The 56,633-nt window shown below is 73.0% G+C and carries 46 protein-coding genes, 1 tRNA gene and 3 pseudogenes (2 of these 50 cut by a window edge); 19 read left to right on the plus strand and 31 right to left on the minus strand.

Annotation, left to right across the window (positions count from 1 at the left end; all coding sequences use genetic code 11):
• From ACBR40_RS31095 to ACBR40_RS31120, 6 genes and pseudogenes are all read right to left on the minus strand, one after another.
• Window positions 1-574: the 5' end (the start) of a hypothetical protein gene (locus ACBR40_RS31095; RefSeq protein WP_371251063.1), read on the minus strand. The gene continues 2,660 nt to the left of window position 1, outside the view; only the first 574 of its 3,234 coding nucleotides appear in the window; the start codon lies at window positions 572-574; the stop codon falls past the left edge of the window.
• Entirely contained in the window at window positions 571-1,962 is a 1,392-nt protein-coding gene (locus ACBR40_RS31100) for a glycoside hydrolase family 43 protein (RefSeq protein WP_344204706.1), read from the minus strand. The genes ACBR40_RS31095 and ACBR40_RS31100 overlap by 4 nt, the downstream gene beginning before the upstream one ends.
• A gap of 189 nt (window positions 1,963-2,151) precedes the next feature.
• Complete coding sequence (locus tag ACBR40_RS31105; RefSeq protein WP_371251207.1) at window positions 2,152-2,448, minus strand: molybdopterin dinucleotide binding domain-containing protein; 297 nt, start codon at window positions 2,446-2,448, stop codon at window positions 2,152-2,154.
• 363 nt (window positions 2,449-2,811) lie between these two features.
• Window positions 2,812-4,823, minus strand: a pseudogene (locus ACBR40_RS31110) (molybdopterin-dependent oxidoreductase); the annotation flags it as partial.
• The gene (locus ACBR40_RS31115; RefSeq protein WP_371251208.1) at window positions 4,820-6,097 is read right to left on the minus strand and encodes an NADH-ubiquinone oxidoreductase-F iron-sulfur binding region domain-containing protein; all 1,278 of its coding nucleotides are present in this window, start codon (window positions 6,095-6,097) and stop codon (window positions 4,820-4,822) included. The pseudogene ACBR40_RS31110 and the gene ACBR40_RS31115, both read right to left, overlap by 4 nt.
• Window positions 6,098-6,118: 21 nt before the next feature.
• Window positions 6,119-6,466: pseudogene (locus ACBR40_RS31120) on the minus strand (NAD(P)H-dependent oxidoreductase subunit E); the annotation flags it as partial.
• Window positions 6,467-6,702: 236 nt separating this feature from the next.
• Between ACBR40_RS31120 and mgtA the strand changes: the two are divergent.
• Window positions 6,703-9,390 carry a magnesium-translocating P-type ATPase gene (mgtA, locus tag ACBR40_RS31125; protein WP_371251064.1) on the plus strand — a complete coding sequence of 896 codons (2,688 nt, stop codon included), beginning with the start codon at window positions 6,703-6,705 and terminating at the stop codon, window positions 9,388-9,390.
• Here mgtA and ACBR40_RS31130 read toward each other — a convergent pair.
• From ACBR40_RS31130 to ACBR40_RS31140, 3 genes are all read right to left on the minus strand, one after another.
• Window positions 9,336-11,282 (minus strand): GTP-binding protein, encoded by a 1,947-nt coding sequence (locus ACBR40_RS31130; RefSeq protein WP_371251065.1) that lies wholly within the window; start codon window positions 11,280-11,282, stop codon window positions 9,336-9,338. The genes mgtA and ACBR40_RS31130 overlap by 55 nt on opposite strands.
• Window positions 11,283-11,414: 132 nt before the next feature.
• Window positions 11,415-13,907, minus strand: coding sequence for a PEP/pyruvate-binding domain-containing protein (locus ACBR40_RS31135; protein ID WP_371251066.1), 2,493 nt, complete (start codon window positions 13,905-13,907; stop codon window positions 11,415-11,417).
• A complete protein-coding gene (locus tag ACBR40_RS31140; protein ID WP_371251067.1) occupies window positions 13,900-14,619 on the minus strand; it encodes a TetR/AcrR family transcriptional regulator in 720 nt (239 codons plus the stop codon). Before ACBR40_RS31140 ends, ACBR40_RS31135 begins: the two co-directional genes overlap by 8 nt.
• A 92-nt stretch (window positions 14,620-14,711) precedes the next feature.
• Here ACBR40_RS31140 and ACBR40_RS31145 point away from each other — a divergent pair, with 92 nt between their 5' ends.
• The 3 genes from ACBR40_RS31145 to ACBR40_RS31155 all read left to right on the plus strand — a co-directional run bounded on the left by ACBR40_RS31145 (window position 14,712) and on the right by ACBR40_RS31155 (window position 16,454).
• Window positions 14,712-15,260 (plus strand): hypothetical protein, encoded by a 549-nt coding sequence (locus ACBR40_RS31145; protein ID WP_364451415.1) that lies wholly within the window; start codon window positions 14,712-14,714, stop codon window positions 15,258-15,260.
• Between the two features lie 50 nt (window positions 15,261-15,310).
• On the plus strand, window positions 15,311-15,703 hold the full coding sequence (locus ACBR40_RS31150) for a hypothetical protein (RefSeq protein ID WP_344204713.1): 393 nt from the start codon (window positions 15,311-15,313) through the stop codon (window positions 15,701-15,703).
• A gap of 79 nt (window positions 15,704-15,782) precedes the next feature.
• On the plus strand, window positions 15,783-16,454 hold the full coding sequence (locus tag ACBR40_RS31155) for a DUF6766 family protein (RefSeq protein ID WP_344204715.1): 672 nt from the start codon (window positions 15,783-15,785) through the stop codon (window positions 16,452-16,454).
• On the opposite strand, the gene ACBR40_RS31160 is transcribed toward ACBR40_RS31155, so the two are convergent.
• Window positions 16,388-17,248, minus strand: a complete 861-nt coding sequence (locus tag ACBR40_RS31160; protein ID WP_371251068.1) for a 1-aminocyclopropane-1-carboxylate deaminase/D-cysteine desulfhydrase — start codon at window positions 17,246-17,248, stop codon at window positions 16,388-16,390. The genes ACBR40_RS31155 and ACBR40_RS31160 overlap by 67 nt on opposite strands.
• Before the next feature lie 43 nt (window positions 17,249-17,291).
• On the opposite strand from ACBR40_RS31160, the gene galK reads away from it, so the two are divergent.
• On the plus strand, window positions 17,292-18,404 hold the full coding sequence (gene galK, locus ACBR40_RS31165; RefSeq protein ID WP_344204719.1) for a galactokinase: 1,113 nt from the start codon (window positions 17,292-17,294) through the stop codon (window positions 18,402-18,404).
• A gap of 7 nt (window positions 18,405-18,411) precedes the next feature.
• On the opposite strand, the gene ACBR40_RS31170 is transcribed toward galK, so the two are convergent.
• The 4 genes and pseudogenes from ACBR40_RS31170 to ACBR40_RS31185 all read right to left on the minus strand — a co-directional run.
• Window positions 18,412-19,185 (minus strand): enoyl-CoA hydratase-related protein, encoded by a 774-nt coding sequence (locus ACBR40_RS31170; protein WP_371251069.1) that lies wholly within the window; start codon window positions 19,183-19,185, stop codon window positions 18,412-18,414.
• 48 nt (window positions 19,186-19,233) lie between these two features.
• Window positions 19,234-20,334, minus strand: a complete 1,101-nt coding sequence (locus ACBR40_RS31175) for a nitric oxide synthase oxygenase (RefSeq protein WP_344204722.1) — start codon at window positions 20,332-20,334, stop codon at window positions 19,234-19,236.
• A 233-nt stretch (window positions 20,335-20,567) separates the two neighbouring features.
• On the minus strand, window positions 20,568-20,942 hold the full coding sequence (locus ACBR40_RS31180; protein ID WP_371251070.1) for an alpha/beta fold hydrolase: 375 nt from the start codon (window positions 20,940-20,942) through the stop codon (window positions 20,568-20,570).
• A 100-nt stretch (window positions 20,943-21,042) separates the two neighbouring features.
• Window positions 21,043-21,486, minus strand: a pseudogene (locus tag ACBR40_RS31185) (alpha/beta fold hydrolase); the annotation flags it as partial.
• A gap of 91 nt (window positions 21,487-21,577) precedes the next feature.
• Here ACBR40_RS31185 and ACBR40_RS31190 point away from each other — a divergent pair.
• Complete coding sequence (locus tag ACBR40_RS31190) at window positions 21,578-22,168, plus strand: TetR/AcrR family transcriptional regulator (RefSeq protein ID WP_371251071.1); 591 nt, start codon at window positions 21,578-21,580, stop codon at window positions 22,166-22,168.
• Window positions 22,169-22,313: 145 nt separating this feature from the next.
• Here the strand turns inward: ACBR40_RS31190 and ACBR40_RS31195 are convergent.
• Window positions 22,314-22,385: transfer RNA gene (locus tag ACBR40_RS31195), tRNA-Asn, on the minus strand.
• A gap of 127 nt (window positions 22,386-22,512) precedes the next feature.
• On the opposite strand from ACBR40_RS31195, the gene ACBR40_RS31200 reads away from it, so the two are divergent.
• On the plus strand, window positions 22,513-22,842 hold the full coding sequence (locus ACBR40_RS31200) for a YtxH domain-containing protein (protein WP_344204727.1): 330 nt from the start codon (window positions 22,513-22,515) through the stop codon (window positions 22,840-22,842).
• Between the two features lie 25 nt (window positions 22,843-22,867).
• Here the strand turns inward: ACBR40_RS31200 and ACBR40_RS31205 are convergent, their stop codons facing one another.
• Genes ACBR40_RS31205 through ACBR40_RS31215 form a run of 3 tightly spaced genes read right to left on the minus strand, consistent with a single transcriptional unit; the run spans window position 22,868 to window position 24,803 of the window.
• Window positions 22,868-23,341 carry a hypothetical protein gene (locus ACBR40_RS31205; RefSeq protein ID WP_344204729.1) on the minus strand — a complete coding sequence of 158 codons (474 nt, stop codon included), beginning with the start codon at window positions 23,339-23,341 and terminating at the stop codon, window positions 22,868-22,870.
• Window positions 23,338-24,612: a hypothetical protein gene (locus ACBR40_RS31210; protein WP_344204731.1), complete on the minus strand. Its 1,275-nt coding sequence runs from the start codon at window positions 24,610-24,612 to the stop codon at window positions 23,338-23,340. The genes ACBR40_RS31205 and ACBR40_RS31210 overlap by 4 nt, the downstream gene beginning before the upstream one ends.
• Before the next feature lie 32 nt (window positions 24,613-24,644).
• Window positions 24,645-24,803, minus strand: a complete 159-nt coding sequence (locus tag ACBR40_RS31215) for a hypothetical protein (protein ID WP_020545297.1) — start codon at window positions 24,801-24,803, stop codon at window positions 24,645-24,647.
• A gap of 186 nt (window positions 24,804-24,989) precedes the next feature.
• Between ACBR40_RS31215 and ACBR40_RS31220 the strand changes: the two genes are divergently transcribed.
• Genes ACBR40_RS31220 through ACBR40_RS31250 form a run of 7 tightly spaced genes read left to right on the plus strand, consistent with a single transcriptional unit; the run spans window position 24,990 to window position 33,368 of the window.
• Window positions 24,990-26,159, plus strand: coding sequence for a hypothetical protein (locus ACBR40_RS31220; RefSeq protein ID WP_371251072.1), 1,170 nt, complete (start codon window positions 24,990-24,992; stop codon window positions 26,157-26,159).
• Window positions 26,156-28,300, plus strand: coding sequence for a tetratricopeptide repeat protein (locus ACBR40_RS31225; RefSeq protein WP_371251073.1), 2,145 nt, complete (start codon window positions 26,156-26,158; stop codon window positions 28,298-28,300). Before ACBR40_RS31220 ends, ACBR40_RS31225 begins: the two co-directional genes overlap by 4 nt.
• On the plus strand, window positions 28,291-29,259 hold the full coding sequence (locus ACBR40_RS31230) for a PP2C family serine/threonine-protein phosphatase (protein ID WP_371251074.1): 969 nt from the start codon (window positions 28,291-28,293) through the stop codon (window positions 29,257-29,259). The genes ACBR40_RS31225 and ACBR40_RS31230 overlap by 10 nt, the downstream gene beginning before the upstream one ends.
• Window positions 29,256-30,545, plus strand: coding sequence for a VWA domain-containing protein (locus ACBR40_RS31235; protein ID WP_371251075.1), 1,290 nt, complete (start codon window positions 29,256-29,258; stop codon window positions 30,543-30,545). The genes ACBR40_RS31230 and ACBR40_RS31235 overlap by 4 nt, the downstream gene beginning before the upstream one ends.
• Entirely contained in the window at window positions 30,545-31,177 is a 633-nt protein-coding gene (locus ACBR40_RS31240; RefSeq protein ID WP_344205285.1) for an FHA domain-containing protein, read from the plus strand. Before ACBR40_RS31235 ends, ACBR40_RS31240 begins: the two co-directional genes overlap by 1 nt.
• Before the next feature lie 2 nt (window positions 31,178-31,179).
• A complete protein-coding gene (locus ACBR40_RS31245) occupies window positions 31,180-32,562 on the plus strand; it encodes a hypothetical protein (RefSeq protein ID WP_371251209.1) in 1,383 nt (460 codons plus the stop codon).
• On the plus strand, window positions 32,559-33,368 hold the full coding sequence (locus tag ACBR40_RS31250) for a transporter substrate-binding domain-containing protein (protein WP_344204737.1): 810 nt from the start codon (window positions 32,559-32,561) through the stop codon (window positions 33,366-33,368). Before ACBR40_RS31245 ends, ACBR40_RS31250 begins: the two co-directional genes overlap by 4 nt.
• 70 nt (window positions 33,369-33,438) lie before the next feature.
• On the opposite strand, the gene rpoD is transcribed toward ACBR40_RS31250, so the two are convergent.
• Together rpoD and dnaG are read right to left on the minus strand one after the other, a co-directional pair.
• On the minus strand, window positions 33,439-34,542 hold the full coding sequence (rpoD, locus tag ACBR40_RS31255) for an RNA polymerase sigma factor RpoD (RefSeq protein ID WP_245774956.1): 1,104 nt from the start codon (window positions 34,540-34,542) through the stop codon (window positions 33,439-33,441).
• A gap of 388 nt (window positions 34,543-34,930) precedes the next feature.
• Window positions 34,931-36,772, minus strand: coding sequence for a DNA primase (dnaG, locus tag ACBR40_RS31260; protein WP_344204738.1), 1,842 nt, complete (start codon window positions 36,770-36,772; stop codon window positions 34,931-34,933).
• 124 nt (window positions 36,773-36,896) lie between these two features.
• On the opposite strand from dnaG, the gene ACBR40_RS31265 reads away from it, so the two are divergent.
• Window positions 36,897-37,817 carry a peptidoglycan DD-metalloendopeptidase family protein gene (locus tag ACBR40_RS31265; protein WP_344204739.1) on the plus strand — a complete coding sequence of 307 codons (921 nt, stop codon included), beginning with the start codon at window positions 36,897-36,899 and terminating at the stop codon, window positions 37,815-37,817.
• Here the strand turns inward: ACBR40_RS31265 and ACBR40_RS31270 are convergent.
• Both ACBR40_RS31270 and ACBR40_RS31275 read right to left on the minus strand, forming a co-directional pair.
• Window positions 37,795-38,952, minus strand: coding sequence for an NAD(P)/FAD-dependent oxidoreductase (locus ACBR40_RS31270; RefSeq protein WP_371251076.1), 1,158 nt, complete (start codon window positions 38,950-38,952; stop codon window positions 37,795-37,797). The two genes, ACBR40_RS31265 and ACBR40_RS31270, sit on opposite strands and share 23 nt — an antisense overlap.
• A 45-nt stretch (window positions 38,953-38,997) precedes the next feature.
• Window positions 38,998-40,218, minus strand: a complete 1,221-nt coding sequence (locus ACBR40_RS31275; RefSeq protein WP_371251077.1) for a deoxyguanosinetriphosphate triphosphohydrolase — start codon at window positions 40,216-40,218, stop codon at window positions 38,998-39,000.
• Window positions 40,219-40,298: 80 nt separating this feature from the next.
• Here ACBR40_RS31275 and ACBR40_RS31280 point away from each other — a divergent pair, with 80 nt between their 5' ends.
• A complete protein-coding gene (locus tag ACBR40_RS31280; RefSeq protein WP_371251078.1) occupies window positions 40,299-41,855 on the plus strand; it encodes a M48 family metallopeptidase in 1,557 nt (518 codons plus the stop codon).
• A 43-nt stretch (window positions 41,856-41,898) separates the two neighbouring features.
• Here ACBR40_RS31280 and ppdK read toward each other — a convergent pair whose 3' ends face one another.
• The 3 genes from ppdK to ACBR40_RS31295 form a co-directional block, all read right to left on the minus strand.
• The gene (ppdK, locus tag ACBR40_RS31285; protein WP_344204743.1) at window positions 41,899-44,535 is read right to left on the minus strand and encodes a pyruvate, phosphate dikinase; all 2,637 of its coding nucleotides are present in this window, start codon (window positions 44,533-44,535) and stop codon (window positions 41,899-41,901) included.
• Between the two features lie 1,496 nt (window positions 44,536-46,031).
• Window positions 46,032-47,417, minus strand: a complete 1,386-nt coding sequence (locus ACBR40_RS31290) for a glycine--tRNA ligase (protein ID WP_344204745.1) — start codon at window positions 47,415-47,417, stop codon at window positions 46,032-46,034.
• Window positions 47,418-47,511: 94 nt separating this feature from the next.
• On the minus strand, window positions 47,512-47,790 hold the full coding sequence (locus ACBR40_RS31295; protein WP_344204747.1) for an antibiotic biosynthesis monooxygenase family protein: 279 nt from the start codon (window positions 47,788-47,790) through the stop codon (window positions 47,512-47,514).
• 54 nt (window positions 47,791-47,844) lie between these two features.
• Here ACBR40_RS31295 and ACBR40_RS31300 point away from each other — a divergent pair, with 54 nt between their 5' ends.
• Complete coding sequence (locus ACBR40_RS31300; RefSeq protein WP_371251079.1) at window positions 47,845-48,195, plus strand: DUF6703 family protein; 351 nt, start codon at window positions 47,845-47,847, stop codon at window positions 48,193-48,195.
• Here the strand turns inward: ACBR40_RS31300 and ACBR40_RS31305 are convergent.
• From ACBR40_RS31305 to sucC, 6 genes are read right to left on the minus strand one after another with little or no spacing between them, the layout of a single operon-like run.
• Entirely contained in the window at window positions 48,192-49,727 is a 1,536-nt protein-coding gene (locus ACBR40_RS31305; protein ID WP_371251080.1) for an aldehyde dehydrogenase family protein, read from the minus strand. The genes ACBR40_RS31300 and ACBR40_RS31305 overlap by 4 nt on opposite strands.
• A 13-nt stretch (window positions 49,728-49,740) precedes the next feature.
• The gene (gcl, locus tag ACBR40_RS31310; protein ID WP_364451354.1) at window positions 49,741-51,462 is read right to left on the minus strand and encodes a glyoxylate carboligase; all 1,722 of its coding nucleotides are present in this window, start codon (window positions 51,460-51,462) and stop codon (window positions 49,741-49,743) included.
• Complete coding sequence (locus tag ACBR40_RS31315) at window positions 51,459-52,319, minus strand: 2-hydroxy-3-oxopropionate reductase (protein ID WP_371251081.1); 861 nt, start codon at window positions 52,317-52,319, stop codon at window positions 51,459-51,461. The genes gcl and ACBR40_RS31315 overlap by 4 nt, the downstream gene beginning before the upstream one ends.
• Entirely contained in the window at window positions 52,316-53,080 is a 765-nt protein-coding gene (locus tag ACBR40_RS31320; protein WP_371251082.1) for a hydroxypyruvate isomerase family protein, read from the minus strand. The genes ACBR40_RS31315 and ACBR40_RS31320 overlap by 4 nt, the downstream gene beginning before the upstream one ends.
• Entirely contained in the window at window positions 53,077-53,958 is an 882-nt protein-coding gene (sucD, locus tag ACBR40_RS31325; RefSeq protein ID WP_344204757.1) for a succinate--CoA ligase subunit alpha, read from the minus strand. The genes ACBR40_RS31320 and sucD overlap by 4 nt, the downstream gene beginning before the upstream one ends.
• A gap of 3 nt (window positions 53,959-53,961) precedes the next feature.
• Entirely contained in the window at window positions 53,962-55,092 is a 1,131-nt protein-coding gene (gene sucC, locus ACBR40_RS31330) for an ADP-forming succinate--CoA ligase subunit beta (RefSeq protein WP_371251083.1), read from the minus strand.
• An 89-nt stretch (window positions 55,093-55,181) separates the two neighbouring features.
• On the opposite strand from sucC, the gene ACBR40_RS31335 reads away from it, so the two are divergent.
• Both ACBR40_RS31335 and ACBR40_RS31340 read left to right on the plus strand, forming a co-directional pair.
• Window positions 55,182-56,426, plus strand: a complete 1,245-nt coding sequence (locus ACBR40_RS31335; RefSeq protein ID WP_371251084.1) for an MFS transporter — start codon at window positions 55,182-55,184, stop codon at window positions 56,424-56,426.
• Between the two features lie 140 nt (window positions 56,427-56,566).
• Window positions 56,567-56,633 carry the start of a GntR family transcriptional regulator gene (locus ACBR40_RS31340; protein ID WP_371251210.1) on the plus strand. The gene runs 668 nt beyond the window's last position, so 67 of the gene's 735 nt are visible here — the first part of the coding sequence; the start codon lies at window positions 56,567-56,569; its stop codon lies beyond the right edge, outside the window.

A 56,633-nucleotide genomic window follows, 5' to 3' on the forward strand; every position in this document is an offset into this window, starting at 1 on the left:
CGCTGCCCGTGGTCGCGTACGGCGAGGTGGCGCGCAGCTGCAGCGTGGTCGAGGCCGAGCCGCCGTTGGTGATGGCGAGGTTGGCGACGGCCACGTTGTTGTCGGTGATGAACTTGGTCTGGTCGATCGTCACCGAGCCGGAGGTGTGCCGGCTCTTCCAGTAGCTCGGCGCCTGCCAGCGGGAGTTCACCTGCTCGGTGAAGGTGCCGGGCGTGACGGCCACGGTGAACGCATTGGCGTTGCTGATGCTCTCCCAGTACGCCACCTGCCCCGCGAAGCCGAGCGTGCCGGGCGTGTGCGTCTTCATGAACAGCGCCCGGCCGCGCGTCATCAGCCAGGTGCCGGCCGGGTCGTTGCCGGGCCGGGCGAGCAGCCGGTCCATCCAGAAGTCGGTGCCGGAGCTCTCGGCGTCGTAGATGGCCCGCATCGCGTTGCCGGTCGTGTACGTGCCCGGCGGGGCCGGGACGGCCGGGCCGCTGAAGGTCGGATAGCCGATGGTCTGGTCGGCGTTGGCCGGGGCGCCCGCCACGACCAGGCCCGCGACCAGCAGAAGAGCGGTCAGGACACGTCTCACGAGAAGGCCCTCCATTCGAGGACGCCGGTCGAGTAGCCGGTGCGCGAGGTGATGTTCAGCCGGAGCCTGGTGGTGCTGATCGAGGGGAAGGTGGTGGCGTTGAAGGTGTTCGCGGCGACGCCGCAGCCCGACTGGCCGGGGACGTCGGCGTAGGCGCTGCCGGTCCAGTACTGCACCCGGCAGGAGGCGGGCAGGTCGATGCCCTGGTCGTCGTCGAACCAGTAGACCTCGGAGCGGGAGACCGTCTGGGCGGTGGGCCAGCGGTACTCGATCCACTCGGTGCCCTGGTGGTTCCAGTTGCCGTAGGCGCCGTGGCTGTGGTCGGCCGAGTTCGCCGGGGTGTAGCCGTCGTTGACCGCGGCCAGCGTCTCCCACGGGGAGACGTACGAGGTGGAGGCGGCAGCGCTCGCGGCGAGGTTGCCCGGGGTGACCGGCCCGCCGGTCTGCACGACCTTCTGCATGGTGCCGTCGGCGTTGAAGTACAGCTTGTCGATGGTCACCGAGCGGCGGAAGTTGCCGCCGCCGGGGCTGGAGGCGTTGTGGTAGACCATGTACCACTGGCCCTTGAACTCGATGATCGCCGGGTGGTTGGTGGTCGAGCTGACCTGGTCGAGCACGACGCCGCGGTGCGTCCACGGGCCGAGCGGGTTGCTCGCGGTCGCGTAGCGGATGCAGGCGTAGCCGGGCGCGGAGCAGGCCGAGTCGTTGGCGGCGTAGGCGAGGTAGTAGACGCCGTTGCGCTTGAACATCCAGGGGGCCTCCCAGAAGTTCGTCACGCCGCTCGGGGTGATGACCGAGCCGCTCAGCGAGGTCATGTTGCTGGTGAGGCGGGCGGCGCGCAGGCCGTAGTAGGAGCCCCAGTACATGTAGACCTGGCCGTCGTCGTCGGTGAAGACGGTGGGGTCGATGTTGAGCGGCGAGGAGTTGGGGGTGCTGTCGCTGACCAGCGGGCCGCCCTTGGCGTCGCGGAACGGGCCGAGCGGGGTGTCGCCGACCGCGACGCCGATGTCCATCCAGCCGGCGCCGTTGCCGTTGACGGGGACGTACCAGTAGTACTTGCCGTCCGCGCCGCGCTCGACCTCGCCGGCCCAGGCGTCCGCGCCGGCCCAGGAGAAGTTGGAGATGGCCAGCTTGGCGCCCTGGTCGGTGAAGGTGGCGGCGTCGGAGGAGGTGAAGACGTGCCAGTCGCGCATGACGAAGTTGGTGCCGCCGGTCGGGGCCTCGTCGTGGCCGGTGTAGAGGTACAGGGTGTCGTTCACGACCAGCGCGGCCGGGTCGGCCGTGTAGATCGCGGTGGTGATCGGCGCGCCCGCGAGCGCGGGGGGCGCGGTGCCGAGGAGGAGGAGCAGGAGTGCCGCGGCGAGGGCCGCCGCCCGTCGTCGTCTCATGGGGGGTGTGCTCCCTTTTCTGTTAGCGCTAACATCCATTCCGAGGAGACCTAAAAGGTTTTCGGGAACGTAAACCGGCGGCGGCGGGCTGTCAATGCGTCACTGCTATGGCTTGCATGCGCCCCTACCTGCGACTTCAAGGACTCATGGCCACTGATCAGCGAGCGAGTGTCATGTTACGATTCGATCTCACCGAAAAGGCTTTCGGAGACATACGGCGGTGACCTTGTACTCGGGGCACGAGGTGACGGTGTCCGCGTGGCTGGAGATCAGCGCGTTCACCCGGCTGGCGGCGAAGTGGAAGGCGCAGAACACCTGGCCGCGGAGGACCTCCTCGGTGACCCGCGCCGTCAGCGTGGCCTGCCCGTGCCGGCTCTCCACGAGCACCGGATCGCCGTCGCGGAGGCCCGCGCGGGCCGCGTCGGCGGGGTGCAGATCGAGGTGGTCCGTCGGGTCGATCTCGACGGCGCCGCTCCGCCGGGTCATGGTGCCGGAGTTGTAGTGCGCCCAGCGACGGCCGGTGACGAGGATCAGCGGGTAGTCGTCGTCGGCGGCCTCGCCCGGCGGCAGGTAGGGACGGGCGGCCAGCCGCGCCAGCCCGTCGGCGGTGGCGAAACGGTCCTGGTAGAGCCGGCTCACCCCGGGCCGGCCGGCCTCGGGACACGGCCAGGGCACGGCTCCCTCCCGGTCCAGCCGCTCGTGCGAGATCCCGGCGAAGACGGGAGCCACCCGTCCGCACTCCGCCAGCGCCGCGGCGGGCGTCGGGCAGCCCAGGTCCGCCCCGAGCGCCGCGGCGACCGCGTGCACGATGGCGAAGTCGGCGCGTGCCTCGCCGGGCGGCGGGAGCGCGGGGCGTACGCGCTGGAAGCGCCGGTCGAAGTTGACGAAGGTGCCGTCCTTCTCCAGCCAGGAGGCCGCCGGCAGGACCACGTCGGCGCGGCGGGCGGTCTCGGACAGGAAGAGCTCCTGGCTGATGACGAGCGGGCAGGACTCCAGCGCCTCGACGACCCGGTTGGCGTCGGGGTCGGTGGTCGTCACGTCCTCCCCGACGATCCACAGCACCCGCAGGTCTCCCGCGCGGGCCGCCGCGAACATCTCCGGGATCCGCAGGCCGTCGTGGCCGGGCAGCCGGACACCCCACACCTGCTCGGCCCTGCCGCGCGCGACCGGGTCGCGGACCTTGCCGTAACCGGGCAGCAGGTCGGGCAGCGCGCCCATGTCGGAGGCGCCCTGGACGTTGTTCTGGCCGCGCAGCGGGTTCACGCCGAACCCGCGCCCGGTGCCGACCGCGCCGCGCAGGATCGCCAGGTTCGCCAGCGTCCGTACGCCGTCGGTGCCGTGCAGGTGCTCGGTCACGCCGAGCCCGTACAGGATCGCGGGGCGCTCGGCCCGTCCGTAGAGCCGCGCGGCGGCGACCAGGTCCGCCTCGGGCACCCCGGTGATCGCGGCCACCCGGCCGGGCGGGTGATCGTCGAGGACCGCGGCCAGCTCGGGCAGCCCGGCCGCGCGGCGCCGCAGGAAGTCCTCGTCGATCAGGCCCTCGGCGAGCAGGACGTGCGCGAGCCCGTTGAACAGGGCGACGTTCGTTCCGGGCCGGGGTCTCAGGTGCACGTCGGCGTGGCGGGCGAGCCCGACGGCGCGGGGTCCGCGACGACCAGCCGCGCGCCGCCCAGCACCTGACGGAGCAGCCGCGCGCCGACCACCGGGTGCGCCTCGGCGGGGTTGGCGCCGGCCACGAGCAGGCAGTCGGCCCGCTCCACGTCCTCGAAGGCGTCGGTGCCGCCCGCCAGGCCGAACGTGGCGGTGAGCCCGGCGGCCGACGGCGAATGGCACAGGCGGGAGCAGTTGTCGATGTTGTTGGTGCCGACGACCGCGCGCATGAGCTTCTGGAGCAGGTAGTTCTCCTCGTTGGTCGAGCGGGCCGAGGAGATCGCCGCCACCGAGCCCGGCCCCGCCCCGGCGACGGCGTCGCGGATGCCGCGGGCGATGTGCGCCAGCGCCTCCTCCCAGCTGACCGGCTCAAGGCGGCCGGAGCGCCCGCGCAGCAGCGGCCGGGTGAGCCGGTCGCCGGCGCGCAGGAACCCGTGGGCGAAGCGGCCCTTGACGCAGGCGTGGCCGCGGTTCACCGGACCGTCGCCGGCCGGGCGTACCGCGGCGACCTCGCCGTCGCGGGTGAGCACGTCCAGGGCGCAGCCGACGCCGCAGTACCCGCAGGTGGTGCGGGTACGGGTGAGCGCGCCCAGCCAGGACCCCGCGGGCAGTCCTGGCTCGGTGAGCGCGCCGGTCGGGCAGGTGTCCACGCAGCCCCCGCAGGAGACGCAGTCGGAGTCCGCCCAGAGGCCGCCGGTGCCCGGCGCGACCACGGTCTCCGATCCCCTGCCGGTCAGCGTGAGCGCGAACGTGCCCTGGACCTCGGCGCACATGCGTACGCACCGGCCGCAGGCGATGCAGAGGTCCCGGCCGAGCCGGACGAACGGATGGCTGTCGTCCCGGCCCCTTTCCGCGCCGCCTCCGGCGCTCTCCGGGCCGATGCCGAGCTCCCGGCAGGTCCTGGCCAGCTCGCCGTCGCCGTCCAGCGCGTACGGCGGAAGCACCGAGACGATCAGCTCCACGGCGTCCCGGCGCAGGCCGCGCAGCTCCTCCCCCTCGACGGTCACCTCGGCGCCCTCGGCCGCCGGGGTGACGCAGGCCGCCACGACGCGCCCGTCCACCCGCACCGAGCATGCCCGGCAGGAGCCGACGGGCGTGAGCCGGTCGTCATGGCAGAGCGTGGGCACACCGAGGCCGGCCGCGCGTACGGCCGACAGCAGCGACGCCCCGGTGGGGACGTCCACCGGACGGCCGTCCACGGTCACCCTCATCCGCCCCACCCCCGCAGCCGCTCCCCGTACGCGCGGACCAGGCCGCGCACCGCGTACGGCAGCCGCCGGCCGAACGCGCACAGGCTGGCCTCGCCCATCACCCGCAGCATGCGGCCGTAGGCGTCGCCAGGAGGAACCCCGGAGCGCACCCGCTCCAGCCCTCGCCGCGAACCGACCCGGCAGGGCGAGCAGGCGCCGCAGCTCTCGGCCGCGGCGAACTCCCACACGTGCCTGAGCACGTCCAGCGGCTCGATCCGCCCGTCCACGGCGACCAGCCCGGCGTGGCCGAGCGCCGCGCCGAGGCCCGCCAGATCCCGCTCGGTGAGCGGGACGTCCAGCTCCCCCTCGGCGAGGAACCCGCCCAGCGGGCCGCCGACCTGCAGCACCGCCAGCTGGGCCCCGTCCCGCAGCCCGCCGCCCAGCTCGGTGACGATCCGCCGGACCGGGGTGCCGAGCTCGACCTCGTGGCAGCCGGGACGGGCGAACCGTTCGGACAGGCAGACCAGTTTCGTGCCGGTCTCCCCGGGCGTGCCGCGGCGGGCGTAGGCGGCGCCGCCGCGGCTGACGATCCACGGCACCGCGGCCAGCGTCTCCACGTTGTTGACCACGGTCGGGACGTCCCACAGTCCCCGGTCCGTGGGGTACGGAGGCCGGGCCCGCGCGCAGCCTCGGCCGCCCTCCAGCTCGGCGATCAGCGCGGTCTCCTCGCCGGCGACGTACGAGCCGGCGCCCGCCACCACCTCGATCTCCAGGTCGGCGCCGCCGCCGTGCGGCCGGCGGCCGAGATGGCCGTCCGCGCGGGCCCGCTCCACCGCCTCCCGCATCAGTGCCAGCGCCCGCGGATACTCCGAGCGGACCAGCACGAGTCCGCGACGCGCCCCGCAGGCGAAGCAGGCCAGCGCCAGCCCCGCGAGCACCCGCGCCGGATCGGCCTCCATGAGCAGCCGGTCGGCGTAGGAGCCGGGGTCTCCCTCGTCGCCGTTGGCGATCACCACGGTGCCGGGCGAGCCGCCCGCCGCCGCCCATTTGGCCGCCACGGGGAAGCCGGCCCCGCCTCGGCCGCGCAGCCCGGAGGCCGCCACCTCCGACAGGACCACCTCGGGGCTTCGCCGGCTCACGGTCTCCGCCCAGATCAGCCACGGGTCCTCGTCGCCCAGGACGCCCGCGAGCACCACCGGGTCGCCCGTGGCGTCGGCCGCCGGGATGGGCGGCGCGTGCGGCCGGGCGCGCCCGGCGAGCTGGTCGGCGAGGTCCGGCCCCGCGCAGACCGTCACGCCGTCCAGCGCGGCCGGTCCCCCGTAGCAGTAACCGAGACAGCGGACGGTCCGCAGGGACACGCCGGGATCCGGGTCGCGGTCGTCGTCGGCGGTGACGCCGAGCGCGTGCTCGTCGGCAATGACGCCGAGCGCGCGCTCGACGGCGGGCAGGTGCCGGCCCGCCTGGGCCGCGAAACACGCCGTAGCGGTGCAGACCCGCACGTGGCGGCGTCCGTGCGGCGTCGCCAGGTCGGCGAAGTAGGTGGCGGGCCCGAGCCCGGCGGCCGCGGGCAGCCCGAACCTGCGGGCGACCTCGGGCGCCCACCTAGCGGGCGGTCCCGCGTGCTCGGCGGCAGCGGCGGCGAGCGCGTCGAGCAGCCGGGCGCCCGGCCGTCCGCGCCGATCGGCGAGTGCGCGGAACGCGTCAAAAGGGTGGCTTCACGGATTGTGCATGCCCGTTTCCCTCATATCGGACACCCGAGACAGGAGGGGAGGGCAAGAGTTTCCTCCGCAGCGGGACTCGTACCGGCGGGCCCGGGGAAGCTCCTCCGGGAGGACCGGACGGGAGGCGACGGTGAGAGACGACCAGGCCGGCCGGCGATGATCCGCCTCCGGCAGGTGACGTGACGGGGGCGGACGCGCTGGAGGTCGGGACCGCGGCGGCGCTGCCGGTGGACGAGGTGCTGGCCCGGCTGGGCGGCACGACCGGCGGCCTCAGCCAGGCGGAGGCCGAGCGCCGCCTGACCACGGTGGGGCCGAACGCGCTGCGCACCCACCGGGCGCGCCGCGCCGCGGTGCTGGCCCGTCAGTTGCGCTCGCCCCTGCTGGTCCTGCTCGCCGTCACCGCGGCCGCGTCGTTCTTCCTCGGTGAACGGTCGGACGCCCTGATCATCGGGGTCATCCTGGCGGCCTCGGTCGGGCTCGGGTTCGTCAACGAATACCGCGCGGAGAAGGCCGCCGAGGCGCTGCACTCCCAGATCCGGCACCGCTGCCTGGTACGGCGCGACGGCCGGCCCCGGCTCGCCGACGTGACCTCCCTGGTCCCGGGCGACCTCGTGGAGCTGCGGCTGGGCGACATCGTGCCGGCCGATCTGCGGCTGGTGTCGGTGACGGAGCTGGAGTGCGACGAATCGGTGCTGACCGGCGAGTCGATGCCCGTCGTGAAGACCTCCGAGGCCGTGAGCGCCGGCGCCGCACTGGCCGACCTGCGAAGCTCCGCCCTGATGGGCAGCGTGGTGCACGCCGGGTCCGGGACCGGCGTCGTCGTCGCGACGGCGGGACGGACCGAGTTCGGGCGGATCGCGCTCCGGCTCGGCGAACGCCACCCGGAGACCGAGTTCCAGATCGGGCTGCGCAGGTTCTCCATGCTGCTGGTACGGGTCGCCGCCGCGCTCACCGCCGCCATCTTCGCCATCAACCTCGTCCTGGACCGCCCGGTCCTGGACGCGCTGCTGTTCTCCCTGGCGATCGCCGTCGGCATCTCCCCGCAGTTGCTGCCCGCCGTCGTCTCGACCAGCCTGGCGGCCGGCACCCGGCGCCTGGCGCAAAGCCGGGTGCTGGTCAAACGCCTGGTCTGCATCGAGGACCTGGGTGACATCGAGGTGCTGTTCACCGACAAGACCGGAACCCTCACCGAGGGTCGGATCAGCTTCATGCGCTCGCTCGGCCCGGACGGACGCCCCGCCGACGACGTGCTCGTACTCGGCCTGCTGTGCAACGAGGCCGCCGCCTCCGACGGGCAGGGCCGTGTCGTGAGCGGGAATCCCCTGGACGCCGCCCTGTGGGAGGCCCCCGCCGCCGGCGTCCTGCGAGCGTCGGCGGCCCGCTGCCGGCGGCTCGCCCTCGTGCCCTTCGACCACGAGCGGCGTACCGCGTCCGTGCTGGTCGAGGACGACGACGGCCACCGCGTGATCATCACCAAGGGTGCTCCCGAGGCCGTGCTGGAGCGCAGCTCCCCCATCGGCGACCAGGCGAAGGCCATGCTCGAAGCCGAGTTCGCCGCGGGCAACCGCGTGGTGGCGGTGGCCACCCGGCCGCTGCACGGAGCCGACGCCCGGCGGACGACGCTCACCCCGGCCGACGAGCACGACCTCACCTTCCGCGGCCTCCTGGTCTTCCTCGACCCGCCCAAGGCCGGCGCGCCACAGGCGCTGGACCGCCTCACCGGCCTCGGCGTCACCGTCAAGGTCCTCACCGGCGACAACCCCACGGTCGCCGCCAAGCTGTGCGCCGACCTCGGCCTGCCGGGCGGACGGGTGCTGACCGGCCAGGACGTCGAGGCGGCCGACGACGCCCACCTGGCCACGCTCATCGGGCAGAGCACGGTCTTCGCCCGCGTCACCCCCGAGCACAAGGCCCGCATCGTGCGCGTCCAGCGGCGCGGCGGCCTGGACGTGGCCTTCCTCGGCGACGGCGTCAACGACGTGCTCGCGCTGCACGCCGCCGACGTGGGCATCTCCGTCGAGACGGCCACCGACGTCGCGAAAGACGCCGCCGACGTGCTGCTGCTGGAGAAGAACCTCGACATCCTGGCCGACGGCGTCCTCCAGGGCCGCCGGATCTTCGGCAACACCATGAAGTACGTCCTGATGGGCACCTCCAGCAACTTCGGCAACATGTTCTCCGCCGCCGCGGCCTCGGCGTTCCTGCCCTTCCTGCCGATGCTGCCGTCCCAGATCCTGCTCAACAACCTGCTCTACGACGCAAGCCAGCTCGCCATCCCCACCGACACCGTGGATCCCGAGCGGCTGCGGCGGCCCTCCCGCTGGGACGTGCGGCTGATCCGGCGGTTCATGCTGTTCTTCGGCCCGATCAGCTCGCTGTTCGACTTCGCCACCTTCGCGGTCATGCTGGGCCTCTTCCAGGCCGGCCCGCCGCTGTTCCGCACCGGCTGGTTCGTCGAGTCCCTCGCCACCCAGGTCCTGGTGATCTTCGCCATCCGCACCAGGCGGGTGCCCTTCCTCCGCAGCCGGCCCAGCGTCCCGCTGCTGCTGGCCGCCCTGGGCGTCGTCGCCGTCGGCGCGCTCATCCCCGCCGCGCCCTTCGCCGCCGCCCTGGGCTTCCGGCCGCTGCCCGGGCCGTTCTTCCTCGTCCTCGCCCTGATGGTGGCCGCCTATCTCGTGCTCATCGAGCTCGGCAAGCTCTGGTTCTACCGGGGCGTGCCCCCGGCCCCCGCCGGGCGTGAGCGTACGCCCGCCCACGCCGCGCACCGCAGGGCCCACCGCTTCACCATCCCGGCCGCCCTCCCGCCTGGCGGTCACACCCGCCGCCGCACGCGCAGCAGGTACTCCTTGCGGTCGAGCGGGTCGTGACCGAGGCGGGGGCGGGCGGGGGCCGGGCCGCGTACGGGGCGGTAGCGCTCGAAGGCGCTGTCCAGCACCCCCTCCCCCCGGGTCAGGCCGGGCAGGCGCTGCCCCAGCTCGTGCACCCGCGCCGCCGGGATCTCCCCCTCGATCAGGCCCGGCCCCTGCGCGCGGGGGACCGCGCCGAGCCGGGCCAGCACCGGCAGCACCTCGCCGGTCGTGTCGGCGGGCAGCTCCAGCGTGAAGCGGTGCACCGGCTCGCACACCACGGTCCCGGCCCGCCGCAGCGCCTCCATGACGACCAGCGGCGTCAGGGCGCGGAAGTCGCCGGCCGTGCTCGACATGCTCTTGTCGAACACGCCGCCCGAATGGCTCTGCCTGGCCCAGTAGCCGGAGTGGGTGAGCGTGACCACGCAGTCGATCACCTGCCACCCGCGCAGTCCCTGCCGGAGCGTCTCGTGCACCGTCTCCTCGATGGTGCGCATGAACGCGTACGGCAGCGAGCCCAGCTCCACCTCCAGCCGGAACGCCACCCCGCCGCCCGGCGGACCCGGCTCGACCCGCAGGCCGACCGTGGCGAGGAACGGGTTGGGGTCCACGGCGATCAGCTCGACGGCGGCGCCGGAGCCGACCGGGCGCTCGACGCAGATCGTGGTGCTCTTCATGAAGGAGACCTCCAGGCCGTCCTCCTCCAGCAGGGTGGCCTGGATGACCTCCTTCTGGACCTCGCCGTAGAGGGTCAGCGAGACCTCGCCGCGCGCGTCGTCCTGGCGCAGGCCGATGAGCGGGTCCTGCTCGGCGAGGCGGGTCAGGGCGAGCAGCAGCGCGCCCCGGTCGGCGGGGCGGGCCGGCCGCACCACGGTCTCCAGGGTGGGCGGCGCGAAGTGGCCCTCCCCGGCTCGGGGCGGCGGCTCGCCCAGCGGGTCGCCCACCCGTACCGCGTCGAGACCCCGCAGGCGGGCGATCTGACCGGCGGCGACCGACCCGCGGGAAGCGGGGATGCTGAGGACGTCCATGCCGGTCACGCGGGCCTCGCCGCCGCCCGGCAGGCGGAGGCGGTCGCGGACGCGCAACGTCCCGGAGAACAGGCGCGCGTAGGCGAGCTTCTCGCCCGCCGGGCCGCGCTCGACCTTGAACACCGCCCCCGAGACCGGCCCGCCGGGATCGCCGCCGGCGGCGGGCAGCAGCTCGCGTACGCCCGCCACCAGGTCGTCCACCCCGGCCCCGGTGATGGCCGAGCCGAAGAACACCGGGTGCACCAGGCTCTCGCGGGTCTGGGCGGCGAGCGCGGCCCGCATCCGGGCGGGCGGCACGGCCCCGCCCCGCACGTACGCCGCCAGCAGCGCGTCGTCGTGCAGCGTGACCACGTCGAGCAGCTCCGCCCCGCCGTACGGGACGAAGGCCGCCTCCGGGGTGCCCGCGCCAGCGACCTCGCCCATGGCGGCGACCGGCAGCGCCAGCCGGGAGGTCAGCTCCTCCAGCACGGCGCGGGGCCGCGCGCCCCGGCGGTCGATCTTGTTGACGAAGACCAGCGCGGGGATGCCGAGCCTGCGCAGCGTCCGCATGAGCACGCGGGTCTGCGCCTGCACGCCCTCGACGGCGGAGACCACGAGCACCGCGCCGTCGAGCACGTTGAGCACCCGTTCGACCTCGGCGATGAAGTCGGGGTGGCCGGGGGTGTCGATGAGGTTGACCGTGGTGTCGCCGACGGCGAACGAGACCACGGCCGATCTGATGGTGATGCCGCGCCGGCGTTCCAGGTCGAGCGTGTCGGTCTGGGTGCTGCCGTCGTCGACGCTGCCGAGCTCGTCGATGACCCCGGCGGCGAGCAGCAGCCGCTCGGTCAGGCTCGTCTTGCCCGCGTCCACATGCGCGAGAATTCCCAGGTTGAGCGTGTGCAACGAACGTCATGTCCTTCGATGGGTGCGGTCCTGTGACGGAGGGACACGACAGTCGCTCGCATTTTCTGCTCCTTTCCTGGGGTTCCCGGCCAGCAGACCAGAGGGCCCGGCCCGGGGGCAACCGATTAAAACTCAGCCGAGAAGCTCGACGGTGCCGCGTTCGCCGTCCACGCGGACGCGGTCGCCGTCGCGCAGGCGCATGGTGGCGTTGCCGGTGCCGACCACGGCCGGGATGCCGAGCTCGCGGGCCACGATGGAGGCGTGCGACAGCGGCGCGCCGAGGTCGGTCACGACGGCCGCGGCGCGCGGGAACATCGGCGTCCAGCCCACGTTGGTGAGCGTCGTCACCAGGATCTCGCCGGGCTTCAGCCGGTCGCCCTCGTCCGGGCCCGCGAGCACCCGGGCGACGCCCTCGACCACGCCGGGCGCGCCGGGGAAGCCGGTCACGGCGTCGCCGACGGGGGCGAGGCCGCCGCGGGCGTCGTACACGTCGGCCCGCCGGTCGGGGTCGGCCGCCCAGCGCACCGGGTCGAAGTGCCCGACGATCAGCACCGGGTACGGCGGCAGCGCCGCGTACCGTTCGTAGGCGGCCCGCCGCGCCGGCACCCGCTCCAGGCCGGCGGCGTCGCCGCGCAGCAGGCCGAGCAGCTCCTCCAGGGACAGGAAGAAGACGTCGTCGCCGTGCCCGGTCAGCTCCCCCGCGCGCAGCGTGAACGCCCGCAGCACCCAGAAGGCGCGCATGGTCTCCGAGCGCGCCTCCTCCCGGTCGCGGACGACCGCGCCCCAGCGGCGCACCCGCTCGCGCATCCGCGCCTCCCGGCCCGGGTGGCGGGCGGCGAAGCGCGCCCACGCCTCCTCCCTGGCCCGCTCCTGCCGGGCGAGCAGCGCCTCGGTGTCGGTGCGCAGGTCGCGCAGCCCGGCGAGCTGGGCGTCGATCCACGCCGGGTCCTCGCCCGGCCGCGGCTTCGACACCTCGAACTCGTGCGGCCCGCGGTGCCCGTACGCGGCCGCGAACTCCTCGCGGGTGATCTCGCCGCGGGCCAGCCGGGACAGGCCGAGGAGCAGACCCATGCTGGCGAGCCCGCCGCCCGCGTCGACGCCGGACAGCATGGCCTCGGCGTCGCCCTCGCCGGCCAGCTTGCGCAGCTTGTCGCGGGTCCAGACGAGGGTGCCGCCGCCCTGACGGCCGGCCGCCTCCAGCATCCGGCAGGCGGTGACCACGTGCGGGCGGATCTCGCGCTCCCACAGCCCGGCCAGCTCGGGGGCGGTGGGGGTGGCGGCGACGCGGGCGCGCAGCTCCTCACAGCGCCGCCGGGAGGAGGCCAGGAAGGCGGGCATGGCCTTGAGGTTCGTACGGACCCGCCGCTGAAGGCCCACCGCCATCGGCAGCACCCTTCTGATGATCTCCCAGCGGGACAGGGCCACCTTCGGCACGTCCAGTCCCGGCGGCAGCTTGCCGAAGACGTTCTCCGTCGCGGAGGTCCGCTTGGCCATGCCCATCGCGGCCGCGATCGTGTGGACGGTGCTGAGGTTCATGTAGAACCGGCCGCCGATGTTGCCGACCATGTCGAAGCCGGGCAGCGCCGAGGCGGACATCGCCTCGTGGATGAACAGCCGCACGTACGACCAGGTGATCGGCGTCATCACGTCGGGGATGGCCTCGCCGAGGTTGCCCGCGGTCCACAGGTATTCGCCCTTGAGGCTGTCGTTCCACTCCTCCGGGCGCGCTCTGAGCCCGGTGATCGGGCGGGCCTGGAGGACGGCCAGGGTGCCGTCGGCGCGGCGGGCCCACTCGACGTCCATGGGGACGCCGTACAGGTCCTGGACGCGCGTCCCGAGCGCGGCCAGCTCGGCCGCCTGCGCGGCGCTCAGCACGGGGGCGCGGCGCAGCTCGGCGGGGACCGGCCGGTCCTCGGTGCCGTCGGGCGTGCGCACGGTCATGACGGTCTTGTCGCCGACCTGCTCGCGGACGACCGCGCCGCCGCGCAGCACGAGCGTGTCCGGGGTGACCTGCCCGCCGACGACCGCCTCGCCGAGCCCCCAGGAGGCGTTGATCACGGTCTCGTCGAGCGCGCCGGTCACCGGGTCGGCGGTGAACATGATCCCTGCGGCGTCGGCGTCCACGAGCTCCTGCACCACCACGGCGAGCGCCACGTCGTCGTGCGGGACGCCGTTCCTGTCGCGGTAGGCGATCGCGCGGGCGTTCCACAGCGAGGCCCAGCAGCGCAGGACCGCCGGCAGGAGTCCGTCGCCGCGGACGTTGAGAAAGGTGTCCTGCTGGCCGGCGAAGGACAGCTCCGGCAGGTCCTCGGCGGTCGCCGAGGAGCGCACCGCCACGGCGACGTCGTCGCCGAGCCCCGCGTACGCCTCCCTGATCGCGGCCGCGACCTGGTCGGGGATCTCGTGCCGGGCGAACAGCGCGGCGGTGCCCTCCGGGTCACGCGGGTCGATCTCGTCGCGGAAGCCCGCCACGAACGCGCGGTAGGCCGCGGTCGTCACGTGGAACCCGCGAGGCACCGGCAGCCCGGCCCGCGCGAGCCTGGCCAGCGACGCCCCCTTCCCGCCCGCCAGGGCCAGGTCGGCGGCCGGGTCGTCCAAGGGCAGCACCAGGTTCACGTCACTCACACTCCTCGTTCCCGAGCGAGGCCGCGAGCCGGCGGCGGGCGACCTCCTCCATGGCGTCCAGGATGTCCGCGGTCGCCTCGGCGACGGCCCGCCGGTCCGCCTCCGGCAGGGCGCGGCCGGTGGACATGGCCCGCTCCACGGTGTCGGTCACCAATGCGGCGATCCGCTCGTCGGGCAGCCGCGCGCTCTCGGGCAGCAGGTCCGGCAGGGCGATGAAGCCGTACACGATGGAGCTGATCACCGTCAGGTGGTCGCCGGGCTCGGCGCGCACCGCGCCGTGCCCGATCAGCCGGGCGATGTAGGTGTCGAAGGGGCCGCCCAGCTCCAGGCCGGTGCGGCTGGTCCGCTTCATGCGCGTGAGCTTGCCCAGCACCTCGTCGTCGCCGAGCAGGACCGCGCGCAGCAGGGGGCGGTTCAGCGTCTCGCGGACCAGGCCGCCGAACAGCTCGGGCAGCGTGGCCGGCGCGCTCGCCCTGATGCCGTCGAACAGGTGGACCCGCTCGCGGCGCAGCAGCGCCGCGAAGAGCTGGTCGCGGGTCCTCCAGTGCAGGTAGATCGTGCCCTTGGCGACGCCGGCGCGGCGGGCCACGTCGTCGATCGTGGTCTTGTCGTAGCCCCAGCGCAGGATCAGCTCGGCGGCGGCGTCGAGGATGCGGTGCGCGCGTTCGAGCTGGCGCGCCGGGTCCTGCGGCGGTCGTCCGGCTTTGGCCATCCGGTTCCCCCCATTTGTTTGACTGTATGAAACTATCTGGTCAATAAATCAAGAGCAAGCCGTTCCCGGGTCCTGGCCGTAGCGTGGGGTGCATGGCCAAGGCGTTCTGGATCGACCAGGACTTCGACAGGGACCGCGACGGGCGCTACGCCGTCCATGTGCGCAAGAACCTGGACGAGTTCGAGTGGGGGGACATCGCCCCCGTCAGGTTCGCGTGCACCGCGTGGCGGCTCGCCACGCCGCCCTCGCTCACCCCCGGCTACGTGCGGTGGGACCGCCGCGTGCTGGAGGCGACCTGTCACCGCAACACCTGGGACGGAACGCTCTACGCCCGCGTCCGGCTCGTCTCCCCGCTGCCGGAGGAGCTGACCCGCTCGCGCGCCTGGTGGCGCGACCGCGGCTGGCTCGGCTGGCAGGAGACCTTCGGCCAGTACGTCGAGCCGTCCCAGCAGGACCTCGCCCGCGTCCCGTTCCTGCGCGCCTCCCTGCTGGTGGAGGCGCCGCTGCCGCTCGGCGACCTGCCGCCCGAGCCCGAGGGCCCGCACGACGAGGTCGAGGAGCACGCCCGCCGCGCGGTGACGGTGCTCGCCCGTGAGCTCGACGCGCTGGTCAGCCCCGTGCTCGACCAGCTCGGGCGCTGACTCGCCCGCCTGCGCGGCATGTTCGGGTGATCGACGGGTAGCAGCGTGCTATGAAGATCCCGCTCGTGGCGCCGGCGTCGGGAGTGTTGCTGGCGCTGGCTTTGACCGGCTGCGCCCCTGACAGCGCGGCTCCGGCTCAGGCGGCCGAGCGTTTCCACGCCGCGCTCGCCGCGCACCAGGACGACGCCGCGTGCGCGCTGCTCGCCCCCAAGACCGCCGACCGGCTCCCCGACCGCGGCCAGACCTGCGCCGAGGCGCTGCGCGAGCTCGGGCTCGGCCCCGGCGGCGCGGTCACCGACGTGCGCGTGTGGGGCGACAACGCCCAGGTGCGGCTGGCCGGCGACACGCTCTTCCTGCACCGCTTCGGCGACGGCTGGCGGGTGCGGGCCGCGGGCTGCGAGCCGGTGCGCGACCTGCCGTACGACTGCGAGGTGGAGGACTGATGCGGGTGATGTTCACGATCACCATGCTCCTGATCGTCGCCGGGCTGGCGTGGTTCTTCGCCATCGGGTGGTCCAGACTGTGAAGTGGATCAAGGAGAACTCGCTGTCCCTGGCCTTCCTGGTGATGTTCCTGCTGGCCCTCGGCGGCCAGGCGGTCGCCGGGACGCTCGACCTCAACGACCAGCAGCGCGCCATGGGCGACCAGCCGCTCACCGTGTGGCAGTACGTCACCTCCTCCTCCTTCGCCGTGGACGTGGCCGAGAACTGGCAGTCGGAGTACCTGCAGTTCTTCCTCTACATCGCGCTCACCGTCTGGCTGGTGCAGAAGGGCTCGACCGAGTCGAAGGCCGTCGAGGACGCCGGCGCCGAGTCCGACGAGGAGCAGAAGGTCGGCGCGCACGCCGCTCCCGACTCGCCGCGCTGGGCGCGCTCGCACGGGCTGCGGCTGTGGCTGTTCGGCAACTCGCTCGGCCTGGTGATGGGCCTGATCTTCGCGCTGTCGTGGGCCGCGCAGTCCGTCGCCGGGCAGGCCGCCTACAACTCCGAGCGGCTGGCGGACCTGCGCGACCCGGTGTCCTGGGGCTCGTACGTCACCTCGCCCGAGTTCTGGAACCGCAGCCTGCAGAACTGGCAGTCGGAGCTGCTGGCCGTGCTGTCGATGGTGGTGCTGTCGATCTACCTGCGTCAGCGCGGCTCGCCCGAGTCGAAGCCGGTCGGCGCGGCGCACGCGGCGACCGGGGTCGAAAGCTGAGCACCCGGGGGCTCGGGCGGGCTGGTGACCACGGCGACGACGCGGGTGCCCGGCGCGAGGACGCCCCGCCTGGCCAGATCGACGACGCCGAGGAGCATCTTGGCCACGTAGACGCGCTCGACGCCGTGCCGGGCGGCGAACTCCGTCAGCTCGGGCGTCGTGCGCGCGTAGCCGCCGAAGTGGTGGTCGAGGTCGATCGACCAGTTGGACCAGGTCCGCCCGTACGCCTCCCGCTGCAGCCTGGCCACCTCCCCCTCCAGGAAGGCGGCGCCCTTCAGCACGGCGAACCCCAGCGCCCGCCTGCCCTCGGGCAGCCCGGCCGCGATGCCGGCCAGCGTGCCGCCGGTGCCGACGGGGCAGCACACGACGTCGTACGGGACGCCGATCCCGGCGGGCAGCTCGGCGCAGCCGCGCACGGCCGCCGCGTTGCTGCCGCCCTCGGGCAGGATCGCGACGTCCGCGCCGAACCGGGCGCGCAGCGCCGCCCGCACCTCCTCGGTGTGCTTGCGCCGGTAGGTGGCCCGGTCGAGGTAGGTGAGGGTCATGCCGCACTCGCGCGCGCGGGCGAGCACGGGGTTGAGCGGCAGGTGCTCCTCGCCCCTGATGACCCCGATCGTCTCGATGCCGTGCCGGAGCCCCGCCTCGGCCACCGCCGCGATCAGGTTGGACCAGGCGCCGCCGAAGGCGAGGATCCTGCGGTGGCCCAGGTTGTACTTGAGCTTGCGCGGTTTGTTGTCGTCGCGCATCAGGAACACCCGGACCTGCCCGAGCCCTGGATCCAGGAGCTCCTCCATGGCGCTAGTCTACGGTCGGGCCCTTGTTGAGGAGTGTTGGGTTATGCGCGTTGTTGAAGCTTTTCGCGCCGCCTTCGGTGCGGACCCCCAGACCGTCTGGCGCGCGCCGGGCCGGGTCAACCTGATCGGCGAGCACACCGACTACAACGACGGCTTCGTGCTGCCGTTCGCGGTGCCCTGGGGCGTGACCGCCGCCGTCACCCCGCGCGCCGACCGGACCGTCCGCCTCCTCTCGCTCCAGTCGCCCGGCGAGCCGGTCACGCTCGCCACCCACGAGGAGGCCAAGGGCTGGACCCGCTACGTCGTCGGCGTCCTCGCGATGCTCGGCGACCGCGTGGCGGGCGCCGACATCGCGATCGACGGCGACGTGCCGCAGGGCGCGGGGCTCAGCTCCAGCGCCGCCCTGGAGGTCTCCGTGGCCGCCGCGCTCAACGACCTGCACCAGCTCGGCATGACGCCCATGGAGCTCGCCCTGCTCGGCCAGAAGGCGGAGAACGACTTCGTCGGCATGCCCTGCGGCATCATGGACCAGGCCGCGTCGGCGCTGAGCGAGGAGGGGCGCGCCCTGTTCCTCGACTGCCGCTCGCTCGCCTCCCGCACCATCCCGCTCGACCTCGCCGCGCACGGGCTGAGCATCCTCATCATCGACACCCAGGTCCACCACGAGCACGCCGGCGGCGAGTACGCCAAGCGACGTGCCGAGTGCGAGTCGGCGGCCCGCAAGCTGGGCGTGCCCGCGCTGCGCGACGTCACCGACCTGGCCGGCGCCCTGGAGCGGCTGAGCGGGGCCGAGCGCAAGCGCACCATGCACGTCGTCACCGAGAACCACCGCGTCGAGGCGCTGATCGGCCTGCTGCGGGCGGGCGCCGTCACCGAGATCGGCGCCCTGCTCAACGCCTCCCACCTGTCGCTGCGCGACCAGTACGAGGTGTCCTCCCCCGAGCTGGACCTCGCCGTGGAGGCCGCGCTCAAGGGCGGCGCGCGGGGCGCCAGGATGACCGGCGGCGGCTTCGGCGGCTCGGCCGTCGCGCTGGTCGCCGACGACCGGCTGCAGTCCGTCCAGGACTCCGTCTCGGCCGCCTACGCCGAACGCGGCTTCCAGGCGCCGCGCTTCCTGCCGGCCACCCCGGCACGCGGCGCCCACCGCCTGGCCTGACCCTTTCTCACAGGGCGGGGAAGTTCGGGGGGCGGCGTTCGAGGAAGCTCGCCACGCCCTCGGCGAAGTCCGGGCGGCCGAAGGAGGCGAGCATCTCCTGCGTCGCCGTCTTCGCCGACTCCTCCAGCGTGACGTCCCAGTCCCGCCACACCTGGCGCTTGATCACCGACATCGAGGCGGGCGAGCTGTGGGCGGCCAGCTCGCGCGCGTACTCCTGGGCGGCGGCCACCACGCCGTCCCCGGGCACCGCCCGGTTGACCAGCCCCAGCTCGTACGCCTCCCGCCCGGTGAACACCCGCCCCGACAGCAGCACGTCCATCGCCCGCTGCTGGCCCATGATCCGCGGCAGCACCCATGACAGGCCGTACTCGGCGACCAGCCCGCGGCGCGGGAACGCGGTCGTCCATTTGGCGTCCTCGGCGGTGAAGACCAGGTCGCAGACGAGCGCGTGCACCATGCCGAGCCCGGCGCAGGCCCCGTTCACGGCCGCGACGATCGGCTTGGCGATGCTCGTGGGGAAGGTGTTGGGCCGCGGGTCCGGCTTCTCGTCGTAGGCGCCGGTCTGGATGGCGCTCAGGGTCTTGAAGTCCGCCCCCGAGCAGAAGCCCTTGCCCGCCCCGGTGACGACCACGGCCCGTACGGCGGGATCCCGCTCGGCCTCCTCCAGCAGGTCGAAGTAGCGCCGCCCCATGGCGTCCGTCCAGGCGTTGAGCGTCTCGGGACGGTTGAAGGTGAGCGTGAGCACGCCCTGGTCGACGGCTGAGAGCACGAGTTCCGACATGAAGCCAACAGAATCATGTTCTATCCCGTGACGGCAAGTGGCCCTCCGCTAGCGGTGGTGGACGAAGGACGGCGTGAGGACGCTGGTGTCGTAGTAGCGGTGGAAGACGGGGGTGGCGCTGCCGGACAGCGGCGGCACGATCCACGACCAGTCGGCCGGGCAGACCCGCCCGGCCTTCTCCTCCTTCGCCAGGTGCGTGAGGAAGCGCCGGGACTCGGTGTGGTGGTCGGTCATCGTCACCCCCGCCCGCTCGAACGAGTGCAGCACCGCCACGTTCAGCTCCACCAGCGCGTGGTCCCGCCAGAGCGAGCGCTCGGTCGAGGTGTCCAGGCCGAGCCGCTCCGCGACGGTCCCGAGCAGGTCGTAGCGGTCGTGGTCGGCGAGGTTGCGGGCGCCGATCTCGGTGCCCATGTACCAGCCGTTGAACGGGGCGCACGGATAGCAGACGCCGCCGATCTCCAGGCACATGTCCGAGATGGCGGGCACCGCGTGCCAGCGCAGCTCCAGCTCGGCGAACCACCCGTAGTCGGGATGCTCCAGCGGCACCTCCAGCACGGCGTCCCCGGGAAGGTTGCAGAGCAGCGGGTCGCCGAGCCCCGGCTGGATGATCACCGGCAGCACGTCGAACCTGCCGCCGGCGCTCCCCCGCCAGCCGAGGGTCCTGGCCAGGTCGGTGAGCCAGAGGTTGCGCGGGTCGCCGGTGACGCTGCCGTCACGGGAGCGGTGGGCGGCGTAGCGGATGAGCTGGTCGTTGAGTATCCGCGGCCCCGGACGGGCCGGGCCGTCGGGCGCGAGCACCGTCACCGTGGGCCTGATCCGGCCGCCGCCGGTGGCCTCGCGCAGATGGGCGACGCATTCGAGCGCCACCCCCTCGGCGGTCGAGACGTCCCTGCGGTCGCGTACGCGGAGGGAGCGCCAGTAGAGGCGGCCGATGCAGCGGCTGCTGTTGCGCCAGGCCACGCGGGCGCCGAAGACCAGCTCGTCGGCGGTGTGGGTGTAGGTGCCCGTACGGGCGATCTCCCGCGCCACGTCGCGCAGACGCGCCTCCTGGCCGCCCGCGCCGGGGTTCTCGGCGTGGTAGAGCCTGATGAAACGTTCCGCCTCACGCAGGTCGGCGATGCGCCCCAGCCAGGCCTGGGTGCGGGGCATGTCGAAGGGACTGAGGGACCTGATCCAGGTACGCACGCGGCAATCAGCACTTCTCGGTCATCGGATCGCCCCGCCGGATTTCCGGGTCACGACGGCACGTCCTGGCGGCGGCGCCCTCTCCTCGCCACCTTCGCAGTTCCCGCGGCTTCCGGCCCCTGGGGACCGGTCCACCCATCTTCGCCGCCAAGTCCCCCCTTGTCCCGAGAACCGAGAAATGCCCCGGACTCGGACGCTCACCCCATCGCGTCCTCCCGGCCCGGCTGTATACGGCCGGCCAGGGCACAGAGCTCGTCGGCGATGCCGGCCCAGAGTTCGCGCGGGAGGTCGTGCCCCATGCCCGGATACAGGACGAGCCGGGCGCCGGGGACGGCGGCGGCGATCTCCTCCGCCGCACGCGGCCGGATCATCGGGTCGTCCTCGCCGTGGATGACCAGGGTGGGCAGGTTCACCGCGGCCAGCCGAGGCAGCAGGTCGCCGGTCGCCCCGGCCGCGGCGGACTGGCGCATCTCGCCGCCCGCTGGGCTGGAGTCGCGGTCGTAGGACACCCCTGCGGCATGCCGCCACCACGCCTCGTCCAGCGGGTAACCGGGCGATCCGAGGATGCGCATCGCGTCCACGACACGCCGGACCGCTCCCTCCCCGTCCGGCCGGGTATCTCCTGAGGCTCTGGCTGAGCATCAGCCTGAGCACGGTCCACATGTTCACCCTGCCGCGTCTCCAGCCGGCGTAGCTGGAGGAGACGGTGAGGGTGCGGACCCGTTCGGGGCGGCGGATCGCGGTGAGCTGGGCGATGACGCCGCCCAGCGACGCCCCGAAGAGATGCGCGCTGCTCCAGCCGAGCGCGTCCATCACCGCGAGGGCGTCGTCGGACATGTCCTCCAGCCGGTACGCCGCCACCTTGCCGGCCCTGAACCAGTCCTTGGCCAGGCCCGGCCGCCCGGCCTCGGAGAAGTGGGTCGACAGGCCGGCGTCGCGGTTGTCGAACCTGGCCACGGCGAACCCGCGATCGGCCAGCATGGCGCACAGGTCGTCGGGCCACATCACCATCTGCATGGCCGTACCCATGATCAGCAGCAACGGCTCGCCGCTGGGCGGCCCGAACGTCTCGTAGGCGATCTCCACCGCGTCGTTGCGCGTCGTCCGGATGGGCATGGTCCTCCTCCGCGCTGTTTACAATGCACTTGCATCGTAAAAGCGGAACGCAGCGCTTGCAATGCGACTGCATGGGAAAAATTGGGACGGCATGCCCAGACAGGTGGATCATCAGGCTCGGCGCAGGCAGATAGCCGACGCACTGCTACGGATCGTCGATCGCGAGGGACTGGAGGGCGTCAGCCTGCGACACGTGGCGGCGGAGGCCGGAGTGTCGATGGGCAGCGTCCAGCACTACTTCGCCACCAAGGATCAGATGATGATCTTCGCCCTGATCCACGTGCACGAGCGCATCTACCAGCGGGTCAACGCCTGCCTCGATCCCCGCTCGCCACGCGATCTCGTCCGCAGCGCGATCATCGAGATGCTGCCCCTGGACGACGAACGACGCACCGAGGCCCGCATCGCGCTGGCCTTCCTCGCCCGGTCGGCGGTGGCTCCCGAGTACGCCGCGACGCTGCGCGAGGGCTACCCCTACCACGCCCTCTTCTTCGCCGAGCAGATCCGACGCGCCCAGCAGAACGGCGAGGCCCCGGCCGACCTGGTGCCCGAACAGGAGGCGGTGCTCCTGTTCGCCATCACCCAGGGACTGGTCAACCCGACCCTGATCGGCCACTACACCGAGGAGACCGTGATCGACGCCCTCGACCGCCACCTGGACCGCATCTTCCGCGCCGGATGACACCCCGCGCTACGGAACTTCGCTCACCGCCGCAGCCGGCCCCACTCCGCACGGCGGCCCTGCTGAGCGCTCCCGCGTCGGCACCCGAAACGACTCAGGCCCCCTGTCCTCGATCCGAGGAAGGGGGCCTGAGCCTTTGAAGATGCTCCCGCGATAGGACTCGAACCTATAACCTGCCGGTTAACAGCCGGCTGCTCTGCCGTTGAGCTACGCGGGATCGATCTGTTTGCGCTGCTCGGCGGGGTTTTGCGGCCCCTCCGTCGTGCGCATGAATAGATTAGCGCACTCCTGGAGTGCGTGTCGCATCGTTACCGGGGTAGGCCCGGTGACAGCGGAGGTGTGACATGCGATATCGAATGACATTCACGATGGGACTGGCCATCGGCTACGTACTCGGCAGCCGGGCGGGTCGCGAGCGCTACGAGCAGATCAAGCGCGCGGCGCAGCGCGTCGCCGACAACCCGAGGGTGCAGGAGGTCGCGGGCGTCGTCGGCGCCCAGGCCTCCAGGTACGCGGGCGCGGCCAGGACCAAGGTGGGCGACACGCTGCAGCATCGGATCCCCTTCCTGGGCGGTGACGCGCACAGGCACAACGGCGCCACCGGCTGGCCGGAGGAGGAGGACGTCACGGCGGGCGTGGAGCGCAAGTCCCGGGAGAGCGGGATCACCTACTAGGTGGCGGGCATGGGTGTGCGCACGATCACACACCCATGCTGCGCCGCACCCCTTCCAGGGCCTGCTCGGCCTGCGCGCGCAGGCCGGGGTCCTGGGGGTCGAGGCCGTCGTCGAAGACGAGGGTCCAGCCGAGCACCTCGCCGCCCGGCGGACGCCTGGCGACGAGCCGTACGCCGCCCCGGCCGGGCAGGTCGACGTGCTTGTTGACCACGATGGTGGCGTTGACGCGCTCCCTGAGCGTCTCGGGCAGCATGCGCGGCTCGGGCACCGGCTCGACGTGGCGCACGCCGGCCATCGTGAGGACGGTGAGCCCCTGCTCGTCCCAGTAGGCCTTGTCGACCTCCTCGTACGGCACCCGCGTCCCGTCGGGAAGCAGCAGCGCGAGGTTCGTGGCGATCACGTGGCCCGAGCCGGAGACGGCGAAGGTGAGGACCCGCTCCCCTCGCCGCAGGTCGAGGGATTTGCGCACGTCGGCGGGCAGCCGGCGGAAGATGTTCATGCCCACACGGTATCGGCGAGCAGGTCGAGGGTGAGCGCCGCGCTCCAGGAGAAGTCGCGGCAGCCGCGTCCGCTGCCGTCGAAGGGGTCGAAGCACTCGCGGAAGCCGGCCTGCCTGACCAGCCGGAGGGTGCCGTTGGTGAGCTGCTGGGCGAGGTGGTCGAGCGAGTGCACGGCCGCGGCCCTGCGCAGCAGCCAGTTGGTGTTGACCCAGGAGGGGCCGCGCCAGTAGCGGGTGCGGTCGAACTGACCGGCGCGGATCTCGCAGCTCGGCACGGGGTAGCCGGTCGCGCCCATGAACCTGGCCGACTCCAGCAGCTCGACGGCCGCGCGCAGCTGCTCGGCGGGCAGTTCCGGGTCGAGCAGCGGCCCGAACCCGCCCACCGTGGCCACCCTGATGAGCTCCCCGGCCCGCAGGTCGCGGGCGTAGAAGCCGCCGTCCCAGAGGCGGTCCAGCAGTGCGCGCCTGATGCGAGCGGCCTGTTCGAGGTGGGGGGCGGGGTCGGCGTGCGCGAGCGGGGCGAGCTCGGCCATGGCCTGGCAGGAGGCCAGCCAGATGCCGTTGAACATGGGGTCCTCGACCGCGAAGGGGTGCTCGTCGCGCAGGTAGCCCGCGCTGTAGCCGGCGTCGCGGTAGCGCATGGCGAGCCAGACGTAGCGCTCGTGGTCGCTGTCGGGGTGGCGGTCGGCGAGCTCGACGCCGCGGTAGCCGTAGTGGATGGCGGGCAGGTTGTGCAGCGGCTGGTCCCAGGCGGGGCTGTCGTCCATGCCCGACTCCCACGGGTGGACGATGGCGGCGAGCCCGGCGCCGCCGAGGTCGCGGGCCGAGGCCAGGTAGTCGTGCTGGGCCACCAGCGCCGGGTACGCCCTCCTGACGAAGTCGCGGTCGCCGGTGTGCCGGTAGAGCCACCACAGCGCGAGCCCGTGCAGCGGCGGCGCGGTGAGCCCCGAGGTGAGGACGGGCGGCGCGGCCGCGTGTTCCTGGGAGCGCCAGAGCGACGGCCCGGGGAAGTACGCCTCGCGGGTGTGGAAGACGATGTGCGGCACCATGCCGGTCGCCCACTGCCCGCGCAGCAGGCTCAGCAGCTCGTCGCGGGCCCGGTCCGGCCGGCGCCGGGCCAGACCGATGACGACGAACGCGGAGTCCCAGCTCCACTGGTGGGGATAGAGCCCGGGAGCGGGCACGGTGCCGGAGCCCGTCCAGTTCGCCTCGAGCACGGCCATCGCCTCGCGCCCGAGCGCGGCATCGTCTACCGCGGGCCGCGCCTCCATCACCCAACTATGACTGGGGAAGCGTCCAGAAGCTATGTCCTCTTGGCCCACTTCGACAGCACGAGGACGCCGAAGGCGACGGCGCCGATGATGAGCCCCCACTTGAGCAGCGTGAGCGCGAACCCCAGCAGGGGGCCGAGCAGTACGAGCGCGGCCACGACCGCCGCGATGATCAGAAGTATGCGTCCCATGTACGTAACGCTAAGAGATCGTTAAGCCGTTTGCAGGCGAGACAGGGTTGAATCAGGGACAAGTCAGGGGTCCCCCCGACCCTTGCCAGCAAAAGGAACTTAAGCCGTCAGACCACCCGTTGTGCCCGGTATAAACGGGGTAATCGGGGGGTTTCGCCGGGGAGCGTGATGAACCTGGGACCACCAATGAGCAGGGAAGGCGTCGAGCACGCGCTGCGCGCCCGCGCCGACGAACGTGACCGCATCTCCGGTGACCTGCTCGACCTCGAATCCCACACGACCTACCAGTTGCTCAAGGGCGCGTCCTTACGGGGGGCGACCGCCCACCGCTGGACGGACGTCCAGGCGGCGCTGGCCAGGCTCTGGGGCCTGAACGACGCCTACCGGGCCGTGTTACGCGACGCGGAGCAGATCAGGGACTCCCGTGGCCGGCTCGGCTCCGACCAGCTCGAACAGCTCACCACGCTGCTCGCCGGGCCGTCGGTGGTGCTGAAGGCCGCCGCCAAGCCGGTCGAGCAGCGCTCGCTGCTGCCGCAGGCGGACGAGCGGCTGACCCTCGACCAGGCCGTCACCCGCATGGACGCCGCCTTCCGCGAGGTCACCTCGGCCCTCACCGACATCGACGCCCGCTGGAACGATCTGCTCCCCCGCCTCGACGCCGCCGACGCCGCCCTGCGCCGCGTCCGCGCGCTGGAGGCGGACCTCGGCGAGGCCGCGCCGGGGCTGGGCCAGGCGGACGCCGACCTCGTACGGCTGCGCGCCGACGTGGTCGAGGACCCGCTCGGCGCCTCCGTCGAGCCGGACCTCGACCGGGTCTCCCGGCTGCTGGCCGCCGCCGTCGCCGAGCTGGAGCTGGCCGTCACGGTCAAGCAGGAGTACGCCCGCCGCCGCGAGAACCTGGTGGCCGCGCTCGACCGGGTGCGGGCCGCCGAGAGCGAGGCCCGGCTGGCCCACGGCGCGGTCGTCGTCAAGATCGCGCTGCCGCCGCAGGCCCAGCCGCGCAGCCGCGTGGACGCCCTGGCCGACGCGCTGGACGCGCTCGACGTCTCGGCCGACTCGTGGGTGCTGCGCGCCAAGCGGCTGTCCGGGCTGGAGAACGACGCCGACGCCGCGGCCCGGCAGGCCCAGACCACGGCCAGGGCGCTGTACGGCCTGGTCGGCCGGCGCGACGAGCTGCGCGGCCGGCTCGGCGCCTGCCAGGTGATGGCGGTGCGCAAGGGCCTCGCGGAGGACCCGGCCGCCGCCGAGCTGTTCGAACGGGCCCGCGCCCTGCTCTGGAGCGCCCCCTGCGACCTGACCGCGGCGGCCGCAGCCGTCGAGACCTACCAGCGTGCCATCCATGGAGGTGAGGCATGACCCGCTGCGTGCAGCCCGGCTGCACCGGGACCATCGAAGAGGGCTACTGCGACCTGTGCGGCCACGCGGCGACCGCCGCGCCCCCGGCGTCCGCGCCTTCCTCGGTCTCGCTCTCGCCGCCCACCCAGCCCTCCTCTCCCGTCACCAACCCGGTGAGCCGCATGACGGGGCCGGCCAGCAGCGGGCGGTCGCGGGCGGGGGTGCTGGCCACGCTGGCCGACCTGCCGTCGGTGCCGTACCGCGATCCGGCCACCGCCGTCATGGCCAACCCGGAGGTGCCGGAGGAGAAGCGCTACTGCGCCAACCCCGACTGCGGCAAGCCCGTCGGCCGGTCCAGGAACGGACATCCCGGGCTGACCGACGGGTTCTGCCCGCACTGCCGCACGCCGTACTCGTTCGCCCCGAAACTGGGCAAGGACGACCTGGTGGCGGGCCAGTACCGGGTGCTGGGCTGCCTGGCGCACGGCGGGCTCGGCTGGATCTACCTGGCCTCGGACGAGAACCTCGACGGCCGCTGGGTGGTGCTCAAGGGCCTGCTCAACACCAACGACGCCGAGGCGCTGGCCGCGGCCGAGGCCGAGCGGCGCTTCCTCACCACGGTCGACCACCCCAACATCGTCAAGATCTTCAACTTCCAGCGCTCGGCCGGGCTCGGCTACATCGTCATGGAGTACGTCGGCGGCCAGTCGCTGCACGAGCTGCGCCGCCAGGGCCCGCTGCCGCTGCGCGAGGTCCTCATGTACGGCAGGGAGATCCTGCACGCCTTCGGCTACCTGCACGAGAACGGCATGGTCTACTGCGACCTCAAGCCGGCCAACGTGATCAGGGTCGGCCGCCAGCTCAAGCTCATCGACCTCGGCGCGGTCCAGCCCATCGGCTCGCCGCCCGGCACCTCGTGGGCCACGGCCGGCTACCACGCGCCCGAGCTGGAGACCCACGCGGCGTCGGTGGCCTCCGACCTCTACACGGTGGCGCGTACCCTCGCCGTGCTGGCGATCCCCGGGTTCAGCCCGGTGCAGAACGGCAAGGGCGCGCCGCTGCCGCAGGACTGCGGGCACCCGTCGTTCACCCGGCTGCTGCGCCGGGCCACCGCCGACGACCCTGCCGACCGGTTCCAGAGCGCCTGGGAGATGGAGGAGCAGCTCGTCGGGGTGCTGCGCGAGGTGTGCGCGCAGGAGGACGGGGTGCCGTACCCGCATCCCTCGACGCTGTTCGGGCCGGAGCGGGGGGCGGTGGGCACGGCGCTGGCCGAGGGCGGCGGGGCGGTGCTCGCGCCGCTCGACCCGGCGGCGGTCGCCGCCGAGCTGCCGGTGCCGCTGGTGGACCCGGCCGACCCGGCCGCCGGCGCGCTCGCCGGGCTGCTCGGCCTGGACGGCAAGGATCTCGTGGACCAGCTCGCCGCGATGCCGCGGACGCCCGAGACCCGGCTGATGCGGGCCAGGCTGCTCGCCGAGGAGGGCGCCGCCGAGGCCCCGGTGGTGCTCGACCAGCTCGCGGCCGAGCTGCCCGGCGACTGGCGGGTCACCTGGTACCGCGGCGTGCTGGCGATGGCGACCGGACGGCTCGACACGGCCGTGTCGATGTTCGACGCGTGCCTGTCGCTGCTGCCGGGCGAGCCGGCGCCCAAGCTGGCGCTGGCGTTCGCGCTGGAGTGCGCGGGCCGGCACGCCGCCCCCTGGTACGACACCGTCTGGCGCACCGACCACGGCTACGTGAGCGCCGCGTTCGGCCTGGCGCGTACGGGCCGGCTGAGCGTGCTGGACGAGGTGCCGGCCACGTCGAGCTACCGGGTGGCGGCGCAAGTGGCGCTGGCCGTGTCGGCGGCGCGCCGGCCGGACCCGGCCGCGATCGTCCCCGGCGAGCTGGTCACCGCGGCCGACCGGCTGGCCCGCCTCACCGATCTCGACGGCCGCCGCCGCGACCTGCTCACCGCCGAGCTGTTGCACGGCGGCCTGGCCTGGCTGGCGTCCAACGCGCCGCCGCCCGGCCTGCGGCTGGCGGAGGCCGCGTTCACCGAGTCGGGGCTGCGCAGGCGGCTGGAGTCGATCTACCGGCGGCTGGCCGTGGCCGCCACCACCCGCCAGGAGCGGCACGCCCTCATCGACCAGGCCAACGCCGTACGTCCCCGGACGTGGCTGTGACGGCCCCGGAGGCCCGCGCGGCGGACGCCGGGGCGGGGGCGTGCCCGGTCTGCGGCACGCCGGTGTACGAGGGCTACGCCTACTGCGAGAAGTGCGGCCACACCCTGGGCTCGCCGACGTGCGCGTCCTGCGGGGCGGCCGCCGTGGACGCCGAGGGCTACTGCGAGCGGTGCGGGCTGCGCCAGCCGACCGGGCGCGACCACGCCGAGATCGTCCTGGAGGGCGGCGCGGCGGCGGTCACGGACCGGGGCCTGCGGCGCAGCAGGAACGAGGACGCGGTCGCGCTGCTCGCCGCCGGGCGGTCCACGGTGGCCGTGGTCTGCGACGGCGTCGGCAGCTCCCCCAGGGCCGACGAGGCGTCCGCGGTGGCCGTCGAGGCGGCGAGCGCGGCGCTCATCAGGGGGCTGGCGCACGAGGAGGCGTTCGAGCTGGCCGGGCGGGCGGTCACCAAGCTCGCGACGTCGGTGGACGACGCGCCCGCCTGCACGTACGTCGCCGCCGTGGTCAGGGACGGCCGGATCAGCCTGGCCTGGGCGGGCGACACGCGGGCGTACTGGCTGCCGGCCGAACCCCCGGCCGGGCCGCCGAGCGGGCTCCCGGACGAGCTCCCGACCGTGCCGTCGACCGAGCTCCCGAGCGGGCCGCCGGAGGGGACGCCGGCCGAGCCCCCGGGCGGGGCCCTGCTGACCACCGACGACGCGATCGAGACCGGCGAGATCACCGCCTGGCTCGGCGCGGACGCCGACGACGTCCGGCCGCACGTGCGCGTGTTCGAGCCGCAGGGCCCCGGCCTGCTGCTGGTCTGCAGCGACGGCCTGTGGCGCTACCTGGACGGCCGCCCGCTCCCCGCCCCCGGCGATCCCCAGGAGCTGGCCCGCGAGCTGCTGCGGCACGCCCTGGACTCCGGCGGCCAGGACAACATCACGATCGCCCTGATCCCCCTAGGAGAACTCCCGTGAGTGACCAGCCGACGTTCACGCTGACGATCGACCAGAACAAATATCTCCCCCTCGACGGCCGAGAGGTGCACGCCATCCTGACGGTCGGCGCCACGGGCGGGATCACCACGCAGGCGGCCGGGCCCGCGGAGGCCGCCGAAGTGATCATCGTGGACACCTCCGGCTCGATGAGCGGCAGCAAGATCCGCGAGGCGCGGCAGGCGGCCGTGACGGCCGTGCAGACGCTGCGCGACGGCGCGTACTTCGCGGTGATCGCCGGCACCGACCGGGCCACGATGGTCTACCCGCGCGGCAACCCCCACCTGGTGAAGGCCACCCCCGGGACGCGGGCCGAGGCGCACCGGGCCATCGACAAGCTGCTCGCGCACGGCGGCACCGCGATCGGCGAGTGGCTGAAGCTGGCCGGTCACCTGCTGACCGCGCACCCGTCGGCGATCCGGCACGCGCTGCTGATGACCGACGGCCAGAACAACGAGCGCGCCGACGTCTTCGCGTCCGTGCTCGCCGCCTGGAGCGGCAAGTTCGTGGTGGACTGCCTCGGCGTCGGCGCCGACTGGGCGCCGGCCGAGCTGCGCAAGGTGGCCGAGGCGATGCTCGGCACGTTCGACTTCGTCCGCGACCAGGGCGACCTGCCGGAGTACTTCCGCCGGCTCACGCAGACCTCGATGAGCAAGACCGTGGCCGAGCTGTCGCTGCGGGTGTGGGTGCCGCAGACCGCGCGGCTGAAGTTCGTCAAGCAGGTCTCCCCCGTGCTGCTGGACCTCACCGGCAAGCGGACCGACGTCAACCCGCTCACCGGCGACTACCCGACCGGGTCGTGGGGCGCGGAGGAGCGCGAGTACCACGTGTGCGTCGAAGTGCCGCCCGGCCAGATCGGCCAGGAGATCAGGGCGGGCTGGGTCAAGCTCGTCCGGCCCGACACCGGGGACGTGCTCGCCAGCGGCAACGTGCTCGCCCAGTGGACCGACGACCTCGCCGCGTCCACCCGCATCAACGGCAAGGTCGCCCACTACACCGGCCAGGCCGAGCTGCACGACCTCATCCAGGACGGGCTGAGCGCCCGCGCGGCCGGCGACGTGGACACCGCGACCGCCCGGCTGGCCAAGGCCCGCGAGATCGCGGTCGAGTCGGGCCGCGAGGACACCGCCCGCCTGCTGGAGAAGGTGGTCGAGGTGGACCCGGCCACCGGCACCGCGCGGCTGCGCAGGAACGTGGACAAGGCCGACGAGATCGAGCTCGACACCGGATCGGTGCGCACCAGCCGGCTGCGCAAGGAAGGATCGTGATGGCGACCTGCCCGCAGGGGCACGCGTCGGGCGCCGACGACTACTGCGACGTGTGCGGCGCCCAGATGGCCGCCGCCCCCGCCCCCCAGCCCGCCGCGCCCTCCGGTGGGAGCGCGACCGCCGAGAGCTGCCCCATCTGCCAGACGCCGCGCGCCGGCCAGTTCTGCGAGGTGTGCGGCCACGACTACAGCGGGAACGGGGCGGCCGTCCCGCTCCCGGTCACCGGGGCCCGGTGGGAGGCGGTCACCGCCGCCGACCGCGCCTACTACGAGAAGGTGATCGCCGAGGGCGGGCCGGACGCCGACCGGGTGGCCTTCCCGCCGTACTGCCCCGAACGCTCCTTCGGGCTGCACGGCGAGCAGGTGCGCATCGGACGGCGCAGCCGGGCCAGGAACGTCGCCCCCGAGATCGACCTGACCGGCCCGCCCGAGGACCCGGGCGTGTCCCACCTGCACGCCGTGCTGCTGGCCCAGCCGGACGGCTCGTGGACGGTCGTGGACCCGGGCTCGTCGAACGGCACCCAGGTCAACGGCAGGCCGCTCACGGTGAACGTGCCGGTGAGGATCGGCCCCGGCGACCGCATCCACCTGGGCGCGTGGACCGTCATCACGATCAGGGAGGGCACCCCGTGACGATGACGCAGGCCCCTCCCCCGGCCCCGCCCATGATGGCGCCCGCGCCGCCGCCCCCGCCGAGGCGGCGCAGCGTGCCCGGCCGCGTCCGCACGCTCACCGGCGTCACCGCCGCCGCGCTCGCGCTGCTGTTCACGGCGCTGGCGGTGGGCAGCTCCAGCGCCCGCGACGGCCTCCAGGTCATCGGCCGCGACGCCGGGCCGCAGGTCGTCGCCACCGCGGGTCTCTACCTGGCGCTCAGCGACATGGACGCGCAGGTCGCGGGCGCCCTGCTGATGGGCAACGGGTACGCCGAACGCCGCGCCGACGCCCTCGCCCGCTACGAGAGCCGCCGCTCGGAGGCCAACCAGGCGCTGCTGAAGGCGTTCCAGCTCTCCGGCGACGACCCGGCCGAGCGGCGGACCGTGCAGTCGGTGCTGGACGGGCTCGGCCGCTACGAGCGGCTGGCCGGGCAGGCCCTGCTGCTCGACGAGCGCGCCGGGCACGCGCCGGGCCCGCCGCCTGCGGAGGTCGTGGCGACCTACCGGCAGGCCACCGACCTCATGCGGATGGTGCTGCTGCCGCAGGCGTACAACCTGACGCTGGAGAACGGCACCATCGTGCGCCGCACCTACGACGACAAGCAGCTCATGCTGCCGCTGCTGCGGGCCGCGGTGGTGGTGGCCGGGCTGCTCGCGCTGGGCTGCCTGCTGGCGCTGCAGATCTTCCTGGCCCGGCGCTTCCGCCGGGTGTTCGGCCCCGCGCTGCTGGTGGCGACGGTCACGACCGCGCTGGCGCTGGTGTTCGGTTCGAACGTGCTGAGCCAGGACCAGGACGCGCTGCGCGAGGCCAAGAAGTCGTCGTTCGACTCGGTGCTGACGCTGGCGAGGACGCGGGCGATCAGCAACAGCATGCAGGGCGACCAGAGCCGCTATCTGCTGGACAAGGAGCGGGCCGACACCTACGAGCACACGTTCCTGGACAAGTCGCAGTCGCTCTTCTACGTCCCGGCGGGCAACCTGGAGACCTACCAGGCCAAGGTGACCAAGGGCGAGACGAAGGTGCTCGGCCTGCTCGGGCCCGAGCTGATCGGCCCGCGCGGCCGCGACGTCGCCACCGCCTTCGCCGGCTTCCAGGCCGCCGACGCCGACCTGCGCAAGCTGGCGCTGGCCGGGCGGGACAACGGCGCGGTGGCGGCCCGGCTCACGACGGCGACGCAGGCGTTCGACGCCTACGACCGCGCGGTGGTGGCGCTGGCCGGCCAGCACGAGGCCGACTTCGAGCGGGCCATCGGCCGCGGCGAGAACGCCCTCGACAACCTGTGGCGGCTGCTGCCCTTCGCGATCGGCGGGATCGGCCTGCTGCTGATCGCCGGGGTGTGGCCTCGACTCAAGGAGTACCGGTGAAGCGGGTGCTGGCGGTGACGGCGGCCCTGGTGGCCGCGCTGGCGGCCGGAGGCTGCGCGAGCGGCGAGGTCGAGTCGATCGTCGACAAGGACGACCTCGTCATCGCGGTGCGGCCTGACCTGCCGTCGGTCGGATTCCGCAAGGCCGACGGGACGTTCGAGGGCTTCGACGTGGACGTGGCCCGCTACCTCGCCCGCAAGCTGGGCAAGGGCGTCACGTTCCTGCCGGCGCTGGCGGCCGACCGGGACAAGGTGCTGCTCGACGGGCGGGCCGACATGGTGGTGGCGACGTACACGATCGACCAGGACCGCAAGGCCAACGTGCTGTTCGCGGGGCCGTACCACATCTCCTACCAGGACATCCTGATGCGGCCCGACGAGACGTTCAAGAACGTGCGCGACCTCAAGGGGCGGCGGATCTGCCAGGTCAAGGGGTCGAACGCGGCCGAACGGGTCACCGAGGAGCGCAAGGTCGCGGCGCAGCTCGTGCCGTTCGACGACTACGCGCAGTGCCTGGAGGCGCTGAAGAGCCGGCAGGTGGACGCCGTCACCACCAACGACGTCATCCTGGCGGGCCTCGCCATGCGGGACGGCTCGGGGCTGCGGCTGGCCAACGCCCAGTTCAACGAGCAGCGTACGGGCGTCGGGCTGCGCAAGGGCGACGTCCCCGGCTGCGAGGAGGTCAACCGGGCGATCATCGACATGTACCAGGACGGGACGGCGTCGAAGCTGCTGCACAAGTGGTTCGGCAAGTCGGGGCTGCACCTCGGCACGATCGCCGTGCCGCAGTTCGAGGGCTGCTCCTGACGTCGCGCGGGAAGCCGAGCGGGCCGGGGCGTCAAGCCCCGGCCCGCTCTCCCGCCCTCCGGTCGTCCGCTCAGTCGAGGTAGTCGCGCAGCATCTGCGCCCGCGTGGGGTGGCGGAGCTTGGCCAGGGTCTTCGACTCGATCTGCCTGATGCGCTCCCGCGTGACCCCGAACTCCCTGCCCACCTCCTCCAGCGTGCGCGGATGCCCGTCGGCCAGCCCGAAGCGGAGCTGGATGATGCGCTGCTCCCGGTCGGACAGCGTCGCCAGGATGTCGTCGAGCTGGTCCTGCAGCATGATGAAGGCCGCGGCCTCCATGGGCACGACGGCGTCGGCGTCCTCGATGAAGTCACCGAGGTCGGAGTCCTCCTCGCCGATCGGCGACTGCAGCGACACGGGCTCCTGGGCGATGCGCTGGATCTCCACGACCCGGTCGACCGGGAGGTCCATCTCCTTGGCGATCTCCTCGGGGATGGGCTCGCGGCCGAGGTCCTGGTGGAGCTGGCGCTGGACCCTGACGAGCTTGTTGATGGTCTCCACCATGTGGACCGGGATGCGGATCGTCCGCGCCTGGTCGGCGATGGCCCGGGTGATCGCCTGCCTGATCCACCAGGTCGCGTACGTGGAGAACTTGTAACCCTTCGTGTAGTCGAACTTCTCGACGGCCCTGATGAGGCCGAGGTTGCCCTCCTGGATCAGGTCCAGGAACAGCATGCCGCGGCCGACGTACCGCTTGGCGATCGACACCACGAGCCTGAGGTTGGCCTCGATGAGGCGTTGTTTGGCCCGCGTGCCCTGCCAGACGAGCTCCCTGAACTCGGGGAAGGCCAGGCGCGAGACCCCACCGGCCAGCTTGTCCTCGGCGAACAGGCCGGCTTCGATCGACTTGGCGAGCTCCACCTCCTCCTCGGCGGTCAGCAGCGGCACCCGGCCGATCTCCCGCAGATAGATGCGGACCAGATCGCTGGTCGGCGCCCGCTTGCCTACGTCTTCCTCATCGGCGCGGGTGGACTCCTCGTCGCCCTGGGGCTCGAGGACCTCCACGCCGTTCTCGGCGAGCATGCGCACGACGCGCTCCAGCGCGTCGGACGGCAGCTCGGATCGGTCAAGCGCGGCGGCGACGTCATCGACGGTTACGCTCCCGCGCTCCCTTCCCTTCGCGACGAGGTCCGCCACCTGAAGATCTACCGATGGCGGTCCGCTTGGCAGCACCGATGCACCCACGGGAGACAGTCTGCAGTATTGGTTCCGTCAAATGGCAGACCCATTTTTGTCACCGAAGGTAAGACCTCCGTCCTTACCGAATTGAGATCGGAATTAGGTTTGGCCGGAGTTTGATCAGGAAAGTAAAGCCAATTACGCGATCAGCATTCTCGCGCCCGGCGGGCCCCTCCGGCCGGACGCGACTCTTTCGCTGCCCGGACCACGTTGTCCACCCGCTTTGTCGCATGCTGGACCGCGCCAGGTTCCCGGGTCAACCAGCCGGGTTTGCCGCTTGGATCCGCGACCGAACCGTTACCTTCGCCCGGCGCGGACGATCAGCTTCCGGGGTCGGCTTCCGGGGTCAGCTTCCTGCCGCGCGCTCGCGCAGCACCCGGCGCTGCTGCTCCAGCGCCACCAGCTCGCCGAACAGCTTGTTGTACTCCTGCTGCTCCTCCACCGGGTTGAGCCGCTGGATGCGCGACTTGACCTGGGCGATGGCCCGGTCGACCGCGATGGCCTCGATGGCCGCCAGCATCGCCCCCGCGTAGCGCTCCTCGGCGTGCGCGTCGGCCTGGATCGGCTCGACCGCGAACCGGGTCACCAGCGCCCGCGAGCCCTCCTCGTGCGCGTGCTCCAGCAGCAGGTCGACCCACTCCCTGCCGCCGTGACCGGCCGCCGCGAGGCCGCCCGCGGCGGCCACCACCCGGTGCAGGGCGACGTGGTCGGGCGCGGTGAACGCCTGGGGGTCGAGGGCGTCGAAACGCGGCCCCAGCAGCGCGGGACGCTGCACGGCCAGCTTGAGCAGCTCGGCCTCCACCCGGACGCCGGGATCGACCGGCGCCGCCTGCGGGGCGCGCTGCGGACGGCCCTGCTGCGCCCCGGCGACCGCCGCGATGCGCTGCATGACGAACCGCTCGTCCATGAAGCCGAGCCAGCGGTCGAGGTCGATCGCGTAGCGCTTGCGCAGCCCGGCGTCCTTGATGCCGGCCACGATGGGCGCGGCGGCGTCGAGAGCGGCGATCTTGCCTTCGTTGCTGCGCAGGTCGTAGCGGGAGATCGTGCTCCTGATCGCGAACTGGAACAGCGGCTCGCGGCTCGCGACGAGGTCGCGCACGGCCGCGTCGCCCTGCTTGACCCGCAGGTCGCACGGGTCGAGCCCGTCGGGCTGCACCGCGACGTAGGTCTGCGTGACGAACTTCTGCTCGTCGGCGAACGCGCGCAGCGCCGCCTTCTGCCCGGCCGCGTCGCCGTCGAAGGTGAAGATGACCTCGCCGCGGAACTCGGCCTGGTCGAGCAGGAACCGGCGCAGGATCTTGATGTGCTCCTCGCCGAACGACGTGCCGCAGGTGGCCACCGCCGTCGGCACCCCAGCCAGATGGCAGGCCATCACGTCGGTGTAGCCCTCGACGATCACCGCCTGGCTGCGCTTGGAGATCTCCCGTTTAGCGAGGTCGATCCCATAAAGCACCTGGCTCTTCTTGTAAAGCGGGGTGTCAGGCGTATTCAGGTATTTGGGCCCGTCGTCGGAATCGAGCAACTTCCGCGCCCCGAAACCGATCACGTCGCCCGTGGCGTCCCTGATCGGCCAGATCAGCCGGCCGCGGAAGCGGTCGATCGGGCCGCGCCGCCCCTCCTTGGCCAGCCCGCCCTTGACCAGCTCGTCCGCCGAGAAGCCGCGGCCCAGCAGGTGCCGGGTCAGCGCCTCCCACTCGTTGGGCGCGTAGCCCACCCCGAAGGTCTCGGCGTCGGCCCGCTCGAAGCCCCGCTCCGACAGGAACCGCCGCCCGGCCGCCGCCTCGGGGGCGAACAGCTTGCCGGCGTAGAACTCGGCCGCCGCCTTGTGCGCCTCGATCAGCCGGGCCCGCTCGCCGTGGTCGCGCTTGGGGACGTAGCCGCCCTGTTCGTACTGGAGGTGGATGCCGGCCCGCTGCGCCAGCCGCTCGACCGCCTCGCCGAACGACAGGTGCTCGATCTTCTCGACGAACGTGATGACGTCGCCGCCCTCGGAGCAGCCGAAGCAGAAGTACATGCCGCGCTCGGGCGTGACGTTGAACGACGGCGTCTTCTCGTCGTGGAACGGGCACAACCCCTTGAGGTTGCCGCCTCCGGCGTTGCGCAACTGGATGTGCTCGCCGATGACCTCGGCGATGGGAGAGCGTTCGCGCACGAGCGCGATGTCGACGTCACGGATCCGGCCAGCCACGCCGGTGAGTCTATGCCGCCCCGCTGACGTTCCCCGCACCTGCCGCCAGAATGGGCTCATCCCTCGGGGGATCGCGGCAAAGCGGCTCGGCGGGGGTCCCCGGTCGGCTACAAAGGTAAAGTTCGTGGAAGCGGTGACACGGGTGGAGATCATGCGATCGGGGCATCTCGGACGATGGGCGGCCGTCGCGGGCGCCGTGCTGCTGACGGGCGCCTGCTCGCAGGCGACCGGGCTGGCGGGCGTGAGCGCCAAGTCGCCCACCACGGCCCCGTCCGCGGGCACGCCGGCGGCCACCGCGACCGTCCCCGGCCCCACGCCGTCGGCGCAGCACCAGGCCGCCGCCGAGCAGCCGCCGCAGGGCGACGACCCGGTCAGGGTGCCGCCTCCCAAGCTGTCGAAGTACGCCTACACCTTCCCCGTCAAGGGCTGCAAGACGAGCTACCAGCGTAAGCTGCTGGTGCTGCCCAAGACGACGATCTGGGCCAAGCAGGGCTGCGAGTTCGTGGCGCCGGTGGACGGCGTCGTGGACGAGGTCAACGTCCAGAACGGGTGGACGCCGGCCAGGGACGACGGCTGGACGCGGGAGGGCAGGTTCGTCACGGTCATCGGCGACGACGGCGTGCGCTACCTCGGCGGCCACCTCGACTCGGTGGACGCCGGCGTCAAGCCGGGCCTGCGGGTGAAGGCCGGCCAGGTGCTGGGGAAGGTGGGCCGCTCGGGCAACGCCCGCGACACCGGCGCCAACCTCTACTTCGCGATCTCGTGGAAGACCGGCCCCGCCTACTGGTGGGTGCGCCGAGGCATGGTCGAGCCGTGGGACTACCTCGACGCCTGGGCCAAGGGCAACCGCACCCTGTCGCCGCGCGAGGAGACGCTGAAGCTGCGCGCCAAGCTGGGCGAGACGCCGCCCTGCACGGTCCAGTGCGCCGGGCGGGCGCAGCCGCCGACGCCCAGCAAGACGCCCCGGCCCACCCCGCGCAAGACCGCCGAGAAGAAGGACGAGATCCCGGACAAGGAGACGCTCAACCCGACGACAATTCCTTAGGGTCGACGACCGTTCCGGAGCGGATGAGCTCCTGGATGCCGTCCGCGACGTCCCAGACGTTGACGTTCATGCCGGCGACCACCCGGCCGTCGCGCAGCCAGTACGCGACGAACTCCAGTCCGTCCACGTCGCCCCGCCAGACGACCTCGTCGTAGCCGTCGATGTGGCCGGAGAACTCCATGCCGAGGTCGTACTGGTCGGTGTAGAAGTACGGGACCAGGTCGTGCACGACCTCCTGGTCGAGCATGGAGCGGGCGGCCGCGGGGCCGCCGTGCAGGGCGTTGGCCCAGTGCTCGACGCGCAGGTGGCGGCCGTACAGCGGGTGGAAGGACTCGGCGACGTCGCCGGCGGCGTACACGTGGGGGTGCGAGGTGCGCAGGGCGGCGTCGGTGCGGACGCCCTGGCCGACCTCCAGGCCCGCCTCGCGGGCCAGCTCGACCTCGGGCGTGGCGCCGATGCCCACGACGACGAGGTCGGCGGTGAGCCGCTCGCCCGAGCTGAGCCGCACGCCGGTCGCGGTGACCTCGGCGGCGGAGATGCCGAAGCGCAGGTCGACGCCGTTGCGGGCGTGCAGGCGGGCGAACACGCCGCCCACCTCGGGGCCGAGCACCCGGTGGAGCGCGGTGGGCTCGGGCTCGACGACGGTGACCTCGCAGCCGGCCGCGCGGGCCGCCGCGGCCGTCTCCAGGCCGATCCAGGAGGCGCCGATGACGACGACGCGCTCGGCCCGCGCCAGGCCCTCCCTGATGGCCTCGCTGTCGGCCAGGGTGCGGAGGTAGGCGGCCGGGCCGGGCAGGCGGCGCGGGGTGGCCCCGGTGGCGATCAGGAGCTTGTCGTACGGCTGGCGCGAGCCGTTGCCGAGCCGGACCACATGGTGCTCGGGCTCGATGCGGGTGACCCGCGTGCCGAGACGGAGATCCACGGCGTTGTCGGCGTACCACTCGGGGGCGTGGACGAAGACGGCCTCACGCTCGCTCCTGCCCAGGAGATGGTCCTTGGACAGGGGCGGTCGCTCGTAGGGCCGTTCGCTCTCCGCGGCGAACAGCACGATCTCACCGTCGAAGCCCTCTTCCCGCAACGTCTGCGCGGCCTTGGCCCCGGCAAGCCCGCCGCCGACGATCACATATGTGGCCATGGGCGCAGTATCCGCCCCGGGCGGGATTCGGGGAAGCGGATCGGGTCACCGGGTGAGCCGCCGGTGCCAGGCGACCGCCGAGGTGTCGGTGAGCGAGGCGATCTGGTCGATGACGACCCGGACGCGGGCGGCGTCGTCGGCCGCTTCCAGGAACGCCGGCCGGAAGACGGGCTCCAGCGTGCCGGGCGCGCCGAGCGTGATCAGGGAGGCGAGCTCGGTGATGAGGTCGCGCTGGCGGGCCTGGTTGGCGTTGTGGTCCTCGGTGGTCATGACGTAGTGGGCGGTGACGCCCTTGAGCAGCGCGCACTCCAGCCGGGTGGCGTGCGGGACGACCAGGTCGGCCCGGTGGCGGGCGCTGCGCATCTCCTTGGTGGCGGCCTGGGCGGAGCGGCAGAACCGGCCGATGAGACCGCTCGTGAGCGCCTTCAGCCCGGCCAGCTCGGGCAGGGTGCCGGTGAAGCGGCGCGGCCAGAGCGGGTCGGCGACGAGCTTGCCGAAGACCTCCTCCAGCTCGTTGAGGTCCGCGCCAGGGGTGTACCAGGTGCGGGTGGTCTCGCAGACGAGCCTCCGCTCGGCGGGCGAGTGCAGGGCCTCGGGGACGACGTGGCCCGAGTGCAGGGCGTCCTCCAGGTCGTGCACCGAGTACGCCACGTCGTCGGCCCAGTCCATGATCTGCGCCTCGAAGCTGACCCGGCCCTCGGGGGCGCCCTCCCTGATCCACTTGAAGACCGGCAGGTCGTCGTCGTACACGCCGAACTTGGCGCCCTTGTCGCAGGTCCACGGGTACTTGACGGAGGCGTCGAGCGCGGCCCTGGTGAGGTTGAGCCCGGCGCTGCGGCCGTCCTCGGTGAGGACCTTGGCCTCCAGCCGGGTGAGCAGGCGCAGGCTCTGGGCGTTGCCCTCGAAGCCGCCGCAGGTGGCGGCCAGCCGGTTGAGCGCCACCTCGCCGTTGTGCCCGAACGGCGGATGGCCGAGGTCGTGGGCCAGGCAGGCGGTCTCCACCAGGTCGGGGTCGACGCCGAGGGTGGCGCCCATCTCGCGGCCGACCTGGGCGCACTCCAGCGAGTGCGTCAGCCGGGTGCGGGGGATGTGCTGGCCGCCGCCGAGCGCCTCGCCGGGGCCGACCACCTGGGTCTTGGCGGCGAGCCTGCGCAGGGCGGCGCTGTGCAGGACGCGGGCGCGGTCGCGTTCGAACGCGGAGCGTTCAGGATTGCCGGGAGGTTCCGGAACCCAACGCTCCTGGTCGTGCTCATCGTAGTGCGGCATTGGTTCGACGATTTTATCCAGTTTCATGTCTCCGCTAGTGTCAAGCCTCGCGAGAACCCCTTCCCCGGGAGTCCTTCCCCATGACCACAGCGTTCCGAGCGGTGCTGGCCTTCACCTTGCTCGCCGGCTTCTACCTCCTGGTCGGCCTCGTCCTGGCGGCCGCGGTGTTCTTCGACGTCCTGCTCATCGTCGACTTCGGCGCCAACACGCTCAAACTGGCGGTGGTGCTCACCCTGGCCGCGGGCGCGCTCGTACGGGCCCTGGTCATGGTGAGCCGCCGCAAGGACGGCGAGCAGCCGGGCGTGGCCGTGGGCCGCGAGCACGAGCCGGTGCTCTGGCAGCTGGTCGAGGACCTGGCCCGGCGGGTGCGCACCGCCCCGCCGGACGAGATCAGGCTGGTCGCGGAGGTCAACGCGGCGGTGTCGGAGGACACCCGCTGGCTGGGGCTGCGGGCGACGCGGCGGCGCATGTTCATCGGACTGCCGCTGCTCCAGCAGCTCACCGTGGACGAGATGCGCGCGGTGCTCGGGCACGAGCTCGGCCACTACAGCGGCGCCCACACCCGGCTCGGCGCGCCGGTCTACCGGGGCCGGGTCGCGCTCATCGCGACCGTGCAGGGGCTGGGCGGACACCCGTTCATCCAGAAGCTGTTCACCTGGTACGCCAAGCTCTACCTCCGGATCTCCCAGGCCGTCTCGCGCCGGCAGGAGCTGGAGGCCGACCGGCTCGCGGTGGCGATCGGCGGCCGGCAGGCCATGGCGGGGGCGCTGACCAAGGTGCACGCGACGGCGCTGGGCTGGGACATCTACGTCAACGGCTACCTGTCGCTGGCCGGCGCCGGCGGCGGGCGGCCGACCGCCGTGTTCGGCGGCTTCCAGCGGATGATGGGCGACCCGGAGCGGCAGGCCCAGATCGCGAAGCTGGGGGCCGAGCCCGAGGAGGTCTCGCCGTACGACTCGCACCCCGCCCTGGCCGAGCGGCTGGCCGCCATCGAGCGCCTGCCCGAGCCCGAGCACGTCCCCGACCCGCGCCCGGCCCTGGCCCTGCTCATGGACGCCAACGTGGCCGCGCAGGCGGTCGAGAACTCCATGTGGACGCCCGAGGCGCTGTCCGCGCTCCGCCCGGTGGGGTGGGAGGAGCTGGTGGCCCAGGGCATGTACGCGGGCCGCAACGCCGAGGCGCTGCACGACCTCGCGGTGGCCGGGCAGCGGGTGATGGGGTCGCCGCAGCCGTACCTGGACGCGGCCTTCGAGGCCATCGCGCGGGGCCGGCAGGCCGAGCTGGAGGCGCGGCTGCTGGAGCTGGGCTGGAACCCGTCGGAGACGCTGCTGGCCGGGGTGCTGGGGCAGGCGCTGGAGGCGGTGCTGATCCAGCTCGGCCAGGCCCGGTGGACGCTGTCGTGGTCGGGGCCCGCCCGGCTGCTCTACGACGACGGCGAGGAGGTGGCGCTGTCGGAGTACGCGGCCCAGGTCGCGGCTAACCCGGAGGCGGTGGCGGGGCTGCGGCGGTGGCTCGGCGACCACGGCATGCGGCATGACTACGTCCCGGTCGAGCAGTCCTCCGCCGCCCCTCAGCCGCCCGCCGTCCAGCAGTCGCCCGCCGCGCCGCAGCCGCCCGCTCTCACCCCACAGGGCTGACCGGCCCGGCGAAGGGGACCGTGCGGCCCCCTCCGCCGCCGGCTCAGCGGGTGTCGGAGTCGGTCTCGCTCAGCGCCGCCCGGCCCGCCTCCAGCCGCGCCACCGGGATGCGGAACGGCGAGCAGGAGACGTAGTCCAGCCCTGCCTCGTGGCAGAAGTGCACCGAGTCGGGGTCGCCGCCGTGCTCGCCGCAGATGCCGAGGTGCAGGTCGGGACGGGTGGCCCGGCCCTCCTGGACGGCGAGCTCGACCAGCCGCCCGACGCCCTCCCTGTCCAGGGTCTCGAACGGCGACACGCCGAAGATGCCGAGCTCCAGGTAGCGGGAGAAGAACGCGGCCTCGACGTCGTCCCGGGAGAAGCCCCAGGTCATCTGGGTGAGGTCGTTGGTGCCGAAGGAGAAGAACTCGGCCGCCTCGGCGATCTGGCCGGCGGTCAGCGCCGCCCTCGGGGTCTCGATCATGGTGCCGACGAGCGCCTCGACGCCGACCTCCGCGAGGATCCTGACCGCCTCCTCGCGTACGGACTCCAGCTCCTGCACGGTCGCCACCAGCGGGATCATGATCTCCGGGCGCGCGCCGGGCACCTCCTTGGCGGCCTGGGCGATGGCCCGCACCTGCATCGCGAACAGCCCCGGGATCACCAGCCCGAGCCGGACGCCGCGCAGGCCCAGCATCGGGTTCTGCTCGTCCAGGCGCTTGACGGCGGCGAGCAGCGCGCGGTCCTTGTCGGTGGGGTTCTCCGAGGTCGCGATCTTGACCGACAGCTCGGTGATGTCGGGCAGGAACTCGTGCAGGGGCGGGTCGATCAGGCGGATCGTGACCGGCGCGCCCTCCATCGCCTGGAAGATGCCCACGAAGTCGGACTTCTGCAGCGGCTCCAGGGCGTCCAGCGCCGCCTGGCGCTGCTCGTCGGTCGAGGCCAGCACCAGGTCCTCCACGAGCTGCCGGCGCTCCCCGAGGAACATGTGCTCGGTGCGGCACAGGCCGATGCCCTGCGCGCCGAAGCGGCGGGCGCGGGCGGCGTCCTCGGGGGTGTCGGCGTTGGCCCGCACGCCGAGCCGGCGGCTCGCGTCGGCGTGGCGCATGATCCGGTCCACCGCCTTGACCAGCTCGTCGGCGGGCTCGGCGCCCTCGAAGTACTCGACCACGGCCGAGGCCACGACCGGCACCTCGCCGAGGAACACCTCGCCGGTGGTGCCGTCGATGGAGATCACCTCGCCCTCGGCGACGACGATGCCGCCGGGCGCGGTGAACCTGCGTTCGGCCGTCGAGACCTCCAGCTCCTCGGCGCCGCACACGCACGTCTTGCCCATGCCGCGGGCGACCACGGCGGCGTGGGAGGTCTTGCCGCCGCGGCTGGTGAGGATGCCCCTGGCCGCGATCATGCCGGCCAGGTCGTCGGGGTTGGTCTCGCGGCGTACGAGGATGACGTCCTCGCCCTGCCCGGCCAGCTCGACGGCCCGCTCCGAGGAGAAGACGGCCTTGCCGACGGCCGCGCCCGGGGAGGCGTTCATGCCCTTGGCGATCCGCTTCTTCTCGGCGCCGTGGTCGAAGCGCGGGAACATGAGCTTGGCGAGCTGGTCGCCGGTGACGCGGGTGACCGCCTCGTCGAGGGTGATGAGGCCCTGGTCGACGAGCTGGGTGGCGATGCAGAACGCGGCCGCGGCCGTGCGCTTGCCGACCCGGGTCTGCAACATCCACAGCTTGCCGCGCTCGATGGTGAACTCGATGTCGCAGAGGTCCTTGTAGTGCGTCTCCAGGACCTCCATGATGCGGACGAGCTCGTCGTAGGAGGTCTTGTCGAGGCGTTCGAGCTCTTCGAGGGGGATCGTGTTGCGGATGCCCGCGACGACGTCCTCGCCCTGGGCGTTCTGGAGGTAGTCGCCGTAGATGCCCTGGCGGCCGGTGCCGGGGTCGCGGGTGAAGGCGACGCCGGTGCCGGAGTCGTCGCCGTAGTTGCCGAAGACCATCGCCATGACGTTGACGGCGGTGCCGAGGTCGGCGGGGATGCGCTCCTGGCGGCGGTAGAGGATGGCGCGCGGGGCGTTCCAGGAGTCGAAGACGGCGTTGATGGCGAGGCGCATCTGCTCGCGGGGGTCGGTGGGGAAGTCCTTGCCGGTCTGCTCGCGGACGATGCCCTTGTACGTCTCCACGAGCCGCTGCAGCTCGCCCGCGTCGAGGTCGGTGTCCTGGCGGCGGCCCTTGACGGCGTCGAGCGCGTCCTCGAACAGGTCGCCGTCGATGCCGAGGACGGTCTTGCCGAACATCTGGATGAGGCGGCGGTAGGAGTCCCAGGCGAAGCGCTCGTTGCCGCCGGCCTGCTTGGCGAGGCCGTGCACGGACTCGTCGTTGAGCCCGATGTTGAGCACGGTCTCCATCATCCCCGGCATGGAGAACTTGGCGCCGGAGCGCACGCTGACGAGGAGGGGGTCGTCGGCCTGGCCGAGCTTCCTGCCCATGCGCTCTTCGAGCGCCTTGAGGTGCTCGGCGACCTCCCGGTCGAGACCGTCGTGGACGGCGCCCTCCGCCAGGTAGTGGCGGCACGCCTCCGTGGTGATCGTGAATCCGGGGGGAACGGGCAGCCCGAGATTGGTCATCTCAGCCAGGTTCGCGCCTTTACCGCCGAGAAGATCCTTGAGATTCCTGTTGCCCTCGGTGAAGTCGTAAACGTACTTGGCCACCACAGCTCCAATCCAACACGCGTCTGATCCGGACTCTACCGGCGAAATTGATGGTGAAACTGCACTCCTTCCTCAAGTCACTGTTTATGCAGGTAAACGGCTTATGAGAGGTCTAATCCAATTATAAGGCTGGTTTGCCGAAAATTGGTTTATACCAATTGGTATAAACCAATTCTTGCGCCGGAAAGAGGGGGCGGACGCGGAATCGGATCACCCCGTGGGAGCGACGGTGTTCGTGCCGGGTCTTCGTCACCGGCGCTTTCGCGGGGCGCGCGCGAGACGGGCCGGGTGCTCGGCGTCCCGCTGTCCGCGGGCGCGGGCGATCCGCCGCGGCCTACGTCAGGCAGCGGGAAAGGACAGGAACTGCTGCTGCCGGTGCCGCTGAACCTGGACGTGCCTGCCGGCGTCTGGTTCGGGGTGCCTTCCCTGACATGGGATGTTCAGGCTTTTCGTCACGCCCTGCCGGCGGCGGCACCACACGCGCCGGTCCTCGCCTGACGACAGAGGCATACCGAGTGCCCGAAGAAGCACGGCGCGTACACGCCGCGCGAGGCCGCCCGGCAGGGGCCACTGGGAACATGGGCAAGCGGGGCCGCTGGGCCGGGCCGCCGCGCAAGGTCCCCAGGCGAAGGCGCCGCACAACGCCGCCAGGCGGACGCGCCAGGCGAAGACGCCGCACATGCCGGCCTTCGCCTGGCGGCAGAGGCATGCCAAGCACCCTGAAGCGCAGAGTGCGTCACGCTGCTCGCCGGGACAGCGTGGGAGCACGGCGCGTACTCGCTGCGCGGGGTCGCCGGGCGGGTGCGTCGCGAAGGCCCGCGCGGGCGCTGCGCGGGCAGGCGCACCGCGGGGGCCGCCAGCAGCGGCCCTCCGTCTCCGACGACCGGCGGGTGGCAGCACTGGCAGGCACGGGCGGGCTCGGCACGGACGGACACGGCACAGGCAGGCACGGCACAGGCAGGCACGGCACAGGCAGGCACGGCACAGGCAGGCACGGCACAGGCAGGCACGGCACAGGCAGGCACGGCACAGGCAGGCGCACCGCGGGCCCATGCGGGGGCGCAGTGAGAGGGCGCAGTGCGAGGGCGCAGTGCGAGGGCGCAGCCCGGGGCCGCCCTTCTGGTGCTGCGGGTGCTGGACGGCGCACTGGGGTCCGTCGGGGAGGGCATGCTCCCGATCGGCCTGTCTGGCCGGCCGACGGCGGCTGCCTGCCCGCAACGCTGCCGGCCGGGTCGGGACGGCTGTGTCCGGACGGTACGAGGCGCGGCTATGTCCGGACGGGCGTGTCGGCGGACGGCGCGCGGCGCGGCCGACCGTTTCAGCGGTCGGCACGTGGCGGCTGCAGGGCTGCAGGGGACGCCGGCTCGCTGCGCTGCGGCCCGTCGCAATGCCGGACGTGTCGGCGAAGGGCTGTCAGGTGGTTGTCGTGCCGCCGGTGGCGGGCTTCCTCCTCGCCCGGGCGCCATGTCGCGGGCGAGGAGGAAACGGAGGCGGGGTCAGTCGTTGAGGTGCTGGCGCAGGTAGGACTCGACGCCGTCGATCGCGATGCGCTCCTGCGTCATGCTGTCGCGCTCGCGAATCGTCACCGCGTGGTCCTCAAGGGTGTCGAAGTCGACGGTGATGCAGAACGGCGTGCCGATCTCGTCCTGGCGGCGGTAGCGGCGGCCGATCGCGCCGGCGTCGTCGAACTCGACGTTCCACCGGCGGCGGAGCTGCGCGGCCAGGTCGCGGGCCTTCGGCGACAGGTCGGCGTTGCGCGAGAGCGGCAGCACCGCGGCCTTGACCGGCGCGAGCCGGTGGTCGAGCCGCATGACCGTGCGCTTCTCCAGCTGGCCCTTGGCGTTGGGAGCCTCGTCCTCGCTGTAGGCGTCGAGCAGGAACGTCAGCGTGGCCCGGTCGACGCCCGCCGCCGGCTCGATGACGAAGGGGACGTAGCGCTCCCCGGTGTCCTGCTCGAAGAAGCTGAGGTCGACGCCCGACGCCTTGGAGTGGGCGGTGAGGTCGAAGTCGGTGCGGTTGGCGATGCCCTCCAGCTCACCCCACTCCGAGCCGGTGAAGTTGAAGCGGTATTCGATGTCGACGGTGCGCTTGGAGTAGTGGGACAGCTTGTCCTTGGGGTGCTCGTACAGGCGCAGGTTGTCCTTGTTGATGCCCAGGTCGGAGTACCAGCGGTAGCGCTCGTCGATCCAGTACTGGTGCCACTCCTCGTCAGTGCCCGGCTTGACGAAGAACTCCATCTCCATCTGCTCGAACTCGCGGGTGCGGAAGATGAAGTTGCCCGGCGTGATCTCGTTGCGGAACGACTTGCCGATCTGGCCGATGCCGAACGGGATCTTCCTGCGCGCGGACTGCTGCACGTTGAGGTAGTTGATGAAGATGCCCTGGGCCGTCTCGGGCCGCAGCCAGGCGAGGCCGGACTCGTCCTCGACCGGGCCGAGGAAGGTCTTGAGCAGGCCGCTGAACTGGCGGGGCTCGGTGAAGGTGCCCTTGTTGCCGCAGTTGGGGCAGGTGATGCCGGCCAGGCCGCCCTCGGGCTCGGCGCCGTGCTTCTCCTCGTACGCCTCGACCAGGTGGTCGGCGCGGAAGCGCTTGTGGCAGGACATGCACTCGGTGAGCGGGTCGGTGAAGGTCTCGACGTGGCCGCTGGCCCGCCACACCTCGGGGGCCAGGACGACCGAGGAGTCGAGGCCCACGACGTCCTCGCGGGCCTGGACCATCGACAGCCACCACTGCCGCTTGACGTTGTTCTTCAGCTCGACACCCAGCGGACCGTAGTCCCACGACGCGCGAAGTCCGCCGTAGATCTCGCTCGACGGGTAGACGAGCCCGCGGCGCTTGGCGAGGCTGACGATGGTGTCCATGACGTCGGTGCGTCGTGCCATTTTGGTTGGTTCTCTTTCCGGCTGGAGGTCGGCGAGTGTGAAAGTGTGAGCTCCCAGCTTAGGGGACGGGCGGAGGTCCCGGGCGCGAGTGGCTCTACGTCCCGTCCTGCGTGTGGACGTCCTCGTACGCGCTGGGTTCGTTGACCATGAGGATCATCAGCGGATACATCACCATGCGGGCGGCGGACAGCGCCCGGCGGTAGAACCCGGCGCCCTCCCACTCCGAGACCAGGGCCCACAGGTTGGGCTCGTCGACCGAGCGGGCCACTCGCCCGCGCAGGAAGCCCGGCTGGCCGGCGAACGTGTCGAGGATGGTCTGCCCTTGCTTGGCGAAGTCTTGGGACTGGGACTCTGGGACGGTGTATCGGATCACGGCGAGCACCTGAACAGCCTAGAGGCGCATCGGCCACTCCCGTAGGCTCTGGGCGTGGCCTCTCACGACAAGCGCCCGCTCCCGCAGGGCGAGCGGTTCTTCACCGAAGGCGCGAGCGGGCTGCGCAAGGCCGTGGAGCGGCGGAGCGCGGTGCCGATGGCGTACCTCTTCACGCAGGTGCCCCGCTGGGTGCCGCCCGTGGTGCTGGTGGTGCTGCTGCTGACCGCGCTCGCGGTGGCGAACCCGCTCGGCGGGGTGGCGGCGCTGGCGGTGCTCGCGTTCATCGGCTGGCTGGCGTTCCTGTCCTGGCCGTCGCTGGGGCCGGGCGCGAAGGTGCTGCGGGTCGCCATGGTGCTGTTCGTGGCGGCGGTGGCGGCGACCCGCTTCGGCCTGATCCCCGGTTAGGCCGGGGGCAGCAGCGTGTAGTGCGGGAAGTTGCCCGGCAGGCGTTCGCCGTCCGGGCCCTCGGTCACGGCCTTGACCAGCAGTTCGCCGCCGACGAACGCGCCGCGCCAGGACGCGCCGAGCCCGCCGAACAGCTCCTCGCGGTCGCCGCGCGCGCGCGGCCGGTTGTGCCCGACCTTGAAGGCCCGCACCTCGGGGGCGAGGCGGCGGAAGGTCTCCTCCTCGTCGCAGGAGAGGGTGGCGACGAGCGCGCCGTTGCTGGCGTTCATGGCGGCCAGCAACTCGGCCTCGGTGTCCACCAGGACGATCGTGTCGACCGGGCCGAACGGCTCGGCGTGGTGGAGCGGCGAGGAGCGGGGCGGGTCGAGCAGCGCGGTCGGGGCGAGATAGGCCGAGGTGTCCTGGCCCGGCAGGAAGTGCCCGGAGGCGGGCGAGGCCCGGTGCAGCGGCACGGCGCCACGCGCCACCGCCTCGTCCACCTGGTCGGCGAGCTCCTTGGCTTTGGAGGCGTTGATGAGCGGGCCGAAGTCCAGCTCGGGCAGCGGGTCGTCCGGGCGGGCGACGGCGAGGGGGTGGCCGAAGCGCAGCGCGTCCACCGCTCCGAGGTAGGCCCGCAGGAAGTCGTGGAACAGCGCGCGCTGCACGACGAAGCGCGGGTAGGCGGTGCAGCGCTGCTTGCCGTAGTCGAAGGAGGCGCGGATCTGGCGGGTGAGGGCGTCCCAGTCGCCGTAGCGCCAGACGCCCCAGCAGTTGAGCCCCTCCTGCTCCAGCACGTGCCGCCGGCCGAGGTCGGCGAGTGAGGTGGCGACCTTCGCCCCGGCGTCCCTGCCGCCGACGAACGACACGCAGCCGAGTGCCCGCCCGCCGGCCAGCACCGGCGACAGCTCCGCCCCTCCCCCGCTGACGAGGGTGAACGGCAGCCCTTCGCGTACGGCGAGCGCGCAGGCCAGGGTGAGGCAGCTCAGCCCGCCGTCGGTGGGGGTTTTGGCGATGACCGCGTTGCCGGCCAGCGCCTGCACGAGCATGGCGTGCATGAGCACGCTCATCGGGTAGTTCCAGCTCGCGATGTTGCTGACCGGGCCGGGCAGCGGGGTGCGGCCGGCGGTCATCCGGTCGATCTCGTCGATGTACCAGCGCACGCCGTCCAGGCAGCGGTCCACGTCGGCGCGGGCGGTCCGCCACGGCTTGCCGATCTCCCAGACCAGCAGCAGGGCCAGCAGGTCGCGGTGGGCGGCCATCGACTCGACGGCGGCGGCGACCATGGACTTGCGGGCGGCGAGCGGGACGTGCCGCCAGCGCCGGTGCTCCTCGACCGCCCCGGCCACGGCCCGGCCCGCGCCGGCCCGGTCGAGGCGCGGCGGGCCGGCGATGGCGGTGCCGTCGAGGGGCGAGAAGCCGGGCACGGGGCGGCCGTCGCGGTGCCAGATGCCGCCCCAGTGGTTGAGCACCCGGTCGTCGTGGAAGGCTTCGGGGGCCGCCGTCCGGCAGCGGTCGTACGCGTCGTGCCAGGCCGTGCCCGGTTTGAGCCGCATGTCAGATCCTTCCTCAGTCGGACCAGTCGGCGGAGATGAGCTCGGGCAGCGGCTCGTACTCCTTGATCGCGTCCAGCGCCGGCCCCATGGCGGCGTTGGCCTCGCGCTCGACCATCACCTCCACCAGGACCGGCAGCCGCTCGCGGGCGGACTCGGCGCTCGCCCAGGCCAGCGCGTCACGGAGGTCGCCGGGCAGCTCGACCCGGCGCGCCGGGCAGCCGAACGCCTCCATGGCCTTGACGTGGTCGATGCCGCCCTCGCCGTAGTGCAGGTCCACGGCGTAGTTCATCCCGTACGGGAGCTCGGCCTGCCGGATGAGCCCCAGGTACTCGTTGTTGATCATGATGATGACGAACGGGATCCGGTGCTGCGCGGCCACCGCGACCTCCTCCATGAGGAACTGGAAGGAGTAGTCGCCGACGACGGCCACCACCTGCCGCTCCGGATGCGCGCACTTGACGCCCATCGCGGCCGGCACCTCCCACCCCAGCGGCCCGGCCTGCCCGCACACCAGGTAGCGGCGCGGCAGGTACGTCGCCTGGAACTGCCCGGACCAGATCTGGTAGAGCCCGATCGCGGTGACGAACGTGGTGTCCCGGCCGAAGAAGTCGTTGATCTCGCGGAACACCCGGGGCGGCTTGATCGGCACGTCGTCGAAGTCGTCGCGCCGGTTCAGCGTGCGGCGCAGGCCGGCCACCTTGCGCGCCCACGTGCCCGGCGCGCGGGGGCCGCCGCGGGCGCGGGCCTCGTCGAGGAGCGCGGCGAGCGCCGGCCGGGCGTGCCCGACGATCCCGAGGTCGGGCTCGAAGACCCGGCCGAGCTGGGTCGGCTCGATGTCCACGTGGATGAAGGAGCGGCCGCGCCGGTAGACGTCCAGGTCACCGGTGTGCCGGTCGCCGAAGCGGGCCCCGACCGCGAGCACGAGGTCGCTCTCCAGGAACGCGGCGTTCCCCCAGCGGGTCTGCGTCTGGATGCCGGCCATCCCGGCGAACAGCGGGTGGTCCTCGGGGAAGGCCCCCTTGCCCATGAGCGTCACCTGCACCGGCACCTGGAGGTACTCGGCCAGCGCCCGCAGCTCCTCCGCCGCCTCGCCGATGATGACGCCGCCGCCCGCGAGGATGATCGGCCGCCGGGCGCCCTCCAGCAGGTCCACCGCCCTGCGCACCGGCTTCGGCAGCGGGCGCGGCACCTCGACCGGCAGCGGGGCGTCGAGGTCGCGGTCGTAGCGGCAGGTGCCGCGCTGCACGTCGAGCGGCAGGTCGATGAGCACGGGCCCCGGCCGCCCGGAGCGGGCGATCCTGAACGCCTCGCGGAACACCCACGGCGCCTGGGCGGGCTCCTTGAGCTGCACCGCCCATTTGGTGACCGGCCGGGCGATCTCCACGATGTCGACCGCCTGGAACGCCTCCTGGTGCAGCTTGGCGCTCTCGGCCTGGCCGGTGACGCAGATGATGGGGATCGAGTCGGCGAGCGCGGTGTAGAGGCCGGTGATCATGTTGGTGCCGGCCGGGCCCGAGGTGCCGACGCAGACACCGACGTTGCCGGTGACCCTGGCCCAGCCGTCGGCCGCGTGCGTGCCGCCCTCCTCGTGGCGGACCGTCACGTGCCGGATCGAGCTGCCCCGCAGCGCGGCGTAGAACGGCAGGATGGCCGCCCCGGGGATGCCGAAGACGGTGTCCACCCCCTCCGACTCCAGCACCGCGACCACGGCCTCCATGCACGGGATGCGCTTCACGTGTTCAGCCTTTCGACGACCTTGAGCAGGGCGGAGTGGTCGAGCGAGCCGTGTCCCTGCGCTCTGGCCGCGGCCACGAGCTGGGCGACCTGGCCGGTGAGCGGCAGCGCGACGCCGGCCTCGCGGGCGGCGGCGACGGCGATGCCCATGTCCTTGTGGTGCAGGTCGATGCGGAAGCCCGGGACGAACTCGCGCCTGATCATGGTGTGGCGCTTGAGCTCCAGGATCCGGGAGCCGGCCAGGCCGCCCGCCAGCACGTCCAGCCCGGCGACGGGGTCCACGCCGCTCGCCTCCAGCAGCACGATCGCCTCGGCCACCAGGCCGTAGATGCCGCCGACGACGAGCTGGTTGGCCGCCTTCACGGTCTGCCCGGCCCCGGCGGGGCCCACGTGCACGATCGTCGTGCCGAGCGCCCCGAGGACCGGCCGGGCCGCCTCGTACGCCTCCCGCTCGCCGCCCACCATGATCGACAGGGTGGCGTCGACCGCGCCGCGCTCGCCGCCGCTCACCGGGGCGTCCAGGGCCCGTACGCCGGCGGCGGCGGCCTCGCGCGCCACCTTGCGGGATGTCTCCGGCCTGATCGTGCTCATGTCGAGGTAGAGCAGGCCGGGGCGGCCGTGCCTGACGACGAGCGGCGCGACCTCCTCGACCTGCGGCGAGTCGGGCAGCATGGTGATCACGACGTCCGCGCCCTCGACCGCGCCGGGCACGCCGGCGGCGGCCTCGCCGCCGAGCGCGGCCAGCCGTTCGACGGGCGCGGCGCTCACGTCGTGGCCGCGTACGGTGTGCCCCGCCTTGACGAGGTTGGCGGCCATCGGGCCGCCCATGATCCCCAGACCGATGAAGCCGATGTTCACGCGTGCCTCCAGTCGAACGCGCCCGGCCCCTCGTGCCGGTACTCCAGGCCGACGTGCCCCTCGTAGCCCGCCGCCGCCAGCCGCGCGAGGATCTCCGGGTACGGCATCCCCCCGCTGCCCGGCCGTCCCCTGCCGGGGTCGTCGGCGATCTGCACGTGACCGAAGCGGGCGGCGTGGCGGTCGATGAGCGCGAGCACGTCCTCGCCCATCCGGTGCAGGTGGTAGAGGTCGGCCAGGAACGCGACGTTCTCCCTGTCCACCTCGTCGATCAGCGCGAACGCCGCCTCCGACGACGTGATCGGATAGTGCGGGTTGTCGTGGGCGTTGAGCGCCTCGACGACCACGGTCGCGCCCACGCCGGCCGCCGCGTCCGCCGCCCGGCGCAGGTTGGCCACGGCCAGCTCCCTGTCGGTGCCGGGGCCGTTGCCGTAGAGGGCGTTCAGCACCGGGCAGCCGAGCTCCCCGGCCAGCCGGACGGCCGGCCCGATGCCGGCGAGGAACCGCTGCGCGCCGTCGGGGCGGGCCAGCAGGCCGCGCTCGCCCGCCGCCATGTCGCCGGCGTCGAAGTTCAGCCCGGTGAGGCGGACCCCGGCCGCCTCGATCGCCCGGCGCAGGGCGGCCGTCTCCGCTGCCGCCGGCTCCGGCCCGTCGAACGGCCACCACAGCTCGACGGCGTCGAACCCGTGCTTGGCCGCCGCGGCGGGCCGCTCCAGCAGCGGCAGCTCGGTGAGCAGGATGGACAGGTTGACGGCGAACCTCACCGGGCACCCGCCAGGACCGAGCGCAGGAGGCGGGCCGTCTCGGAGGGGGTCTCTCCGACGCGGACGCCGGCGGCCTCCAGCGCCTCCTTCTTGGCGCGGGCGGTGCCGGACGAGCCGGAGACGATGGCCCCGGCGTGGCCCATCGTCCTGCCCTCGGGGGCGGTGAACCCGGCCACGTACGCCACCACCGGCTTCGTGACGTGCCCGGCGATGTGGGCGGCGGCCCGTTCCTCGGCGTCGCCGCCGATCTCGCCGATCATCACGATCGCGTCGGTGCCCGGGTCGTCCTGGAACGCCCGCAGGCAGTCGATGTGCGTGGTGCCGACGACCGGGTCGCCGCCGATGCCGACGCAGGTGGAGAAGCCGAGGTCGCGCAGCTCGTACATGAGCTGGTAGGTGAGGGTGCCGGACTTGGAGACCAGGCCGATGCGGCCGGCGGTGGTGATGTCGGCGGGGATGATGCCGGCCGACGACTGCCCGGGGCTGATCAGTCCGGGGCAGTTGGGGCCGATGATCCGGGTACGTCCCCGCGCGAGCGCCCGGAAGCGCACGGTGTCGTGCACCGGCACGCCCTCGGTGATCACCACGCACAGCGGCACCCCGGCGGCCACGGCCTCCTCGACGGCCCCGCCGGTGAAGCGCGGCGGCACGAACACCACCGACACGTCCGCGCCGGTCTCCTCCACCGCCTCGGCCACCGAGCCGAACACCGGCACCGTGCGCTCGCCGAAGTCCACCGACCGGCCGCCCTTGCCCGGGGTCACCCCGGCCACGACGTCGGTGCCGGCGGCCAGCATGCGGGCCGTGTGCCGGGTGCCCTCCGCGCCGGTCATGCCCTGCACGAGCACCCGGCTGTCCTTGGTGAGGAAGATTGCCATCTTTCACGCCCCTGCCGCGAGTCCGGCCGCCGTGGCGGCGGCGGCGTCCATGGTGGAGACCTGGCGGACGGCCGGGTGCCTGGCCTCGTCGAGGATGCGCCGGCCCAGCTCGGCGTTGTTGCCGTCGAGCCGTACGACGATGGGCCGGCCGTGGCCTCGCTCGCCCAGGAGTTGCAGTGCGGTGACGATGCCGTTGGCCACGGCGTCGCAGGCGGTGATGCCGCCGAAGACGTTGACCAGCACCGAGCGCACGTCAGGGTCGGCCAGGATGATCTCCAGCCCGTCGGCCATCACCTGCGCGGAGGCGCCGCCGCCGATGTCCAGGAAGTTCGCCGGGGCCGCGCCGGCGCCGGCCACCACGTCCAGCGTGCTCATCACCAGGCCCGCGCCGTTGCCGATCACGCCGACCGTGCCGTCCAGCTTCACGTAGTTGAGCCCCTTGGCGCGGGCGCGGTCCTCCAGGCCGCCGGTCGGCTCCTCGGCCTCGCGCCGGTGCCGGAAGGCGGCGTTGTCGTCCAGGGTGACCTTGCCGTCGAGCGCCACGACGCGCTGGTCGGTGGTGCAGATGAGCGGGTTGACCTCGACCAGCAGCGCGTCCTCTGCCACCAGCACCCGCCACAGCCGTTCCAGCACGTCGGCGGCCTGCTCGGGCAGGCCCGCCTTGGCCGCGAGCAGCCGGGCGGCCTCGGCGTCCACGCCCTCGACCGGGTCCACGGGGAGCCGGACGATCGCGCCGGGGTCGCGCGCCGCCAGCTCCTCGATCTCCACGCCGCCCTGGCCGGACACCATCGCCAGGAAACCGCCCTCGGCGCGGTCCACCAGGAAGGCCGCGTAGTACTCCTCGAACGGCACGGTCGCGGCCTCCACGAGGACGCGGCGGGCGCGGTGCCCCTTGATGTCCATCCCGAGCACGCGGGCGGCCTCGTGCTCGGCCGCGACCGGCCCCGCCGCCGGCCTGATGCCGCCCGCCTTGCCTCGTCCACCGGTCTTGACCTGGGCCTTGATGACGACGGGCGCGTTCAGGTCGGCCGCGATCGCGCGGGCCTCGGCCGGGGTCTCCGCGACCGCGCCACGCGGGACCGGGATGCCGTGCCGCCTGAAGAGCTCCTTCGCCTGGTACTCGTACAGGTCCATGCGAGCCTCCTTTGTGTACGGTATACCGTATGGAATATTCTCCGTCTAGGGCTCGACAGTAGGCTGATCAGCGGGATATTCCATACAGTATGGAGAATGCAATCCGTGACTGGCGGGGCCGTGCCTACCTTCCCGGACCCGTCCCCGCAGACCGCACCCGCATGTTCCGGCTCGCCCTGGCCGCCATGGCGGCGATCAGCCCCCTCCAGTACGGCTTCGCCGCGCTCCTCGCCCGCGAGGGCGCCGGCCTGACCCTGCTCGCCGCCTGGATCGCCGCCCAGGCCGCGGGTGCGCTCCCGGCCCTCCACCTGGTACGGCGTGGCCGCCTCGGCGTCCGGCCCGCGCTGGCCGCCGGGGCCGCGCTGAGCGCCGCCGGGCTCGCCGCCGCCGGGCTCGCCGGGGCGTCCTGGCCGCTCGCGCTCGCCGGGTACGCGCTGCTCGGCGGGCTGGGCGCGGGCCTGGTCTACGGGGTGTGCTGCGAGGTCGTCGCCTCCTGGTACCCGGAGCGGGCCGCCGCCCGGGTCGGGCTGATCACCGGGGCCTTCGGGTACGGCGCCGTGCCGCTGCTGGTGTGGGCCGGGCTCGCCCCGGGCGCGACGCCGGCCGCCTTCGTGACCGCCGCCATCGTGGCCGCCGTCGTCGTCGGGGCGGCGGCGCGGGGGCTGCGCCCGGCCCCGGCGCTGTGGTGGCCGGAGAGCCTGGATCCGCGTACGCACGCGCTCGACGCGGCCCGGCTGCGGGTCACCCCCGACGCCGCCCGCCAGTTCCTCCTGCCGCAGGCGCTGCGCACGCGCGCGCTCCCGGCGCTGGCGCTCATCCTGACCTGCGCCGGGGCGGTGTCGGTGTTCGACGTGATCGTGGTGGCGGCGACCGGGGCGTGGGCGGCCGTGGCGCTGCTGGTCGCGCTCAACGGCGCGGGGCGGGCGCTGGCGATGCGCTGCTCCGAGCGGTTCGGGCGGCGTCGCACCCTGGCCGCCGTCCTCGGCTCGCTCGCCCTCGGCCAGCTCCTCCTCGCCGCCGGCCTGGCAGCAGGGGCCGGGCACGGGGTGCTGCTCTGGCTGGGGGTGGTGGCGGCCGGGCTCGGGGGCGGGGCCTTCTATCCGCTGCTGGCCAGCCTCGTCCGCGAGTTCTTCGGGGTCGAGCGGCACGGCGAGATCCACGCCGTCGTCTACAGCGCCAAGGCCCTGGCGGGGGTCGGCGCGGTCGCGCTGGCCGCCGCCGCGCTGAGCGCGCCCGCGACCGCCCTGCTGGCCGCGGCCGCGCTGGCGGCCCTGCCCGCGCTGGCCGCGCCCCGCCTGCGCCTGCCCGGCCTGCCCGCCACGCTCCCCGCGTGAGTCACAGGGCCCCTGTGCAGGCACTCTGTGACGAGGCTCACGAGCCGCGTTCAAGCGGCGAACGGTATGCTGTAGGCAGTCGACCAAAAACAGCGAAACGCCCGAACCCGTACGATACGCAGTTCCCTGGAGAGGTGACCATGTTGCTGTCGGAGCAGGCCGGTCAGCCGGCGGCCACCAAGATCCAGCGCCCCGCCACGCTGCGGG

It is taken from the genome of Nonomuraea sp. AD125B (assembly GCF_041402765.1).
Classification (GTDB): Bacteria; Actinomycetota; Actinomycetes; order Streptosporangiales; family Streptosporangiaceae; genus Nonomuraea; species Nonomuraea bangladeshensis.

Bases quoted from the DNA above. Each gene is read 5' to 3' on its own strand.
- ACBR40_RS31105 (WP_371251207.1), bottom strand. From the start codon at position 2,448: ATGACCCGGCGGAGCGGCGCCGTCGAGATCGACCCGACGGACCACCTC.
- ACBR40_RS31160 (WP_371251068.1), bottom strand. From the start codon at position 17,248: ATGGAGGAGCTCCTGGATCCAGGGCTCGGGCAGGTCCGGGTGTTCCTG.
- ACBR40_RS31170 (WP_371251069.1), bottom strand. From the start codon at position 19,185: ATGTCGGAACTCGTGCTCTCAGCCGTCGACCAGGGCGTGCTCACGCTC.
- ACBR40_RS31290 (WP_344204745.1), bottom strand. From the start codon at position 47,417: ATGGCACGACGCACCGACGTCATGGACACCATCGTCAGCCTCGCCAAG.
- ACBR40_RS31100 (WP_344204706.1), bottom strand. From the start codon at position 1,962: ATGAGACGACGACGGGCGGCGGCCCTCGCCGCGGCACTCCTGCTCCTC.
- ACBR40_RS31180 (WP_371251070.1), bottom strand. From the start codon at position 20,942: ATGCGCATCCTCGGATCGCCCGGTTACCCGCTGGACGAGGCGTGGTGG.
- galK (WP_344204719.1), top strand. From the start codon at position 17,292: ATGCGCGTTGTTGAAGCTTTTCGCGCCGCCTTCGGTGCGGACCCCCAG.
- sucC (WP_371251083.1), bottom strand. From the start codon at position 55,092: ATGGACCTGTACGAGTACCAGGCGAAGGAGCTCTTCAGGCGGCACGGC.
- ACBR40_RS31335 (WP_371251084.1), top strand. From the start codon at position 55,182: ATGGAGAATGCAATCCGTGACTGGCGGGGCCGTGCCTACCTTCCCGGA.
- ACBR40_RS31270 (WP_371251076.1), bottom strand. From the start codon at position 38,952: ATGGCCACATATGTGATCGTCGGCGGCGGGCTTGCCGGGGCCAAGGCC.
- ACBR40_RS31205 (WP_344204729.1), bottom strand. From the start codon at position 23,341: ATGAACATCTTCCGCCGGCTGCCCGCCGACGTGCGCAAATCCCTCGAC.
- ACBR40_RS31225 (WP_371251073.1), top strand. From the start codon at position 26,156: ATGACCCGCTGCGTGCAGCCCGGCTGCACCGGGACCATCGAAGAGGGC.
- ACBR40_RS31275 (WP_371251077.1), bottom strand. From the start codon at position 40,218: ATGCCGCACTACGATGAGCACGACCAGGAGCGTTGGGTTCCGGAACCT.
- ACBR40_RS31140 (WP_371251067.1), bottom strand. From the start codon at position 14,619: ATGGCCAAAGCCGGACGACCGCCGCAGGACCCGGCGCGCCAGCTCGAA.
- ACBR40_RS31175 (WP_344204722.1), bottom strand. From the start codon at position 20,334: ATGCCCCGCACCCAGGCCTGGCTGGGGCGCATCGCCGACCTGCGTGAG.
- ACBR40_RS31305 (WP_371251080.1), bottom strand. From the start codon at position 49,727: ATGCGGCTCAAACCGGGCACGGCCTGGCACGACGCGTACGACCGCTGC.
- ACBR40_RS31220 (WP_371251072.1), top strand. From the start codon at position 24,990: ATGAGCAGGGAAGGCGTCGAGCACGCGCTGCGCGCCCGCGCCGACGAA.
- ACBR40_RS31210 (WP_344204731.1), bottom strand. From the start codon at position 24,612: ATGGAGGCGCGGCCCGCGGTAGACGATGCCGCGCTCGGGCGCGAGGCG.
- ACBR40_RS31215 (WP_020545297.1), bottom strand. From the start codon at position 24,803: ATGGGACGCATACTTCTGATCATCGCGGCGGTCGTGGCCGCGCTCGTA.
- ACBR40_RS31240 (WP_344205285.1), top strand. From the start codon at position 30,545: ATGGCGACCTGCCCGCAGGGGCACGCGTCGGGCGCCGACGACTACTGC.
- ACBR40_RS31150 (WP_344204713.1), top strand. From the start codon at position 15,311: ATGAAGATCCCGCTCGTGGCGCCGGCGTCGGGAGTGTTGCTGGCGCTG.
- ACBR40_RS31145 (WP_364451415.1), top strand. From the start codon at position 14,712: ATGGCCAAGGCGTTCTGGATCGACCAGGACTTCGACAGGGACCGCGAC.
- ACBR40_RS31280 (WP_371251078.1), top strand. From the start codon at position 40,299: ATGACCACAGCGTTCCGAGCGGTGCTGGCCTTCACCTTGCTCGCCGGC.
- ACBR40_RS31200 (WP_344204727.1), top strand. From the start codon at position 22,513: ATGCGATATCGAATGACATTCACGATGGGACTGGCCATCGGCTACGTA.
- ACBR40_RS31190 (WP_371251071.1), top strand. From the start codon at position 21,578: ATGCCCAGACAGGTGGATCATCAGGCTCGGCGCAGGCAGATAGCCGAC.
- sucD (WP_344204757.1), bottom strand. From the start codon at position 53,958: ATGGCAATCTTCCTCACCAAGGACAGCCGGGTGCTCGTGCAGGGCATG.
- ACBR40_RS31245 (WP_371251209.1), top strand. From the start codon at position 31,180: ATGACGCAGGCCCCTCCCCCGGCCCCGCCCATGATGGCGCCCGCGCCG.